At 27.1% G+C, this 54,967-nt stretch carries 67 protein-coding genes; 20 read left to right on the top strand and 47 right to left on the bottom strand.

Going from position 1 to position 54,967, the window contains the following annotated elements; translation table 11 throughout:
- Positions 1-63: 63 nt before the first annotated feature.
- Both thyX and HNR35_RS04575 read right to left on the bottom strand, forming a co-directional pair.
- Positions 64-867 carry an FAD-dependent thymidylate synthase gene (gene thyX / locus HNR35_RS04580; protein ID WP_183224239.1) on the bottom strand — a complete coding sequence of 268 codons (804 nt, stop codon included), beginning with the start codon at positions 865-867 and terminating at the stop codon, positions 64-66.
- A 203-nt stretch (positions 868-1,070) separates the two neighbouring features.
- Positions 1,071-1,916, bottom strand: a complete 846-nt coding sequence (locus HNR35_RS04575) for an OMS28 family porin (protein WP_183224237.1) — start codon at positions 1,914-1,916, stop codon at positions 1,071-1,073.
- Positions 1,917-2,442: 526 nt separating this feature from the next.
- On the opposite strand from HNR35_RS04575, the gene HNR35_RS04570 reads away from it, so the two are divergent.
- From HNR35_RS04570 to HNR35_RS04530, 9 genes are all read left to right on the top strand, one after another.
- The gene (locus HNR35_RS04570) at positions 2,443-3,324 is read left to right on the top strand and encodes a complement regulator-acquiring protein (protein WP_183224235.1); all 882 of its coding nucleotides are present in this window, start codon (positions 2,443-2,445) and stop codon (positions 3,322-3,324) included.
- Between the two features lie 189 nt (positions 3,325-3,513).
- Positions 3,514-4,242 carry a complement regulator-acquiring protein gene (locus HNR35_RS04565; protein WP_183224233.1) on the top strand — a complete coding sequence of 243 codons (729 nt, stop codon included), beginning with the start codon at positions 3,514-3,516 and terminating at the stop codon, positions 4,240-4,242.
- A gap of 258 nt (positions 4,243-4,500) precedes the next feature.
- Positions 4,501-5,208, top strand: a complete 708-nt coding sequence (locus HNR35_RS04560; protein WP_183224231.1) for a complement regulator-acquiring protein — start codon at positions 4,501-4,503, stop codon at positions 5,206-5,208.
- Positions 5,209-5,406: 198 nt separating this feature from the next.
- Positions 5,407-6,177, top strand: a complete 771-nt coding sequence (locus HNR35_RS04555; RefSeq protein ID WP_183224229.1) for a complement regulator-acquiring protein — start codon at positions 5,407-5,409, stop codon at positions 6,175-6,177.
- A 300-nt stretch (positions 6,178-6,477) separates the two neighbouring features.
- Positions 6,478-7,113 (top strand): complement regulator-acquiring protein, encoded by a 636-nt coding sequence (locus HNR35_RS04550; RefSeq protein ID WP_336509699.1) that lies wholly within the window; start codon positions 6,478-6,480, stop codon positions 7,111-7,113.
- 86 nt (positions 7,114-7,199) lie between these two features.
- The gene (locus tag HNR35_RS04545) at positions 7,200-7,895 is read left to right on the top strand and encodes a complement regulator-acquiring protein (RefSeq protein ID WP_183224228.1); all 696 of its coding nucleotides are present in this window, start codon (positions 7,200-7,202) and stop codon (positions 7,893-7,895) included.
- Between the two features lie 157 nt (positions 7,896-8,052).
- The gene (locus HNR35_RS04540) at positions 8,053-9,300 is read left to right on the top strand and encodes a complement regulator-acquiring protein (protein ID WP_183224226.1); all 1,248 of its coding nucleotides are present in this window, start codon (positions 8,053-8,055) and stop codon (positions 9,298-9,300) included.
- A 170-nt stretch (positions 9,301-9,470) separates the two neighbouring features.
- Positions 9,471-10,325 (top strand): complement regulator-acquiring protein, encoded by an 855-nt coding sequence (locus tag HNR35_RS04535; RefSeq protein ID WP_183224224.1) that lies wholly within the window; start codon positions 9,471-9,473, stop codon positions 10,323-10,325.
- 166 nt (positions 10,326-10,491) lie between these two features.
- Positions 10,492-11,460, top strand: a complete 969-nt coding sequence (locus HNR35_RS04530; RefSeq protein WP_012665240.1) for a complement regulator-acquiring protein — start codon at positions 10,492-10,494, stop codon at positions 11,458-11,460.
- A 180-nt stretch (positions 11,461-11,640) separates the two neighbouring features.
- Here HNR35_RS04530 and HNR35_RS04525 read toward each other — a convergent pair whose 3' ends face one another.
- Positions 11,641-11,817, bottom strand: a complete 177-nt coding sequence (locus HNR35_RS04525; protein WP_183224222.1) for an Lp6.6 family lipoprotein — start codon at positions 11,815-11,817, stop codon at positions 11,641-11,643.
- Between the two features lie 247 nt (positions 11,818-12,064).
- Between HNR35_RS04525 and HNR35_RS04520 the strand changes: the two genes are divergently transcribed.
- The 4 genes from HNR35_RS04520 (at position 12,065) to HNR35_RS04505 (ending at position 15,878) form a co-directional block, all read left to right on the top strand.
- Positions 12,065-12,691, top strand: coding sequence for a hypothetical protein (locus tag HNR35_RS04520; RefSeq protein WP_183224220.1), 627 nt, complete (start codon positions 12,065-12,067; stop codon positions 12,689-12,691).
- A gap of 351 nt (positions 12,692-13,042) precedes the next feature.
- Positions 13,043-13,807 (top strand): hypothetical protein, encoded by a 765-nt coding sequence (locus HNR35_RS04515; protein ID WP_012665237.1) that lies wholly within the window; start codon positions 13,043-13,045, stop codon positions 13,805-13,807.
- Between the two features lie 96 nt (positions 13,808-13,903).
- Positions 13,904-14,128, top strand: a complete 225-nt coding sequence (locus HNR35_RS04510; RefSeq protein ID WP_012665236.1) for a hypothetical protein — start codon at positions 13,904-13,906, stop codon at positions 14,126-14,128.
- A 481-nt stretch (positions 14,129-14,609) separates the two neighbouring features.
- Positions 14,610-15,878, top strand: coding sequence for a hypothetical protein (locus HNR35_RS04505; RefSeq protein ID WP_236845789.1), 1,269 nt, complete (start codon positions 14,610-14,612; stop codon positions 15,876-15,878).
- 22 nt (positions 15,879-15,900) lie between these two features.
- Here HNR35_RS04505 and HNR35_RS04500 read toward each other — a convergent pair whose 3' ends face one another.
- The 21 genes from HNR35_RS04500 to HNR35_RS04400 form a co-directional block, all read right to left on the bottom strand.
- Entirely contained in the window at positions 15,901-16,464 is a 564-nt protein-coding gene (locus tag HNR35_RS04500; RefSeq protein WP_012665234.1) for a DUF777 family protein, read from the bottom strand.
- Entirely contained in the window at positions 16,454-17,392 is a 939-nt protein-coding gene (locus tag HNR35_RS04495; RefSeq protein WP_183224218.1) for a DUF693 family protein, read from the bottom strand. Before HNR35_RS04495 ends, HNR35_RS04500 begins: the two co-directional genes overlap by 11 nt.
- 84 nt (positions 17,393-17,476) lie before the next feature.
- Positions 17,477-17,743, bottom strand: a complete 267-nt coding sequence (locus HNR35_RS04490; RefSeq protein WP_183224216.1) for a hypothetical protein — start codon at positions 17,741-17,743, stop codon at positions 17,477-17,479.
- Positions 17,744-17,777: 34 nt separating this feature from the next.
- The gene (locus tag HNR35_RS04485; protein WP_012665231.1) at positions 17,778-18,053 is read right to left on the bottom strand and encodes a hypothetical protein; all 276 of its coding nucleotides are present in this window, start codon (positions 18,051-18,053) and stop codon (positions 17,778-17,780) included.
- Positions 18,054-18,122: 69 nt separating this feature from the next.
- Complete coding sequence (locus tag HNR35_RS04480; RefSeq protein ID WP_183224214.1) at positions 18,123-18,956, bottom strand: hypothetical protein; 834 nt, start codon at positions 18,954-18,956, stop codon at positions 18,123-18,125.
- 39 nt (positions 18,957-18,995) lie between these two features.
- Entirely contained in the window at positions 18,996-19,556 is a 561-nt protein-coding gene (locus HNR35_RS04475) for a DUF792 family protein (protein WP_183224213.1), read from the bottom strand.
- A 33-nt stretch (positions 19,557-19,589) separates the two neighbouring features.
- A complete protein-coding gene (locus tag HNR35_RS04470) occupies positions 19,590-20,987 on the bottom strand; it encodes a hypothetical protein (protein WP_236845788.1) in 1,398 nt (465 codons plus the stop codon).
- Complete coding sequence (locus HNR35_RS04465; protein ID WP_183224211.1) at positions 20,975-21,193, bottom strand: DUF1322 family protein; 219 nt, start codon at positions 21,191-21,193, stop codon at positions 20,975-20,977. The genes HNR35_RS04470 and HNR35_RS04465 overlap by 13 nt, the downstream gene beginning before the upstream one ends.
- Positions 21,186-21,677 carry a DUF1473 family protein gene (locus tag HNR35_RS04460; protein WP_183224209.1) on the bottom strand — a complete coding sequence of 164 codons (492 nt, stop codon included), beginning with the start codon at positions 21,675-21,677 and terminating at the stop codon, positions 21,186-21,188. The genes HNR35_RS04465 and HNR35_RS04460 overlap by 8 nt, the downstream gene beginning before the upstream one ends.
- A gap of 41 nt (positions 21,678-21,718) precedes the next feature.
- The gene (locus tag HNR35_RS04455) at positions 21,719-22,141 is read right to left on the bottom strand and encodes a DUF1463 family protein (protein WP_012665225.1); all 423 of its coding nucleotides are present in this window, start codon (positions 22,139-22,141) and stop codon (positions 21,719-21,721) included.
- Positions 22,141-23,211 carry a DUF787 family protein gene (locus HNR35_RS04450; RefSeq protein WP_183224208.1) on the bottom strand — a complete coding sequence of 357 codons (1,071 nt, stop codon included), beginning with the start codon at positions 23,209-23,211 and terminating at the stop codon, positions 22,141-22,143. Before HNR35_RS04450 ends, HNR35_RS04455 begins: the two co-directional genes overlap by 1 nt.
- 60 nt (positions 23,212-23,271) lie before the next feature.
- Positions 23,272-23,811, bottom strand: a complete 540-nt coding sequence (locus tag HNR35_RS04445; RefSeq protein ID WP_012665223.1) for a DUF764 family protein — start codon at positions 23,809-23,811, stop codon at positions 23,272-23,274.
- Positions 23,792-24,154: a hypothetical protein gene (locus HNR35_RS04440; protein WP_012665222.1), complete on the bottom strand. Its 363-nt coding sequence runs from the start codon at positions 24,152-24,154 to the stop codon at positions 23,792-23,794. Before HNR35_RS04440 ends, HNR35_RS04445 begins: the two co-directional genes overlap by 20 nt.
- Positions 24,155-24,156: 2 nt before the next feature.
- A complete protein-coding gene (locus HNR35_RS04435) occupies positions 24,157-24,531 on the bottom strand; it encodes a DUF1506 family protein (RefSeq protein ID WP_012665221.1) in 375 nt (124 codons plus the stop codon).
- Positions 24,528-24,947, bottom strand: coding sequence for a DUF3890 domain-containing protein (locus HNR35_RS04430; protein ID WP_183224206.1), 420 nt, complete (start codon positions 24,945-24,947; stop codon positions 24,528-24,530). Before HNR35_RS04430 ends, HNR35_RS04435 begins: the two co-directional genes overlap by 4 nt.
- Before the next feature lie 3 nt (positions 24,948-24,950).
- Positions 24,951-25,868, bottom strand: coding sequence for a hypothetical protein (locus tag HNR35_RS04425; RefSeq protein WP_012665219.1), 918 nt, complete (start codon positions 25,866-25,868; stop codon positions 24,951-24,953).
- Positions 25,869-25,884: 16 nt separating this feature from the next.
- Positions 25,885-26,496 (bottom strand): DUF228 domain-containing protein, encoded by a 612-nt coding sequence (locus tag HNR35_RS04420; RefSeq protein WP_183224204.1) that lies wholly within the window; start codon positions 26,494-26,496, stop codon positions 25,885-25,887.
- Between the two features lie 54 nt (positions 26,497-26,550).
- Positions 26,551-27,147 (bottom strand): DUF1357 family protein, encoded by a 597-nt coding sequence (locus tag HNR35_RS04415; protein ID WP_183224202.1) that lies wholly within the window; start codon positions 27,145-27,147, stop codon positions 26,551-26,553.
- 11 nt (positions 27,148-27,158) lie between these two features.
- Positions 27,159-28,403: an anti-CBASS protein Acb1 family protein gene (locus HNR35_RS04410; RefSeq protein WP_236845787.1), complete on the bottom strand. Its 1,245-nt coding sequence runs from the start codon at positions 28,401-28,403 to the stop codon at positions 27,159-27,161.
- A 352-nt stretch (positions 28,404-28,755) separates the two neighbouring features.
- A complete protein-coding gene (locus HNR35_RS04405) occupies positions 28,756-29,364 on the bottom strand; it encodes a hypothetical protein (protein WP_183224200.1) in 609 nt (202 codons plus the stop codon).
- 118 nt (positions 29,365-29,482) lie between these two features.
- On the bottom strand, positions 29,483-30,160 hold the full coding sequence (locus HNR35_RS04400) for a hypothetical protein (RefSeq protein ID WP_183224198.1): 678 nt from the start codon (positions 30,158-30,160) through the stop codon (positions 29,483-29,485).
- 549 nt (positions 30,161-30,709) lie between these two features.
- Here HNR35_RS04400 and HNR35_RS04395 point away from each other — a divergent pair.
- A complete protein-coding gene (locus tag HNR35_RS04395; protein ID WP_012665212.1) occupies positions 30,710-32,296 on the top strand; it encodes a peptide ABC transporter substrate-binding protein in 1,587 nt (528 codons plus the stop codon).
- A gap of 149 nt (positions 32,297-32,445) precedes the next feature.
- Here HNR35_RS04395 and HNR35_RS04390 read toward each other — a convergent pair whose 3' ends face one another.
- The 5 genes from HNR35_RS04390 to HNR35_RS04370 form a co-directional block, all read right to left on the bottom strand.
- Positions 32,446-32,982, bottom strand: coding sequence for a hypothetical protein (locus HNR35_RS04390; RefSeq protein WP_183224196.1), 537 nt, complete (start codon positions 32,980-32,982; stop codon positions 32,446-32,448).
- A gap of 181 nt (positions 32,983-33,163) precedes the next feature.
- Positions 33,164-33,358 carry a hypothetical protein gene (locus HNR35_RS04385; RefSeq protein ID WP_183224195.1) on the bottom strand — a complete coding sequence of 65 codons (195 nt, stop codon included), beginning with the start codon at positions 33,356-33,358 and terminating at the stop codon, positions 33,164-33,166.
- A 127-nt stretch (positions 33,359-33,485) separates the two neighbouring features.
- Positions 33,486-33,935 carry a hypothetical protein gene (locus tag HNR35_RS04380; RefSeq protein ID WP_012665209.1) on the bottom strand — a complete coding sequence of 150 codons (450 nt, stop codon included), beginning with the start codon at positions 33,933-33,935 and terminating at the stop codon, positions 33,486-33,488.
- A 292-nt stretch (positions 33,936-34,227) separates the two neighbouring features.
- On the bottom strand, positions 34,228-35,580 hold the full coding sequence (locus HNR35_RS04375; protein ID WP_012665208.1) for a PBSX family phage terminase large subunit: 1,353 nt from the start codon (positions 35,578-35,580) through the stop codon (positions 34,228-34,230).
- A gap of 3 nt (positions 35,581-35,583) precedes the next feature.
- Entirely contained in the window at positions 35,584-36,177 is a 594-nt protein-coding gene (locus HNR35_RS04370) for a hypothetical protein (RefSeq protein ID WP_183224193.1), read from the bottom strand.
- 129 nt (positions 36,178-36,306) lie between these two features.
- Between HNR35_RS04370 and HNR35_RS04365 the strand changes: the two genes are divergently transcribed.
- The 3 genes from HNR35_RS04365 (at position 36,307) to dbpA (ending at position 38,267) form a co-directional block, all read left to right on the top strand.
- Positions 36,307-36,615: a hypothetical protein gene (locus HNR35_RS04365; protein WP_183224191.1), complete on the top strand. Its 309-nt coding sequence runs from the start codon at positions 36,307-36,309 to the stop codon at positions 36,613-36,615.
- Between the two features lie 411 nt (positions 36,616-37,026).
- Positions 37,027-37,581, top strand: coding sequence for a decorin-binding protein DbpB (dbpB, locus tag HNR35_RS04360; protein ID WP_183224189.1), 555 nt, complete (start codon positions 37,027-37,029; stop codon positions 37,579-37,581).
- A gap of 122 nt (positions 37,582-37,703) precedes the next feature.
- Complete coding sequence (gene dbpA / locus HNR35_RS04355) at positions 37,704-38,267, top strand: decorin-binding protein DbpA (RefSeq protein ID WP_183224187.1); 564 nt, start codon at positions 37,704-37,706, stop codon at positions 38,265-38,267.
- A gap of 89 nt (positions 38,268-38,356) precedes the next feature.
- On the opposite strand, the gene HNR35_RS04350 is transcribed toward dbpA, so the two are convergent.
- The 15 genes from HNR35_RS04350 to HNR35_RS04280 form a co-directional block, all read right to left on the bottom strand.
- Positions 38,357-38,797, bottom strand: a complete 441-nt coding sequence (locus tag HNR35_RS04350) for a DUF261 domain-containing protein (protein WP_183224185.1) — start codon at positions 38,795-38,797, stop codon at positions 38,357-38,359.
- A 298-nt stretch (positions 38,798-39,095) separates the two neighbouring features.
- Entirely contained in the window at positions 39,096-39,242 is a 147-nt protein-coding gene (locus tag HNR35_RS04345; RefSeq protein WP_012665202.1) for a hypothetical protein, read from the bottom strand.
- 264 nt (positions 39,243-39,506) lie between these two features.
- Positions 39,507-40,052, bottom strand: coding sequence for a chromosome replication/partitioning protein (locus HNR35_RS04340; protein ID WP_012665201.1), 546 nt, complete (start codon positions 40,050-40,052; stop codon positions 39,507-39,509).
- Positions 40,053-40,081: 29 nt separating this feature from the next.
- Positions 40,082-40,834, bottom strand: coding sequence for a ParA family protein (locus HNR35_RS04335; RefSeq protein WP_012665200.1), 753 nt, complete (start codon positions 40,832-40,834; stop codon positions 40,082-40,084).
- The gene (locus HNR35_RS04330; protein WP_012665199.1) at positions 40,810-41,394 is read right to left on the bottom strand and encodes a DUF226 domain-containing protein; all 585 of its coding nucleotides are present in this window, start codon (positions 41,392-41,394) and stop codon (positions 40,810-40,812) included. Before HNR35_RS04330 ends, HNR35_RS04335 begins: the two co-directional genes overlap by 25 nt.
- Before the next feature lie 47 nt (positions 41,395-41,441).
- The gene (locus HNR35_RS04325; protein ID WP_183224184.1) at positions 41,442-42,641 is read right to left on the bottom strand and encodes a plasmid maintenance protein; all 1,200 of its coding nucleotides are present in this window, start codon (positions 42,639-42,641) and stop codon (positions 41,442-41,444) included.
- A 567-nt stretch (positions 42,642-43,208) separates the two neighbouring features.
- Positions 43,209-44,102: an outer surface lipoprotein OspB gene (ospB, locus tag HNR35_RS04320; RefSeq protein WP_183224182.1), complete on the bottom strand. Its 894-nt coding sequence runs from the start codon at positions 44,100-44,102 to the stop codon at positions 43,209-43,211.
- A 10-nt stretch (positions 44,103-44,112) separates the two neighbouring features.
- Positions 44,113-44,934 carry an outer surface lipoprotein OspA gene (ospA, locus tag HNR35_RS04315; RefSeq protein WP_183224180.1) on the bottom strand — a complete coding sequence of 274 codons (822 nt, stop codon included), beginning with the start codon at positions 44,932-44,934 and terminating at the stop codon, positions 44,113-44,115.
- 206 nt (positions 44,935-45,140) lie between these two features.
- Positions 45,141-45,506 carry a BBA14 family lipoprotein gene (locus HNR35_RS04310; RefSeq protein ID WP_012665195.1) on the bottom strand — a complete coding sequence of 122 codons (366 nt, stop codon included), beginning with the start codon at positions 45,504-45,506 and terminating at the stop codon, positions 45,141-45,143.
- Entirely contained in the window at positions 45,496-45,915 is a 420-nt protein-coding gene (locus HNR35_RS04305; RefSeq protein ID WP_012665194.1) for a BlyB family putative holin accessory protein, read from the bottom strand. Before HNR35_RS04305 ends, HNR35_RS04310 begins: the two co-directional genes overlap by 11 nt.
- Positions 45,912-46,091 carry a BlyA family holin gene (locus HNR35_RS04300; RefSeq protein WP_012665193.1) on the bottom strand — a complete coding sequence of 60 codons (180 nt, stop codon included), beginning with the start codon at positions 46,089-46,091 and terminating at the stop codon, positions 45,912-45,914. The genes HNR35_RS04305 and HNR35_RS04300 overlap by 4 nt, the downstream gene beginning before the upstream one ends.
- 22 nt (positions 46,092-46,113) lie before the next feature.
- On the bottom strand, positions 46,114-47,148 hold the full coding sequence (locus tag HNR35_RS04295; protein ID WP_012665192.1) for a DUF685 domain-containing protein: 1,035 nt from the start codon (positions 47,146-47,148) through the stop codon (positions 46,114-46,116).
- 53 nt (positions 47,149-47,201) lie between these two features.
- Positions 47,202-47,828 (bottom strand): DUF735 family protein, encoded by a 627-nt coding sequence (locus tag HNR35_RS04290; protein WP_183224178.1) that lies wholly within the window; start codon positions 47,826-47,828, stop codon positions 47,202-47,204.
- 2 nt (positions 47,829-47,830) lie between these two features.
- Positions 47,831-48,703 carry a DUF276 domain-containing protein gene (locus HNR35_RS04285; protein ID WP_012665190.1) on the bottom strand — a complete coding sequence of 291 codons (873 nt, stop codon included), beginning with the start codon at positions 48,701-48,703 and terminating at the stop codon, positions 47,831-47,833.
- Complete coding sequence (locus tag HNR35_RS04280; protein WP_012665189.1) at positions 48,700-49,035, bottom strand: contractile injection system sheath initiator; 336 nt, start codon at positions 49,033-49,035, stop codon at positions 48,700-48,702. The genes HNR35_RS04285 and HNR35_RS04280 overlap by 4 nt, the downstream gene beginning before the upstream one ends.
- Positions 49,036-49,205: 170 nt before the next feature.
- On the opposite strand from HNR35_RS04280, the gene HNR35_RS04275 reads away from it, so the two are divergent.
- The 3 genes from HNR35_RS04275 (at position 49,206) to HNR35_RS04265 (ending at position 52,204) form a co-directional block, all read left to right on the top strand.
- On the top strand, positions 49,206-49,676 hold the full coding sequence (locus tag HNR35_RS04275) for a BBA07 family lipoprotein (protein ID WP_012665188.1): 471 nt from the start codon (positions 49,206-49,208) through the stop codon (positions 49,674-49,676).
- A gap of 414 nt (positions 49,677-50,090) precedes the next feature.
- The gene (locus HNR35_RS04270) at positions 50,091-51,260 is read left to right on the top strand and encodes a hypothetical protein (protein ID WP_183224176.1); all 1,170 of its coding nucleotides are present in this window, start codon (positions 50,091-50,093) and stop codon (positions 51,258-51,260) included.
- 98 nt (positions 51,261-51,358) lie between these two features.
- Positions 51,359-52,204: a S2/P23 family protein gene (locus tag HNR35_RS04265; RefSeq protein ID WP_183224174.1), complete on the top strand. Its 846-nt coding sequence runs from the start codon at positions 51,359-51,361 to the stop codon at positions 52,202-52,204.
- A gap of 109 nt (positions 52,205-52,313) precedes the next feature.
- On the opposite strand, the gene HNR35_RS04260 is transcribed toward HNR35_RS04265, so the two are convergent.
- The 3 genes from HNR35_RS04260 to HNR35_RS04250 form a co-directional block, all read right to left on the bottom strand.
- Complete coding sequence (locus tag HNR35_RS04260) at positions 52,314-52,829, bottom strand: BBA03 family outer surface lipoprotein (RefSeq protein ID WP_183224172.1); 516 nt, start codon at positions 52,827-52,829, stop codon at positions 52,314-52,316.
- Between the two features lie 313 nt (positions 52,830-53,142).
- Positions 53,143-53,628: a P13 family porin gene (locus HNR35_RS04255; RefSeq protein ID WP_183224170.1), complete on the bottom strand. Its 486-nt coding sequence runs from the start codon at positions 53,626-53,628 to the stop codon at positions 53,143-53,145.
- A gap of 542 nt (positions 53,629-54,170) precedes the next feature.
- Positions 54,171-54,967 (bottom strand): virulence associated lipoprotein (locus tag HNR35_RS04250; protein WP_214645997.1); only part of this gene is annotated, 797 nt, incomplete at its 5' end.

The following is a 54,967-nucleotide window of genomic DNA, read 5'->3' as shown; positions in this document are numbered from 1 at the left end:
AATAAGTATTTATTAGTATACTAATAAATTAGTAAACATAAACAAGAAATAAACAATCAAAAATCAATCAATTCCTAACTTATCTTTCAATAAGTCTAATTTTTTAGCATCCATGCTAAGCTTATTTAAATCCAAAGCATTAACAATTGCCATTATCTCTTCACGAGAGAATCTCTTTCCTCTTAAAAAATGATTTTCAAAACTGTTAAAAGAGATGGGAACAATTTTTTTTACTATACTTATCACTGCTTTAACATATTCGCGCATTTCTTTTGGCGAATTTTCTTTAACTTCTTTTGGACTATTTAAAGCTAATCGCAATTTAATAAAATGAAAAAGATTATTTAAATCAATTTGCCAATACCATTCGGTATATAAACTTAAGGGTAAAACTATTCTTGAAAGTTCTTTTGAAATATTAGAATTGACCATATCTTGATAAAGCTTATAAGAATGTTTTTGGTGATGCTTTATTTTATATGACAAACTTTTTTCCAAAGAATCAAACTCTCTTTTAACTTGGCTATTACTAGAAATTTGATACTTTAAATCTTCTACTAAGGGAGAATAAAATTCTTCTCTTGCTAAGCTATAGCAGCCAGAAACTTCATTAATCCTTGCAGTTCTATGCCTCATCCATTGCCTTGCAATAAATATTGGGGCTTTAACATGAAATGTAAAAACCACCTGTTCTAATGGACTTGTATGCCCATTTCTTATTAAATAGTCAATAAGTTCTTCATCTTTTCTTTTAACGCTATCTCCTCGATAAGAAATCCTTGCGGCCTCAACTATTCTCTTATCATTTCCCATAAAATCAATAAGCTTTAAAAAACCATTATCCAAAATTTTATATTCTTTATTCAAAAATTGACACTCCTTACTTAAAGACAAATTTATTAACCTTTACAGAATGCAAAATTTAGAATGCAAACCATTATACCATAAAAATATCCTTAATGTAGAGCTTAATGTTGATCTTAGTAAAATAAAAAAGGCAGAAACTAATATAATTAGCCTCAAACCTTTTTACTTTAACCTCTAATTATTTATAAATCTGTATAGTTTAACTATCTCATGTATAAAGAAATGGTCATTACTTTTGCAAGATCTCTTGCGCCTTGAGCTACCTTAACAACACTGGAAATAGCCTTTTCAACATCTTTTTTTGCTACTACTTGATCCTTATTTGATGGATTTAAGCCATTAACAATATTGAGAACTTTCTGAGCCTCTTGAGCTGTTTCATCTAAAGCTCTTTCAGAAGCCATTAAAGTTTCTTTAACTTGTTCTACTTTAGCAAATTCTTCTTTTGTCAATTCTAATTCCTTATTATTTGGAGATTTATTTGACATTATTTGCTTTTCTATTAAAAACATCGCCTCACCTGCAACAGAAACGGCTTTTTGAGTTTCTTGAGCAGCCTTTTTAGACATTTCAACAACCCTATTTGCATCCTCAGCAACCATTCCTGAGCACTTTGCTACAATTGTTGCCTCTTGTGATGCAATAACGGCTCCCTTAGCAGCATCTGAAATCAAAGACATTGAACCTACAAACTTTTTAACTACACCCGCATCATTTGATTCTACCAATTCAAGAGATGATTCTCTAACCCCTTCTAATTTATTAGAAACATCTTCTGTCACCTTGTTAATAGTATCTAGAGCTTGATTAACCTGATCTTTTTGATCTAATTTCTTACCATCTTTTTGATCTAAAGTCTTACCATCTTTTTGATCTAAAGTCTTACCATCTTTTTGATCTGAAGTTTTATCATCTTTTTGATCTGATTGTTCTAAAACGTTGGATTGAAGTTGAACAATATTTGCATTGTTAGAATCTGCAAACACATTTAAATTTACAAATCCAAACAATAATCCATTAATTATTAAATTCCTAAATATTTTAGTCATTGTTAATTCTCCTTATTTAAAATATTTTATTCTTAATATTTTAAAACATTACTAAATTAGAATCAATACATATTTATATAAAAACATATAATTAACTTTTTTAAGTAAAAAATGCCCTACGAAAACAAAGGCTTTTAACAAGAATTATTAAACTTAAATTAAACATTAAAATGGGGAGAACGGTGTTATTTTATAATAGTTATATTTATTATTATAAAATAACACATGAAAAATATAATGCAATATCAAGTAAAAACAAAGATGCTAACAAAATTTTTAAAATTAAAATAATTTATCAAGTACAATATCAACACTATATTAATTGCACTACTAACAAATTTAAAACCCAAAATGTACATTTTGGATTATTTAAAAAACCCTTATTTTAAATAATTAATTTATTATCTTTTATTTTAAATAAATAAAACAAACATTGAAAATTAAACGAATTGAAATATATTTCTATATTAGAAATATTGAACTTGCCAAATAACACTAATGATTAGATTTTTAAAGAGGTTATATCTTGAAAAAAAACACAATTTATAAAATAGTAAATCTACTTAAAATAACTTTACTGTTCTCATGTTCTTTTCATACTAAATCAACCAACACAGAAACAGCAAGTGAATTACAACCATCCCCTATTGAAATTAAAAAAACTAGCATTAAAAAAGTAGAAAATCTTAAAAAGGTTGAAAACTTACAACAAAACCAGATCTCAAACAATGATAAAGAATCAATAATTAAAAAAATTACACAAGAATTCAATGAAAATGAAAAATTAATTCAAAAAATAAGCTCAAATATAGAAATACTTACTCAAAAAGTAAATACAAATATTCAAAAAATCAACCCTATTGATCAATTTGGAATAAATAAAAATACAATCCCGGAAAAGCAATACATGAATATTGCTTTAATATTAACAAGCGATCTTCAACAAAGAAGATTATTTTATTCATCTTTAAATTACGATGAAAATAAAATTAAAAAATTAATTACAATACTTGCACAAACATCAAGCTCAAATGGCTACCATCAAAAAATTATTGGCTCGATTTTTTGGACAGGATTTAAAATCCAAGAATCATTTGAAAAGGCTGTTAATCTTTTAAATAAAAACGAGCAAAGACGTCTAATGTTTAACTTTAGAACAAAAACAGTAAAAGGCATTCAAGAAAGTTTTGAAAAACTAATACAAGAGAGAAATTCATGGATAGAAACTGTAGAAAATATTATTAGCGAATATGACAACAATATAGCAAATGTCCAAACAGATGGAATAATTTTAGGAGAAATAATAAGGGTTGGATACGAACATAAATTAAGCCCAGATGAAAGTATGCGAATTGCAAATAATATTGAAATATCATTGCAATCCTGTTGTGACCACACGCATTACTAATTTAGTAGTGTGTGTATTAAAGGATTAAATATTGAAAAATCAAAACAAAGTCCTAAAAACAATAAATAAAAATTTAATCCTTTAATACAAAATTAAATTAATATTATTTGACAAAAAGACCAATATAGTTATATTATTGTTTTGTACTATGATTAGTTAATACTAATATTAACTTACAAGGAGAGTATTTTGATAAAAACTAAACTAAATATAATTAAGCTCAATATTCTTACAACAATATTAACTTTAATTTGCATCTCATGCACACCTATTAATAACATCACTCCAAAAGAAAACAACCAAAATTTTGAAAATGAATCTCAAAATACAAACCCTTCAAATAAAAAATCTCAAAAAACTAAAGCCTCAAAATTAGAAATAATTGGTAAGACCTTAGAAGATCAAAAAAAACAAGAAGATATTCAAATAGCTCAAATTGATAGCGCACTACCTGATTTCCTGGGTACTTTTAAAGCCGATGATTATGATGGGCTTTCCGCATATGAAGAAATGGAAATAAAAAGAATACTCTACTCATCTTTAAATTACGAAAGACAAAAAATAAATACATTAAAAGAAATTCTTGAACAACTTAACACAAATGTTCAACACAAACAAACAGCTAAACACTTTATTTATTCCATATCGCTAAGTATTCAATCCCAACTAAGCAGAGATTTAGCACTAATACAAAACCTAATAGAAGACAACTTACACACTTTAAAACAAAAAGAATCTGAAATACTAATAACCGCAGAATCTGACTTAAAACTAAAAGAAAACTTTGCAAAAACTTTAAACAAAACCATTGAAGATTACAATCGAAATGATCAAAGCATTAAAATCAGTGTGGTAACACTAGCAAACTACTTTGATGAAAAGTATAAAGACCTTGATTCTTTTAAGCCTAATAATTAGTAATAAAAACAAAAAAAATACATTGCACTTGATATTTTTTTTAAAGAGAAGTTAATTCTTCTCTTTTTTTTTACTCACTGCGTCTAAATCCAAACTAAACTTAATAAATAGGCCTAAAAAGGCTCAACTGCAAAATATAAATTCAACCTTTTAATACAAATTAAAACTAATATTATATAACAAGCAAAACAATATAGTTAAAATACTATTTCGTATTATATTTATTAAATATTAGTTTTATTTTATAAGGAGGATATTTTGAAAAAAACTAAACTAGATATAATTAAGCTTAATATTCTTACAACAATATTAACTTTAATTTGCATCTCATGTGATGTTGATAACGATCCGGAACAAAAAGAAAGTGCCAATAATTTTTCAAACGGATCTCAAAATCTAAAATCTCAAGAAAAAGATACAATCTCAAAATTAAAAGAAATTGGCAAAAAATTGACAGCTCAAGAAGAAAAAGACACCGCAGAAATAGCTACAATTGATATTACACTACCTGATTTTCTAGGTTCTTTAAAAACTCAATCCTACAAAGATCTTAGCAAAAATGTGGAAATGAATATAAAAAGAATACTTTACTCATCTTTAAATTACGAAATCGCAAAAATAAAAACATTAAAAGAAATTATTGATAAACTTAAACAAAATTCTGAACACCAAAAGGTACTCGAAAGATTCCTTTATTCCATATCACTAATTATTCAATTCCAACTAAATGGTAGCTTAGAAAAAATAAAAAAGAAATCAAACGCTCTAACCCAAGAAAACTATAAAGCACTACTAATGGGGGTAGAATCCAGCTTAAAACTAAAAGAAAACTTTGAAAAAGCCTTAAACAAAACTATTGAAGCTTACAGTCAAGATTTAGAAAACATTAAATCTAATGAAACACAATTAGTAAAACATATGGATGAACATTACAGCAACATTAATTCTTTTAAGCCTACTAATTAATCCAAACAAAAAATGCGTTGCAATTAATATTATTTTAAAAGAGAAGTTAATTCTTCTCTTTTTTTTTTTAAAAAAAAATCAATTAATCTTTTAATACAAATTGAAATTAATATTATTTAACAAGCAAAACAATATGGTTATATTATTATTTTGCATTATACTTAGTAAATATTAGTTTTAATTTATAAGGAAAATATTTTGATAAAAACTAAACTAAATATAATCAAGCTTAATATAATGACAACTATATTAGCTTTAATTTGCATATCATGTGCTGTTAATAAAATTGATCCTAAGCCAAACAAATATACTAACACAACAGAAAACAGTCAAGATTTTGAAAATAAATCTCAAGATTCAAACTCTTTCAATCAAGAATCTCAAGATTCAAACTCTTCAGATCAAGAATCCCTAGAAACCATACTCTTAGAATTAAAAGCAATTGGTAAAAAGTTAGAAGCTCAAAAAGAGCAAGAAGATACCGCAATAGCTAAAATTATTTCCGAACAATGTGATTTTTTGAGTACTTTTAAAATAGGACCTTATGACCTTATTGTAGAAGAAAATCAAACGGAAATAAAAAGAATAATTTACTCATCTTTAAATTACGAAACACAAAAAATAAATACATTAAAAGAAATTCTTGAAAAACTTAAAAAAAATAACCAATACCATACTATAGTAGGTAGCTTTATTAACCACATATCATGGCGCATTCAATTCCGCCTAAGCGAGCATTTAAAAACAATAAAAGATAAATTATCTACTCTAAGCAAAAAAGAAGCCGAAGAGACACTACTTAGCGCAAAACATTACTTAACACTAAAACAAAGGTTTGCTAAAACCTTAACCGCAACTCTTGAAGCTTATAGTCAAAATTCACAGCAGATTAAAACCGATGAGGAAAAACTGGCAACCCACATGAATGACAATTACAAAGAATTTGATTCTTTAAAATCAATCCATTAATCCAAACAAAAAAATAATATTGTAATTAATATTTTTTAAAAAGAGAAAAATTAACTTCTCTTTTTTTTTAATCTCTCAATTAAAGTCCAAACTAAAAAAATAATGTTTTTATTTTTATTCAAGTTTCAATTTAAACTTTAAATAATTTGATATACATTTGTAATATGTACTAAAATTATTTTGTATCGCATTATTACATTTTTATAAAAGGAGAATATTTTGAAAAAAAATGATTTAATATTAACTAATATTGTCATTACAACACTTCTTTTGTGCTCTTGCAGCTTATTTTAAGGAACAATAACCGAAAGAATATCAACAGAAATAAAAAAATTTAAAGAAAAAGTAGAACAATATAAAGACAAAACTGAAGACTCTGATCAATTTGGAATGAAATATTCAGTCTTTAATGTAGATACAACTGCGCTTAAGCTTGCAAAGCTCAACTCGGATGCAAAAAAAGATGAAAGACTGCTATTTTACTCTTCTCTAGAGTACAGCAAAAAGAGAATTGTAAACTTTGGTAAAATACTCACACAACTTTACAAACAGCAACAACACCATCAACTAATTGAAGAGGTTGTTAAAATAGGATTTAGCATTCAAAAAAACCTTGAAGAGACAATTTTAAAAATATCTGATAACAGAGATGAATTAAAAAGGCTAGGCAAAGAAAACCTAAAAGCTCTTGAGACTGCAATAAAAGAATTTTTTGAAATAAAACAAAATTGGATCAAAAAGGTAGACGAAATTATTCTTAACTACAACGAAAATTTAGAAAAAATCAAAGAAGACGCTAACAGCCTAGCAGAACACATTAGCCATGAAATTAAACCAGAAGAATATGATGCAACAACTGTAATTGTAAAAATAAACGAAATATTAAATTTTTATTACAATTTACCAACTTTAACAACCCCTGGAAGTCAAAATTAATATGTTAAAGCTAGACTATTTTTGTTTTTATATCTATTTAAAATCAAGCAATCTAATAAATTAGAAAATTATAAAAGGAGAATACTTTGAAAAAATACAAATTAGAATTTATTAAACTTATAACAATAATATTATTTTTGTGTTCATGTAATTCAGTTGGCTTAAAACAAGAACTTGCCGAGAAAATAGAAAAAATAATCAACCCCGTAGTAGAAAAAATAGAAAACGACAAAAAAGAAAAAGAATTAGAATTTGATGAAATGAAAACCATTTTTGAGCTTATTCAAAAAAACGATGAACTTTGCAACGATTACAGAAGACAGTTTTATTCATCTCTTGAGTACAATATAATAAGAATTACAAACATAATAAAAATTTTTCATAAAGTTATAGAAATACAAAATGATGTCGCAAAAAAGCTTGAACTTGTACATTTTATTAAGTCAATAATCGACAGAGGATCAATTTTTGTTCAAAATCCGCTAGAAATTGCTATTCTTGAAATAAATAAAAGAAAAGATGATCTTATTAACTTTAATAACACAGAAAAATTAAAAGACATTAAAAATAAAATCAACAAAATGCTGGGAATGCAGCAACAATGGATTAAAAATATAGACAAGATTATTATTACTTACAATGATACTACAAATCTTCAAACCAATAGCGAAGAATTAGAAACTTACCTAAAAACAACTTATGAAAATACATTAAAGTCAGACTCAAATGAAATTTACGATTTGATGATAGAAATTGGAAGAGAATTGCAAGAAAACTTATAAGCGCACCGCAAAAAAAGAGCAAAGGGTTTTGCTCTTTTTTTATATTTATTGATTATTTTCTAATTTGAACTAAGTTTTTATTAATTGGTAATTAATTTTAAATTTTAATTAATTTTAATTATTAAAATTTATTAAGAATAAATCGAGGAATAATATTTTGAAAATTAAATCATTAATACATTTAAAGTTCATAGCCTTGTTTTTGTCTTCTTGCACGATTGATGCTAATCTAAACGAAGACTATAAAAATAAGGTAGAAGAACTTCTCAATAGTACAACAAATGATCAAACAACGCCGGGGACTAAAACAAACTCAAGTGCCTTGCAACTACAAACTAAAACAAACACTAATAAAAAAGCAGAACAAGTAGCGGGGCTGCAAAACCAACCATTAGCAAACGGGCAAAACTTGCATATTGTGCACCACAACGCAAATCCGGCAAATAGAGCAAATCCAACAGGAGTAATTAAAAAAAATGTACAAACAAAAGCACAAATCACACCTCCAAAACAAATAGCACCCACCCCAACTGCAACTGCAACTGCAACTGCAACTGCAACTGTGCGCAAAGGTACAAAAACTACTACTCCTAAAAACTTTAAAAAACCTCAAAAATATACCTTTAATTACGGCTTAGGTCAATCAACCCAGACAAACTTTATCAACCAGCAAAACAATACTTCTATGATTTTCAAACAAGCTCAACCAAGCTTTATTCAAACATCTTCTGCTATTAGCAAATCACGAGAGTCAAAAAACGACCTTCTTAGAAGAATTTCTGAAGAAAAAAACAAAATACAAAACAACAATGGATTTAGAGAAACTTACGATCAATTTAAAATGAAAGACTCTGCATTTGAGCTATTAGATGTTATTTCAAATATTTCAGTTTTTGATCGAAGTTACGCACCACAGCTTAACTCTAACACCCCAGAAGCAGAAAATGAAAGAAATAAATTCTATGCAATTATGGATTTTGATCAATCAAAAACAACACAATTTGGATCAATAATGGAAATTCTTTACAAGGAGAATCAAAATCACAGCTTAATCAGATCATTAATAATATCAGGACTTGGAATACAAATTTCTTTAGAACATGCACTAGAAGAGTTAGAGAAAAAAATTGAAATCTTTAACGAAAAGTACTCAAACAATAAAATCACCGGCTTTGATTTTGACACTACAATGAAAGAGTTTGAATTAATATTAAATTCAATATTAACTGAAAGAAATGAATGGTCAAAACAAGTTGACGCCCTTATTGCTAATGCAAACTCTAATACAAGCCTAAATGATTCTAGCACTCTAGCACAATACATTCAAACCAGGTATTTAGACAAAATGGAAAATGCTCGCCAGTCTGTTCTTGACTCATACATTAGAATAACAGAATTTAAATAGTTTATTTAAAAACCGAAAATAAACTATTTTACAACTATTTAATCAAAGAAGAGATCTAATCTCTTCTTTTCTTTTATTGTTTGATTGCAAATTTGAACTAAATTTAAATCATTAAGTATTTATTTTAAATAATTGAAATTACTTAAAAATTTTTTTTAAAGGAGTAAATTTTGAATAATATAAAATTATCAATATTTATAACATTAGGAATAATAACATTATTATCTTGCAAGCTAAACTATGAAGATACTAAAAACAAAGTAGCAAGTTTTACAGAAACAAAACACGATGAACCAAATCTTCAAAAAGATGTAAAAAAACAAGAACATCCAAAACCAACAAAAGACTTAAAAATTTTCAACACAGAAGACAAAACTAATCTAACTGATAAGCTTTTTGAAATCTTAGCAAGAGAAATGACAATAATAAAAAGAGACAAGCTTCAAACAGAAATATCTAGCCAATTTGGACTAAAAAATAGCATGTTTGAACTAATCAATGTTTACAAAATAGATTCTAAAACTGGAATAAAACTTAAAGAAAAAATGAACTCAAGCCTATTTGAATCTCAAAAAATGAGAAGACAATTTTATTCATCATTAAGCTACAACACCACTGACATTTTTAATTTAGCAGAGATTGTAAACAAGCTCTACAAAGACCCGAAAGCCCACGATACAATAAAAAATATATCTGGGGGAATACGAATTCAACAAAACTTTGAAGTTGCGCTTGAAGATTTAGCAATTAATATGGAAATGCTAAAAGAGAATGCTTTTGCTAAGAGTGCTTTAGAAGAAATTTACGCTGTAATTGTTGATTTAATCGAAATAAAAAAAGAATGGCTAAATACAATAGAAACATTGATTAAAAGCTCAAACGCTACCTTGGAGCTACAAAACAATACAGAAAAGCTAAAAGAACATATTCAACAAATATATAAAGATAAAATAAATACTCTTTGCTTGAAAGCTGAGCGAGCATTGATTTACTTAAACACATTATTTAAATGTAATAATAATTAAAAAATTTCTGGGAAAATTAAGACCTTAACCCAAAAGAGAGCGATAGCTCTCTTTTTTTTTGATTTTTTTTTGTACAATAGCGATTTTGAATTAAAGTTATTAATTGAGTAATTAAAATTATTAATTAATAATTAATTACTTAAAATTTTTATTGAAGGATAACATTTTGAAAAATAATAAATTAATTGCAATATTTTTATTGCATATATTAATTGCGCTAATTTTGCTTTCTTGCTCACTAGAGGTCAACAAAGACGACAATAAAGAGAAAGAAAATAAAAAAGCAAAAATAATTAAAAATAAAAAGAACTCATCAAGCATTAAAAAGGCGTCTCGAAACGCTAAAACCGATAACCCAACAATAGACAATCTATTTGTTGCCATTAATGCTTTAAAAAATCCACCAAAAATCTCAGCTGGTAATGTTAAAAACAAACCAAATTCAGCAGCAGCCTTAAAACAACCTGCTAATAGCAATTCTCCAAAGCAAATAGCAGTAGATCCTGAGGCTAAAGAGCTAATACAAAAAATACTAGACAGATCAGAGGATATTGTTCAAATAAGCGAAATTGATTCTAACAAAGGCGAACCTAATGACCAATTTGGAATGAAAGCAGAAATATTTAGTAAAATATTTTTCAATGCAAATTCAATGGTACATTTTGACGACAACGAATACTTAAACGAAAGAAGAATACTTTACACATCTTTAAATTTCAACGAAGGCGTAATTTTAAACCTTGGAACAATTTTATCAAAACTTAGTCAACATTCAAACTACCGAAGCTTAGTTAAAGAAACCCTTATAAACAGAGGATTTAGCATTCAATTAGCAATGGAAGAAATAAGCTTAAAAATATTAAATGTAAAAGACAAACTACATCATCTAAACAAGCCTAATTTGAAAACACTCTACTATGATTTTGATAAACTTAAAACACTTAAAGAAAAATGGCTAAAAGATGTAGATGACATTATTAAAGAATACAATGCTAATCCCGAATTGAGAACTAACATTTCAAAATTACATGACAACGTGGAACTAAAAAATTCAAAAGCTCAATTCGCAGATATTCACAATTTAATTTTAAATTTAATAAATACAACCACCAATATTCTTGCTCCAATTCAGTAATATTGGTTTGCTATCCAAAACGAGGAAGAGATTTTTTAAAATCTCTTTCTTTTTTTTTATATGTAATTTTTATAAAAACTTTACTGTTAAAAACACATAAAAACTTTTTTAATAAAATCTATCAAAAAAGTTTTTTAAAATAATTATTATTATGTTTTAAATTAATCTAAAAGCAAGTTATTACTTTTTCATTGACTTCATAGGTTGTTTAGTTGATTTCATGGATTTTTCTGGCATTGGAGTTGTAACTTTTGAATCCTCTTCTATAGTATTTTCCATCTCATCTGAAATTCTTGTAGTTTCGCAAGAAACAAATAATATCGCACTTAAAAGCATAGCATACATTAACTTTATCATTATTTAATTCTCCTTATTTAGAATTTATACTATATTAAAATAAAATTTTAAAATAATCAATATTAAATGGTTTTTTATTTCAAAAAAAAATATTATAAAATAATTCATAAACTATTGATAAAATCTGTATAAAATGATATTCTATGTAAATAAATTTGGACTGAGGAATAATAAAGTTATTATATGTACACAATTTTGTGTGGTTTTAAAAAAAAATTAAACAATTTTAATATTATAAGAGATAATTATGAATGCATTATTTAAAAATAATCTAGCTTACAAAAGAAAATATATAAAACCCTTAAATCCTATTCTTTTTACACAATTTTATATTAGAACTTATAATACAAATTCAAATGCAACAATCGAAATAAAATCAGAAGCACAATATCTAGGTCAATACGACAAAATTACACTCACAAAAGGCAAACTAAAATCAATAAGCATCTTGGCTCACAAAAATAGTATGGACAAAAGGGGTTTGAAAAACCTGCTTAAATTGAAAAACCATGAAGATTTTAATTATTTTTATGAAAATAATTACATTAGATGTTGTTTGAATTTCGAAGACAGACAAAAAAGAGAAATCAATTTAATGCCTTTGTTTCATTACCACAGCTTATTAAGCATAAACAGAGCAATTCTAAACAAAGATAAATCCGGTGATTTGGAATTTGGAAGCTCGTTTTACGTATCAACCAATTATACCTGGAAATATCTAAGCTTTGCTAAATTTCAAAAAAGCCTAAACAAAGTTAAACTTATATACTCTCCTTATTCTAACAAAAAATATTACATCAGAGTAAGTCAAAACATTTACGATACACTAAAAATATTAACTAATGCTTCAAAATTAAGAGAATTTATCAAATAGTTTAAATAAAAAATAATTTATTAAACACTTCCCACACACGTTTCAAAGAGGCTCTTACTGCGAGTCCTCTTTGTATTAAATTAAAATAAACACGTAAAAATTCATCTTTTAAAATATGAGCTATACTTTAGAGTAATTACAATTATCACCAAAACTATATATTAAAAAGCAATGCAAGTAACACTACTTTTAACTACCTCCAAAGAAGTTCTTTTACTGTATTGAAGAACTTCTTTTTGCAAAAATCAATGTTTTTTATTTTTTAAAATTTTTAATCTAATAAACCTTAAGATCCACTATTAATAATCATTAATAGTATATAATAAATATATAAAGGGTAAGGAGCAATAAATGAGTAAAAAGATAATTTTAATATTGCTAAAAATCCTGATCTTATCCTGTAACTTATCTATAAATGAAGAAGAAAAAATTAAAGATCAAAAACCTGCAGCAAAAATAATCCCTGTAGTATCAATTCAAAAAGTAGTAATAAGAGCATCAAATCAAAACCCAATAAGCATTAAAAATTACTATAAACAAGCCTATCCGATTCAAACATTCTCTATTGATTTTAATATCAACAGAGAAAAGGAATTTCAACAAACAGAGGATAAAATCTTGTCTACACAAGGAAAAGTAGAATCTCTTAGCATCTTAATAAACAAAGAATTATTAGACTTAACACAACCACCTAAAGGATTTACTTTGAAAAAACTTAAAGAGATTGAAAATATTGAGAATTTTTTCCAAAATCAAGATCTCTTATTTGTTTTAAACCTTAAACCTAAAAATAATAACAATATTATTAACATTATGCTCAATCCACCAAACGACTTCTTGAAACCTAGAGATTATGTTTTACTAGGGCTTAAAGATATAATTAAAAAAGGTATAGGCGAGCAGTACTTAAATCCTATCTATAGATTCCAAATAAAAAACAACAAAGATTATCATTCAATAGATTATAACAAAGTATCTATTAGCGGAAATAGCATAGAACTAGACTTATTGCCTCATAATCAAATCTTTAAAATGAATAAAAATTTCAATCGAATCTTAAAAATATTAACAGACAAAAATAATCTGAAATTATTAATTCAAAAAGAATATATCTAGAATATCTTAAAATTTAAATTAAATCTATTTAATTGATAAATATAATTTAATGGTATATAATTATCATTAAGTTGCTTAGGTTAAGGGGATGATTAAATGGTTAAAAAAATAATATTTACTTCATTTTTAATGTTTATGATGTCTTGTAGCGCAATTGGTAGTGGGGTTTTAATAGACTACCTTCTTGATAATATGGTAAAAGAATCAGACGAAGAAACAAAAGATGCACAAAAGCAAAATTCATACTCAAAACCCGAAATAAAAGAAAATGCTGACAATGAGCAAGAAGACGATGATGAAAATGAAGAAGAGTTTGAATAGAAACATCAAATCATTTCAATATTTTAACATTTTAAAAACATTTTACTATAATTAATTAAGCTCACATTAAAATAATTAATATATTCAAAAGGAACATCGGGTAAAACTCGATGTTCTCCTTTATTAATAAATCTGAAAAATTTAAAGTATGCTGTACACTTAGTACAATTAGAGCATTTAAATCAAGTTAAAAAGAGAAGAATGGTGCTAAGAATTTCAAAAATTATGTAAAAATAATTTTAAACAGCACCACTACTTCAACGCCAAATTATAAATAAACCAAAGGCAAAACACTAAAAAGTATTAAATTTCTCTAAATAGTAAGAATAAAAAATTTAAAAATAAAACATAAAATCTATGATACCCCCTTAAATCCCCTTAACGGGGGATTTTTATGTCTTTAAATTAAAATTTAATCAAAATCTAGTAAAATGTAGTATAATGTTTCTCAATATTCTTGTTTTAAAAGGAGCTTAAGGCTTTGAAAGGCAAGCTTAGCAATGTTTTAAACAAATTTTTAATACTTACATCAATGCTAATTATTAGCTGTAATACCAACATGGATACAAATGATAAAAACAAAGCCTTAAACGAATATAAATTACAAAATATTTCAGAAGTCATTAAAAATAGCTTACAAATTGAATCGGACTCTAAAAAAGAACTTAAAGCAAACACAAACACTCCTCCTATTTTAGAAATTGAAAAAATTGAACCTGGAAAACAAGAATTTCTCTTAAAATCTGAATCAGACAGCGAAAGCCTAATACCACTAGAAACTCTAGAACCCCAAAATATAGCTAAATCAGAAGAAGAAATTGCAAAAATACAAGAAAAATTATTGTTAATAGGGGCTTCTGATGAGATTACAGAACAAGAATTAGACCCAAATATGCAAAAATCTTTAACCCCAACCACAATAGAATTTAAAATTTTAAGCACCACCGACGAGCAGACAATACTCAATCCAATTGAAGAAGAGATTAAAGAGATTAATATTAATGTCAAAAACAAATTTTTTAATCTTGAAGAAAAAGAAGAAGAAAATAACACTTTAACAGAAAGTACAAGAACCCACACACAAATTCAATTTCAAAAACAAGACACATACTTAAGTAAAGATGGCAACTTTATAACAAAAGAATACGCAGAACAAGTTAGAAAATCTCTAGATAAAGCATTAAATGCAATAAAAAATTTAAAAACATTTAAAAAGAATGAGAATGAGAATGAGAATGAGAATGAAATTGAGATTGAGATTGAGATTGAGATTGAAAATTCAGCAAAAGATCAGCAAGACTCTCTAAACACAACAAACAACACAATCGCCAATAATATTAATACTAAGAATATAGAAAAAACAAAAAATAGATTGCTTGAAGAGTTGAGAAAAAGTGAGCTTATTTTTGAAGACATTAAAGATCCCCTAGGAACAAGCACCATAAAACAGGTTCTAGATGCCGCTACCCAATGGCAAAAACAAGAAAACTCCAGCCAAATAAACTGGGACTTGGGATCAAAATTTCATCCAAACCCAAAGCTTTACAACAAATCAGTAGCCCAAGAATACAAAGTTTTGGCTGAAAAATTTACTAAAGTAAAAAATGAATACAAAAACATAAAAAAAGCACTAGAAGTTCAATCTAAATTAACAAATAGCAATATCATTCAAATAATTGACGCAACAAAAGAGTTTACAAACCAAGTAAAAAACTTAATCTTATTATTAGTAGAAGAAAATAATCACTAAAAACCCCATTAACAAGCCTATATCAAATAAGAGGACCCGTTTTCCCAGTTGTAACTGTTGGAGCACCGCTACTATTGACATAAGTTAGAGTACCAGAACTGTGCATATGATTTTCGAAATTAGTTCCATTGATTTTTAAATTACCTTTAATCTCAATACTATCTGCATCAATAATTAATTTTTTAGCTTTAAATTTTATATTTTCACTTTGTGTGTCAAACTCTTTTAAATTCATTCTAAACTCATCAAGCTTAATACCAATCTTTTTGGGGTTAAGAACACTTAAAATGTAATAATAATTTTTGTCAAAATGATTATTGTCGCTTTCTTGGAAAAGATTAAAATTACTTTGAAGTAAAACTACTTCATCTTCTTCTGCTAAATCAAGATTAAAGTTAGATATATTTTTAGTACTAATCTCTAACCCTTCATACTCTTTAATAGCAACAACCCCTGTTTGGGTTTTAAAGTCAAAACTTTTAATAATACCTATTCTGCAAATAAAAACATTCTCAAAAAGATACTGCTTTAGCACACTAACAGAAGAACCTTTTAAACTACTTAACCTATAAACATTATTTTCCATAATACATTCCTTTTTTATCTTCAGAGTAAAGCTCAAGATTTAAAACACACTCTCTAGTACTACTTAATCTAGCACTAGTATTTTTAACCTTACAATCAACATTATTCCCATACCTGTCTTTAAAGCTTAAGCTCTCTCCAATTCTAATGTTGTGAGTAAACATTACTTGTGCTTGATAAAAGTTTAAATTAGAACTCTTAAAAGCCCCAACATCTCTTTGGGGTACAAACAAAAGTCCATAATCTTCAAGTCTTTTACGCTCGCCAGAAATAAATTGTCCAAAATTCGTAAAAATAAATTTCGAATCAACATCTTGCCCAAAGTTTCCAATGTCAACAACAACAACATCAACGTATCCTAGTCGTATTAAGTGTTCTATTAATCCTTTTGGCGAATTGCAAGCAAAGCTCTCATTAATGACTCTTGTTTTTCCAAGCTCATTCATACAAAAGATTGCTTTGTCCTTAAACACATGCTCTATTGCATCAACAATAGTACTACCTTTGAAATTTTTATATTCAAACTTCCTCTCTAAAAAAGTATCCTTAGACAAAAGATAAAGCTCGCACTCAAAACTAAAATTTTCAAGACCACCAATTTTTTCAACAGGTGCTCCTAAATACCCAGCCATAATAAATTGATAATCTTGCTGATGCGTAAACTTCTTATAATAAATTTTCACAATATCTGCACTCTTGAAATCAGAAAAATTTAAAGGCGCATTAAAAATTTGAAGTTTGGCTTTTTTGCCAATTATTAAATTGTTCAAAGAATATGTATTTTGAATAACAATATTCAAATCCGGAGAACCATTTTGAGTAACAATAACAACTCTAGGCCTTAAACCTGCAAGTCTACCGCCAATGCTATTCTTAGAATCGACTGCATTGTAAAATTCAATCTTAAAATCGTATTGAAATATTAACATCCTTTTTAAATAAAACTCCTTTTTTAAATTAACAAACTAATAAATCAAAATCACCAGAGAAATTTAATCTTCTTATGGATTTTCTTATGAATTTAATTTATAAATCACCATTACTACAACCTCTACCCCTGTGAACAAAATTTTATGATTAATGTTTAAAACATTTTTTGAACCTACCTTTTGAATAAAAAGTCTTAAATCTCTCTCAAGTTCTTCAAAAGATCTCTGCTGATTCAGTTTGAAATTGAAAATTTTAACCTTAACAATTCCATCATTCCCCCCAACAGTATAGGAGTGTAAATTAAAAGCTAAACAAAAAAATAAAATAAAAATTAAAAAAACTTCTCTCACAAATCTACCAATTTACCTTAAACTTAAAACCTTGCTAACTTAGCTTTTTAACTTTATAGGTTACCATTACAGAAACACCATTAAAAGTTATATTGTGCTCAATGCTTAAAATATTCTCAGATCCTATTTTATTAATTACATTTTGTATTAAACTTTCAACAGAAGAAATAGAATGATCTTCGTTTAAATTGCCACTAATTTTTATCTCTTCGTATAAAAACTTGACTGCAATCTCTTCATCATCTTGAAGATCGTAACAATACACATTAACGCTTAAAACAAACAAAGAAATTAAAATTAATTTTTTCATTAATATTCTCCAAATCAAAATTATTCTAGCTTTATAAAGTAAATCAAAATAAAATCTTTAAATTAAAAATTAGTTAAATTGATCTTCTTGAAGATCAAAAAACTCATCTTCACTTTGGGTTTCTTCATTAACATTATACTCGCTTTCTAGCTCACCTGAGTCACTACTTTCTTCTAGCTCATCTGGGCTGCTTTCTAGCTCATCTGTACTACTTTCTAGCTCATCTGGACTACTTTCTAGCTCGTCTGAAAGCTCGCCATCTGCCCGGTTAAGATCATACTTGTTTAAGATTCGTTTTTTATTACATTTTTTTAAACCTTGTGAACTTTTTGGAGTTTTGAAGTTTGAAAACCTTGATCTACCAGAGTTGTTAGTTTTATCCCTTAAAGACTTTAAGCTACTCCGATTAGCATCCATTCTTTTTTTAATCTTTTTATGAGATTTTACATTCTCAAACTTAGCTTTAAAATAGTTTTCTAGGAAAAGAACTATTTTAATATTTCTCTCTACAATAAGTTTTGTATATTCCGGATTTTCAATAAACCTTTTATTTTTGTAATTTTTTGTTAAATATTTATATCTTCTCAAGATCTTAAGTATGGGGAATTTTACCTCTTTTTGAAATCTACTCCTAGAAAGTCTTTTTTTTATTATTTTATGCAAACTATTAGAATAAACATTTAACTTATTAAGTTTAGCAAGTACTTCTTGACTTTTAATGCTACCGGCTTTATCTTGGGATTTGATTAAAATCCCATTATCAACATCATAAATTAATACATAAGCCAAATCTATGTCTTTTTTAAAATTCCATTTTTTAAAATCAAATGGTCTTGCTACGCTTGCATATATTGTTGAAGCAATAAACAAAACAAATATCAAAATAAGCTTAAACTGGCTCATCAATATTCTCCCAATATTAAGTTGTGTTTAATTAATATTTTAACCTTTATAGGTTAAAATATTAAACGTTTTGCAAATTTTTACTTGCAAACTAACTTCTACCTCTTCTAGATAAACTGTATCTTTAAGCTTTAATGAATTAATACTTACCACCTCGTGAAATCCTACTGAAGGACTGTACATACTGTAATAAACCCCTAAGTTAAACTTCTGTCTAAATTGCATTTTTATAAAATTACTATTAAATTCTAAAACACTGTTCATAAAAGGGGTTTCTTTTAAAGCCCGTAGTAAGGTTTTGTCATAAATAGATGACAAAATCCCTTTATTAATTGTTATAATCTCTGGCCTTGGAGTAATGTTAAAGTTCACATATTCACTTTTTGTATTTGTAAAATCAATTACCGCACGGTCCGAGCTTATGCTTGAGAGATTTTCTTCTATTAGATCATTCTTTACAAAAATAAAAAACAGTTGGGGAATGTACCCAAGTCCTTTAAAATCAAGCCTTGGGAAAAGTAAAACAAAATTAGAAATGCTTGCTAAGCTTGAAATTTGATTTACAACATCTTCTATTAACCTAGTAGCTTGCTTAATCACTTAAAACCTCTTTTAATTTCCTTTTTTAATTTACTAAGGCATTCTAGAATCATCATCAATTCCTCTTGCACTAAATCCACCACCGTCTCTTAACGCATTTGTAATACACTCAACCAAAGGTAAGCTTTCTAATGCCTGTCTTAACAGATTGCTAAAATTTGAAAAAGTATTTCTTAAAGGGTCTACTACACTGCTAGTAAAATCGTAACTTTTAGCCCATTCTAAAAGTTCTACGGTTTTTTCTAAAAGTGGATCTAATCTTGGCTTAGAAACACTGTCTATTATTTTACTGCTATTTAAAACTTCAGGCTCAACTTCTATATCCTTTAGAGAAATTGAAGGCATATTGTTAAAACTTAAAACTTTTTCTAAGTTACTCTTTGCGCTTAAAAAATCGCTTATTAGGCTAATAGCTTTTGAATCATTTTTTGCAAAGCCTTCATTTTTCAATTTCTGCACAAGCTCAACCATAAAAGAGAAATCATTTAAATTTGAATTTTGTGAACTTTGAAGAACATAAAGTTTTCTTAAAAAATCATTTCTCTCAAACTCTGTTTCAAAAGATCTTTGCCCTTTGAGCATTTTATTTACACTTTCTTTCTGACTATCTTTGCAAATAAAGTTTTCAAGACTTAATTGGAAAACCTTTTTGTCTTTTAAATTTTGAAATTCATTTAAAAATAATTTAAAATCATTAAAACGATCTCTTATATTAAAAAAATCAACCAAATTTGAGTCTCTTAAAAAATTTTTAAAAGACATCAAATTCTCCCAAACAGTCTGATTATTTTCGTTTTTCAAACCCAATGGTTCTTGTAAATCATCCTTGACAAAGCTAAGCTTGATCTTGTCAAAATTAGAATTTAATCTATAATCTTTTAATGTTTTATTGGTTTGATCCTTATTAAAGTTGTCACTAAAATTTTGCTTAAAAACATTTTTAATATTTTCAGTTTTAAAATATGAATATTGACTGCTAGAATTTAAATCTAATTTATCTATTTCTGGCTCTAAATAAGAGCTAATATTATTTTTTTTAACAACAAAATGATTGCTAGCCACACCACTTTTGTCTTTTAAAGAATCTAAATCTTTTAAAAAACTCTCTGAAGGGTTTTCCCAAAGATCTAAGCTTAAAAAATCCTTAAAAGGATTGTTTCTTAAAACAGATTTAAAACTTGCTAATTTTTGTAGATTGTTGTTTTCAAGTCTTTGAGGGCTTTTTAGTCTCTCAAGACTTGAGGATAAAAAATCTTTACTACCTTTTAAACTTAAACCAGTCTGATTAAAAAAAATTTCCTTTTTTAAACTTGAAAGCTCTTTTTTTAAATTACTCTTAGTGGCATTTCTGTCAAGCACGCCTTCTAATGTAATTGTAAATTTATCCTCATTATTTTTTTCTTCGTACATAAAAACCTTTAAATCATACAACCAAAAGACAAAACCCTCTCGTACATTTCCTTGTTAAGCTTTAAATTAGCTACCCGATTAACCTCTAAAAGCTCTTCGTAGCGCATTTTCTTAACATCTTTGTATGTGCAAACGCCCATTACAATAGGAAAATAATACTTATTAGATTCTCTTGTTAAATAGTCTATGTATTTTAAATAATTAGTTGTAATCTCTGCCTTATTCATTAACACCTTCTTGAATTAAAGACTCAAAACCAGTTTTTACAAAATCTTCTTGATCTAGGCCTAAAGACTTGCTGTTTGTTATTAAAAAATCATAACTCCACCTTTGATCAATGTAATCGTACTTAATATAATCCCCGTTTTTGTCTTGAAAACTTTCAATGTAAACCAAACCAGGCTGTTTAAAACCTGCTATTGTCTGGAAAAGTGAATACTGAACTGAAAAAAGAATTGTAGGCAGAGCATACTTGTAAAGCTCAGAATATCTTCTCTCTTTATTTAGGATTTCATAAAATTCATCTAAAAACCCTCTTGAGATCATTAATTTAGTTATTTCTTTTAATGTTTGCAGATCGTTAAGCTTGCTAATAAGTTCATCTCGCTCAACATCAAATCCTAAAACATTGTCCCAATCGTACATGGGAATGTCTTTTAAAATATATGTATAGGTTTTAGCTCTGGTTAATATTTTTAACTTATATCTCATTTTATATTCTTATCCTTTAATTAAACATTTTTATTATTCGGTCAACTTACCTTCTCAACATTGCAATTGATTGCATGAATTGTAAACTTAACCGTATCATTATCAGATGAATACTTTCTAGTTGGTATTTCTGCAAAAAAAGCACTATTTGAAATGATTTTTAATCCCATTTGATCGTTAAACACCAATCTTTTTAACTTTTGAGCTTTAGGAACATTCCCGTAAAATTGCTCATTGCTTAGCTTTGTTAAAAGCTTGTAATCAAAAGATCCTTTGATTACTTCTAAATCAAAAATATGAACAACGGTTCTTGGATCTCTAAAGCTTGGAATTGGAAAATTTCTGTCTTCTGTGCTTGCCTTGGCCATTACATTAGGCTCTGTACTGTACTCAAGAGTACCTCTGTCTATTAAATTGTCATTAAAGCTAAAAAATATTAAATCTAATGAATAATATTCTTTCATTATGATGCTCTCCTTAAATATTCATTTATCTCTTGTGCAGTGATTATTAAATTAACACTATTAAAGCTATCATTATACTTAAGCGCAACTTCTAAGCTTAAACTCAAACCTTGAGAAGAGTCGATCTTAACTTTAATCTCTTTGTAAAAGACAATAAGACCTCTTTGTTTAAGTTCATGGAAAAAACATTCAAGCCCTGCTGTGTATTCGTTTGGCAAATTGCCGTCCAAATTTAAAGCACTAAGCTTACTGTTAGCTCTACTGTTTTTATTCCAAATCCTAATAAGCTCTTTGATTGCTTCATTTCTAATATAATAAAGCGTAAAAGCCTCATCAATCGGATCTCCTGAGAGACTAACCCCTTCTTTGAAAGCTAAAATGCCATCATTGCCAGTTTCATTTAAAAGAGAATAAAAATTAATATTGGATTTTCTAAGAGATTCAATAAGAGAGTCATCATAAATAGGAGTAGAATTTAAAATCATCCCATAAGGATTAACAGCATGAAAAATGCTTGCTTGATGCAAATACATTGCTGTAAACTTAAGATGCAAATTTTCATTACCGCTGTAAACAGCAATAATATTTTTAAACTCACCTTTGTCTTTACCTTTTAAAAAATTCGATAAAGTATTGTCTTTAGTAGAAATTACAATAAAATTGTATGCTTTTCTAATAACTTCAAAATCACTACTAATACTGTCTCCTGATTCATTTACAAAAACTACAAACGGATGTAAATTGGATTTTAAAAAATCTTTAATCTCTTTAATCTGATTGTAAACATAAAAATCAACAGATTTAAGTCCGTCTTGTCCAAAAAAATCACCCATTGCTTTTTCTAAAACGATTAACTCGCCTTCTGCTACTTTCTTTTTAGAAGAATCAGACTCCTGATCCTTTTGCATCTCAAGTTTTTTTAAAAGCTTAGAAAAATTTGTAACACTTAGTGCTAAATATTTACTTGCTAAAACACTGCTTTTGTAGATTAAAAGCGGGTTGTAATAATTAATCCTATTAGCAACTATTTTGTTTTGCGCCAAACTAACGCTTATTGTATCTTTTGGCATTTATCCTCCTTTTTTAACTTCTTTTTTTAATTTTTTATTTTTTTAATTTTTTATAAATATTTATCTCTCTTGTTTTAACACTTGTATGTTTGCAACAAAAATCTGATTAAAACTAAAACACATATTGCTCCTCATATTAGAAACACCAAGTAGCCCATCATTATTTAAATTGCTAACCGAAGAAAGATAATAAGTTAAAAGCAAACAAGAATCATCATCAAGCTCTTTTGTAAATTCAAACCTAAATCTATTCTCATGTAAAAATTCTAAAAAGTGTTCATACACTTTGCATATACTCTTATAAGAATTTTTATAAGCTTTTAATAAGGTAAAACTTAAAAAATAAAGCGAAAACCTTAATCTAAACTCATTAGATGTTTTACCAAAATTTCTACCCCTTAGATTTCTAGGAGTAAGCCCTTCGAAAGACTCGCTTTTTAATACAACTAAATTACTAGCATTTGTAGCAAACTTTTCTAAATAAGGGTGGTTATAAGTGTTTAAGATTTCTAATTCTATTTCTTTAAGATCTAAATACTCTTTAAATTTTGAAAGTATTTTTATTAAAAACTGTACAGATTCATTTAGCCCTACAATCATAACTATCCTTTTCTTTTGTTTTCAAAAGACTGCGTTTTTCAATATTGTTAATCAAACTCTTAAATTCTTTAGTATTAAAAGATCTTTTTGACTCAAGCTCTTGTCTGCTAAGTAAATAATTCTTACAAAAAACTCTAAACTGATCCTTTATTTCAACAAGGCCTTTTTGGATAGATTTCCTAAAAGTTGTTTTTATTCCTTTGTTTGAAAAAATATTAGAATAAAACTCTTTGTACGCAACCTTTGCTAGTTTGAAAGTAATCTCTTTTTCAAGTTCTTCCGATTTAATATTAATACTATTTTCTGTATTAAAAGAACAAATGTCTTTAAATCTAATTTTCATACTTAACAAGAACTCCTTAAAACTAGCATGTTGTAATTTAGACCTTCTTTGTAGCTCTTTTGAACCCCTAAGATCGAATAAAAATCATCATAAACCTTAATCAAATCTCCACACTCAAATTCAAAACTCTCAAGAGTATACACCTTGGCGTAACTACTTTTGTCAAAAATATTTACACCTTCAATCTCAGCTACTTCTTCTGGACTTATTAATAAAAATATTCCTTTAAAACCAACAGCATCGCGGCTTTGAAATCTAGTTTCATAAGATGCATTAATTGGATCTTTGATTGTTCTAAATTTACAAAAAAAAAGATCTTGTGAATATGTATTTATAATATTACTTAATCCTAAATTAATCATCTCTAAAGATTTCATTTAACTACTCCTATTAAAGAGTCTTTTACTCTTAACTCTTCTATTAAACTATCTAAATACTCACAAAAATCACCCCCACAACTTCTGCTACTAAGAGTCGTAGGAAAATATTCTAATGATATCTCTTTAAATTTTTCAGACTTGATGCTACTTAAATTAAAACCTTTCAATCTGTTTCGTTTTTTTAACTCACAGCCAATAAAATAATAAATTAGAATAAACATTGTAGAATCATTTAAGCTTTTAATTCTTATTCGCTTAAGAATTAAAATGTTTTCAAGTAAATTTAAATACAGAGAAAATTCTTTAATGCTTAGATCTTTAAAATCAAGCATTAAAAGCTCAAGTATTTGCTTATATACTGTTTGTAAATTTTCGCTAAGAGCCTCATCAGCGTCTGTTTTGCTTTGATTCATTTTTTAGCTCAATTTTATTCTAAGGATTGAATTTTTTGTTGCCAAAATTGTTCCAATAGAAAAGTCAAGAAAACTTGTTCTAAAATTACTGCTTGAGATTTCTGTGTATGAATTTAATACCGGTTGGTGACCGTCTTTTAAAAGTAATAATTTGCTGTTTCTTGGATATATTAAAATTTCATCGTCTAACAAATTTGTAGTCTCAAGCTCAATATTTGCATCATTATTAATTGCACTTATAAAATCAAAAAGCATGTCTTTGTATGAATAATTATTATTTGGAAGTCTCTCAAGTAAACGACCTTTGATTTTGCTAGTTGTAAGTATTTTAAAAGGCACTTTTCTCTCATCTTCTAAATTAATCTTTCCAAGATCATCATTTATTGATTTTATTTGATCTAATATGTTTGTCTGTTTAATTGTTTTGTCTATTTGGTTTGGAAGATTTAAAAGTCCGTACATAGTTTCATTGTTAGACTCATCAACAAGAAGAGTTCTTTTTTTGCTTTTTGAAAGCGCAAGTCCACCTTTTAAATAATGAACGCTCATTAACTTTTGTATCTCAATTATTGCTCCCAAGAGTCCTTCTCTCATGTTAATATTTGTGTTTGCCTGTACACTAACTTTTCCGTCTGGTGCATAGTACGTAAATGCATACTGAAAAGGCAAATAATTAATTTTTACTATTTGTCTTTGAAACTTTATTGTTGAGACTGTGTTAAAATCATTAACCTTTAGTGTGGGAATATCTGTTAAATTAGAATACCACTTAATAATCCTATCGCTTCCAAGAGAAATATTACTACTCTCTATTTGCTGTGAATCTAAAAAATGATAATACTCAGGAATTGGACACTCCTGCACTAAAACATCCCTTACTACGTTTACATACTCGTCGTTATTTAATATGCTCTCATCCATTTTAAATTCTCCTATTTTAAATTGCATCTTTTATATGTTTAACCAAAAAAAGAACCCTAACTCCGTAAACATCTTTTTTGTCTTTAAATTCTTCAGCAGATCCTAACGCTAAAGCGTGAATAATTGATGCATTCTCAAAAGCTTTTTCTAAAAACCCTTCGCTGTTTATTATTAATTTATCTCCTGCTTTAATTGTTTTCTCTTTAGCAATCAAAATACATTCAAAACTGCAAGTCATTGGGACAACCGTACCGGTTCTTGAAAAATCATCAAAGTCGACACAAACCCCATAAAGATCGCTCCCGCCGCCTCTTGCTATTTGTAAATGTGAGCCATTAACAACTAGCTTAACCCCACATTTGTAGCAAAAATCTTGAGCTTGATAATTTTCAAACTTGTCAGCAGAAGAACTCTTAAGTCCGCCTTTTTGCGCAAAATACAATCCCTCATCTTGAAATTTAAAATTGCTCTCAAACACAGGGTAACTGTTAGTATTAACACTTTGCAATTTGTCTAAAACAATTTTTTGAGATTGATTTTTTTTTAAACTTTCAAGCTGACTCTCAAGTTCTACTTTTGATGCTTTTAGTTTTTCTATCTCTTTTTTAAAATCAATTGAATCACTCATTAATAATCTCCTTTTTTAAATTAATTTTTTATTAAAAGCTTAAATTACAAAAATTTAAGCTAATATTTTTTTATTACAATAAAATTCGCGCTTAAGCTCTTCCCACTCATTAAACATTGCTTTTCTTAAATCATGATGTGTGCTAAAAAAAGTATTCTTGTTTCTTAAATTGTTTTTTTGATTTGAGTTTGTTCTTTGAAAATTTATTATTTTATATGAATTTTCAGCATTCTTATTCTGATCAATATTGGTCTTTGCAACCCTTATTAGTATTGCACGAGACGATAAGTCAATCTCATCAAGATTGTTAGTTCCAGCTATTGCTAAGATTTGAGTTGCTTTTACATACTTTCTAATAAGCTCTTCAGCTTGACCTTTTACAACTTCTTGAAAAGAATACCCTTTTGCTAAAAGATTTTCTGTATTATACTCAAAACTTAAATTATCATTTGCAAGTTTATTGATCTCAACAGATTCTCTTAAATCATTGTGAGAAAAACTAATTGAATTATTAGCACTTTTTTGATTTTTATATTCTAAAAACTCCTCAATCAAATCGTCCCCTAAAACTTCATTGCTTGCAGCTAGCTTTTTTGAATCTTCTTGGTCGCTTTTAGTTTTGGAATCCAAACTTGAAGCCATTTTTTCCATAATTACTCCTTTTAAATAACTAAACTTAATTGTTCTTTTAAATTTTCTCTTGCCTTGTGACTTAAATTTTCATTTTTAATTAACTCTAAATACTTAAAATAAACATCAAGAAGCAAATTGTCTCTCTCAAGTCTTTGCTCATAGCTTAAAACTTCAAGCTCGTTAAACTTCATATTCAATCTGTAATATTTGTTAAGCTTAAGATTGCATGCATTAGCAACAGATTCTTGTACGCCTTTTAAATAGTCGTAATAATTGCTTTTGTCTCCCTTGCCACTGCTGCCAAGGCCTTTAACTTGTTCATTAAAACTTCTAGTAAGAGGCTCTTTAGTATCAGCACCAATTTTTGCTTTAACAAGTTCAAATGCATCTTTTAAAAACTCTAAATCATACTTTATTACTTCTAGGCGTGCATTCTCTGATGCTGTATAAAAAATTCCATCATTGTTTAGAGTGCTTTTAATCTTGCCAAGCTCTCTGCCAAGCTGCTCAGAAGCGCTGCTTAATGCTGAGCAACTTTTGTTTGGCTTTTGCCCTTTAAAAAAGTTAGAAAATATGCCTTTATTATTGTTTAGTAAAACGCTAATTTCCTCTTTTGCAAGCTCTAAAGATTCAACAAGTCCTACCAAATGTTCGTCTTTGTAAAACAAAAAATTATAATTTCTTATTCTTTTTTCTATCTCTAAATAAATTTGCTCTAAAAGACAAATATTAAAAAGCAAACTTTGTGTATAAACAGGCTCATGTGAGCCTAAAACATAATCATAATTTTCATAAATTATTACTCTACTTTTATCTATTTTTACAACTCTTGCCTTCTGGTTAATACCATCTAAGTCTTTTGAACTTGAAAGATATTCTATGTACTCAGATTCTCTTTTGTTAATAATTTTTTGAAAATCTAAATATTTAAAACCTGTGGGCAATTCGTTGTTAACCTTTTTGCTTAAATCTTCATCTTCACCTTTGGGTTTTACTAAAATGTATCCTGCTCCATTAAATCTGTAACTTATTATTGCTTCAAGAAGAGCTTCTTTTAATTCCACCTTTAAGCTTGAAAGAAAATCTCTACTTTCTTTTAAACAAGAAGTTTCAAGTAAGCTTAAATTAATTCCATTTTTTAGTGCATCTTCTGCTGTACTGTCTATGTAATTCCTAAAAAAAATTGAATATCTGTAAACATCAACAGGATTAATTTTGAAGTTAGTGTTTTTTATTTCCATTTTAAATTCATTAACCATTTTTTTAAATATCATTAAACATTATTATATCAAAAACTGTATTTTATGCAAATCATTATTATTTAATATGAATTATCAAATAATATTTTTTTATAAAAACTTAAATATTAAAATTCATTTAAAATTTTATAAAAAAACCAATACGTTTTAAAGTATTTATGCTAATATTAATTTAAGAATAAAAGTAAAGTTTACAAAATATTCTGTTTACTGTTACGCGCATTGTTAAAAGATAAACATTATAAATTGATATTAAAAAGAAAATTAAATTAATACTTTATCCAATCCCAATAAATATTAAAAAGGTAGAGAGTTGTTTCTCTACCTTTTAATATTTAAACATATTTGAAAATCAAATAAACATAAGCTAAATATAAAAAAACAAAACCTGCTTGCCTTCTATCCCCCTTTGAGCAATAAAAGATGTTGCCAAAAGAGACGCTTTGATTGCCTTTATTAACGCTTTGTCTGCTTGAAATGTAAATTTCATAACTAAAAACAAATCGTAAAGAAATTCTCTCTCTTTGCGATTTTTAATACTACTAATCTCTTCTTCTGCGGTTTTCATTCCTTCTTCCTCCTCATATAAAAAATCAATCTCTTTTAACCCTATTAATTCAATTTCATTTACTGTATGAGAATCAAAATTGACTATTGTCCAATAAAATACCTTTAAAATCTTGTCAACAATGCTAAATGTTATGGGAATATCAAAATCAAAAGGAATTTTATCAAATTCTAAGAGCATGTGGTTGTTTAGCTTTTTAGCTAGCTTAATCGTAGAAATAAGTTTTAATTTTGAGCTCTCGGCCTTTAGACAAGCATCATCCAAATTTTTTGTATTTAAAATTTTATTTAAATTAGCCTCTATTGTTAAGGAAGACTTGATAACCTTGGTTGACAATTCTTTAGCAAATTCAACATTATTAAATTTAAAATCTTGAAAATTGCTCTTTGTGTTATTATTATCACCCATAACCTAAGATATAGCCCTGCAAAGGTGCCTTAAAAGTCACCTAAAGCACAAAAAAGACAAGTTCTAACTAGAACCTGCCTTTATATAAAACATAACTCAAATGTTTACACATTCCTATTTATTTATCTAAATTATAACTATTTAAACTTTTCAAATTTTTCAATTCATTATTACTCTCACTTTCAGTAAACACTCTTTTGATTACTTTGAAAATCTCTTCATTGCATTTCTCAGGCTTTTGATTATTCTCATCATCATCCTCATCTTCCTTTTTGTACTCCTCAGTGCCAAACGCATCAGCTACCTTTTGGAAAAATAAACTTAAATCATCTCCGGTCTTGGTTTTAATATCGTAACAAACATATTCATTAAACCCTAAAGATTCTTTATTGTCGCTACTATACCTTTTTTTACTTGCATCCACTGCTTTAGCAATAATGCCACAAATATTGTTAAAACAACCTACAAACTCTTTTTGCTTGTCAACATCCTTAGAAAGCCAATTGAAAAATTCTTTATAAGATTTCTCATACTCAGCTTTTACATCTCCTTTTTTGCCATTAGCACCCATTGCGTCTTTTAAAAAGACTTTTAAAGCCTCTAACTTCTCAGACTCCTGTGATGTTAAAGTAGGTCCTTTTTCGGCAATTAGATCTTTAGTTGATAAACTATCGCTAGCAATAAGAGAGCCATCACCACCAGAATCAGGAGCAATTTCTGTAAGTGCCTTAACATCGCCATACTGTTTGCAAGAAAATGTCAATAATAGTAGTGATAAAATACTTATCCTTTTCATTCAAACCTCCCATAAAATAAGTCGCCATTATAGTTCATTTTCTAATATTATCAAGACATAAAAAATCAATCTTATTTATCGTGTTATTTACTGTTTAAAAGTAAAAAAAGAAAATCAAAAACTTAAATTTTTGTAGAAAACAAAAGTTTTAAACCCTAAAATAAAGATTCAAATTTTATTTGAAAAAAAACAAAGCGAGATATATATTTATTTATTGTTATAAATTAACAATTCATTGAAAACTTCTTTAAAACTACAAATAGGGTCTCAAGACCCTATTTGTAGTTTTAGGATCAACTTATATCTTTTTTTTGCCTGAATAAAGAACATTTTCTATCTGCTATTTTAAACCTATCTGCTATTTTAAACCTTAATTGCATTTTAATTACACTCAAAGCATTTCAAACTAATAAACAAAAACCCAATAAGCATTTAGGACATTTAACACTTTTGTTAAGTGTATTTTAAAAAAATAAATTGCAATATAATTTGCTATAAAATAAATTAATTATAGAAATATAGACAATAAAAGGAGAGGATTAAAATCCCATGATAATAAAAAAAACACTGTTTTTAGCAATACTAATTATGATTGCAAACTCGTGCACAATTTCTAAAGCAAAAGATGATCTTATTTTTGGAGTTGGAATTGGACACGAACCAACATCGCTTGATCCGCAGTTTTGTAGTGATAAATTTGGCACTTTAATTATAAATGAACTATTTGTTGGACTTTTAAGGGGGGACCCTAAAACAGGTGGGTACAGGCCAGGACTTGCAAAAAGTTGGGACATTTCTTTTGACAAAACTTGCTACACATTCCACTTAAGAGACGACATTTATTGGAGCGATGGTGTTAAAATAACAGCAGATACTGTTAGAAACTCATACATAATGGCCTTAGAGACTGAAGAGAATGTACCAGCTCTTAGCCTATTAACATCAAAAATAAAAAATGCAAAAGAATTTCACGAAACAAAATTAAATGCAGAAGAAGTTGGAATAAAAGTAATTGATGCGAAAACTTTAGAAATAACTCTTTCCCAGCCAACAGTATATTTTCTTGATCTGCTTACAAACTCAATATTTATACCTGTTCCTACCCATATTATTAAAAAGTTTGGAAATAAATGGACAAGCGCAGAAAACATGGTAACAAGCGGACCTTTTAAACTAAAAAGAAGAATTTTAAACGAAGAAATATCTCTTGAAAAGAATATAAAATTTTATGATGCTAAAAACGTTGCGATTAGTGAGCTTACATTTGTTACTATAAACGATGCCCGAAGAATTTACAGCATGTATGAACATAATGAAATAGATGCTATTTTTAACAGCATCCCCTTAACCCTTATTAATGAGCTTATCTTAAGAGAAGACTTTTATTCAGCTGATATTATCCAAACCGGGTTTCTTTCATTAAAAACAAATATTAAACCCCTTGACAATCCAAAAGTAAGAGAGGCATTATCTCTTGCGATTGACAGAGAAACATTGGTTTACAGAGTGCTTGATAATAACTTTAAAGCAACAAGAAAAGTGATTCCTAATATTAATAATTATAATTATGGGAAAAAATTAAGACTATACAACCCACGAAAAGCAGAAAAACTTTTAGCCGAAGCTGGATATCCGGATGGGAAAAAATTTCCAACTCTTACAATCAAATACAACAAAAATGACCTTGGAAAGGAAATTGCAAACTTTATTCAAAGCCAATGGAAAAAAGTTTTAAATATTGAAATAGAAGTTGAGCCTGAACCTTGGAATAATTACATATCAAACATTTTAAAAGGGCATTATGAGCTCTCAGTAAGGTCCTGGCAAGGAGATTATTTAGATCCCATGGCATTCTTTAATATATTTGAAACTAAAACCTCTCATCTCTCATCTTACGGATATTCAAATCTTGAACTTGACGAACTTTTAAGTAAAGCTGAGATTGAAGTGGATGAAAAAATCAGATTAACGCTGTTTAAAAAAGCTGAAGAAATAATTATTGAAAATGATTACCCAATAATTCCAATATACAGCTCTGCGGGAAATTATCTTTTTAAAAATGATAGATGGACGGGGTGGAACACAAACAATTCAGAAAGATTTGCCCTATCAGAAATAAAACCTTTAGACGATTAAATTATTTTTAAAAATAGAGTCAAATTTTGGCTCTATTTTTAAAAAAGTTTTTTTAAAAAATCAATTTTATTTTTTTATTTACTCCTTTTAAAACAGTTTCTGTTTTAACCTCACAAAATAAAGTGAAAAAAATAATAATAAATTAAAGCTTATTTTTGTATTAGTGCTAAAGAACTCTCTTTTAAAGAAGAGAGATCCTTTAAAGTCTTATTAAAGTCAATATTGTTACTAAGAATGTAATTACATATTTCTCTTAATTTTTCATCTATATCTGAATATTTTTGATTTAAAAGTCGTAATTCTGGCTGTGGATCAAGAACAGCATAATTGCCTCCTGACATGTTAAGCCTGCTTATACTATTGCTACTTTTTTCCATTAAACCATGCTGTACTTTTAAAATCTCTAGTATTTTGTTTAAAAGATTGATTTTTTGTTCATTAGATTCGCTAAAGAAATTACTAACCTTAATCTCACTATAATTAGAAATTCTAGAGCTTATTTTATCAGTAAGACTTTTAAACTTTCTTTGAACTTTTAAAATAGCACTTTCTCTTTCAGTTAAAGAAAGTTCGACAAAATTTAAATTATATTTATTAGGACTATTTTTATTCATATTAGAAAAATTATTTAAATAACAAGAATTTACTATTATTACCAATACATACACATAAATATATCTCTTCATGTATATTCTCCTAATTAAAATTTAATTTAATTTAATTTATTTTAATTTATTTTAAAACCATAAAAGATTTAAATAATTAACACATACATCTTTTACATAAATTTAACAATCAACTTAAATATATTGCTTAATATTAAAATTACTTTCAAATTTTTAATCAGTTTAATTTTTTAAATTTAATCTAGCTTTTTCTGTTTCTACGGTATCGCTCTCTTGCTCTTAATTTAAGTTTTTCTCTATTCCTTTGATAATATTCTCTGTTATAATTAGAAGTTCTCTCCTTATTATGGGATGTTAATGGATTTTTATTGTGCGAATTAAAAGAACTACAACCAAAAAGCCATATGAAAAAAATAAGTAAAAAAGCCATCCTCATATTTCTCTCCCCTTGAAATACATTGAATAAATAAAATGCCTTATTGGTCTTTTTAAATTATCAAAATTATTAAATAATAATTTTTATAATAAACTTGTTTAAATTTTCTTAAATTAAATATATTCTACTAGACAGAAGATTCAATAAACTTATTAAAGTCCTCTACTAATTTATCAAAATCTTCTTCTGTGTAATTAAAATGTTTTAGTTTAGATTCAAAATCGATTTTTAAAGCATCTAAATTAGCTTTTCTATTTTCTGATTTTGTAGATTCTGCTTCTTTAAAGCTTATATATTCAAATCCAATTGAAAATACTTGCAAAATAACATCTCTTTTAGAATCCTCTAATTGTCTGAAATATTCGTCAACTCTAGCAATTTTTTTAGAGTCACTATTAAGCTGGCTTTTAATAGTATCTAAAACTTTCAACCTTTGTTCATCTGTAAAATTTAATTTTTCTCTCTTTTTATCCAAATCCTCTAAAGTTTTTTCCTCTTCACCTGTAAAAAAGGCATTGCAGCTAAACAAAAAAAATAAAGCTGAAAATAAATATACAAAAAAAAATCTACTTCTCATAGCAAATCCTTAAAATAAAAATTTATAGAAATTCAATTATAAATCATATCTAAAAAATTTCCCAAACAATTAAATTAAAAATTGATTTTTCAAAACTTTTAAAAGTTTTAATATTAATCTTGTATTTTTTATAAAAAATTGCATTATTTAAAAAAAAATTTAATTGTTTTAAATTTTTTAAAATTGCCAAAGATTAGGACAAAGTAAATCTTAATAAAAACAATATGGGAAAAAAATTTTTAAATAGTTGCTAATAACAAACTTAAATTAACATTTAAAAATTTAGATCAAATTATAAATATTTAAACTTGCCGAAATGAAATAATTTTTCTTTATAATTTAGTGTTAAAAGAAGATATGCATTTGCAAGAGAATCAAGTGCATCATCTTTTGTTTTGCCGTCTCCTTTGTAGCTGTAAATATCAGATATTACATTTTTACTTATTATTTTTAAAAATTCTATTTTTTGGCTTTCAAACAAAGGAATTAAAGCGCATATTCTTTTAAACTTATTACTAAGAGGTTTTATTGGCGCAACTTTAAAATAACAAATACTCTTATTTCTTAGAAAAAGAATTGTTTTAGTTAAAATTCCATCCCCTTTAGTACTATCTCTCTCCTCAATGTAAACGGTATTTACATTGAAATTTTCTATTAAAACTTGAATAGAATTAAGCATTAAACTATCATTTACTGGTTTTTGGTCTTGATAAATATATGCATAAAACTTCTCAAAAGTGCGCTCTAAAACACAAATAGCTGTATTGTCCCCACCTACTGAGAATGCAGGATCAATGTACATTATTGGGCTTTTAAACTCATAATCTTGGTTGAAAATCATCTCATTAAATAGAGAAGATTCATTTACAATCCACTCCCCATAAAGTACGCGCGCCTTATAAGCAGGAGAATGCTTGTAAAGCTTCTCTTGAGTTTCAATAAAATCTGCTGAATTTAAAGGGTTGTCATACGTTGTAAAATTATATGTTTTAAAAACATCTGTATTTTCAATATAGTCTGTTTTAAAAAAATGCGCTGGGCTTTCTGGATTTGTATCAAAAATAATAATTGATTTGCCCTTTCTAAGCCTTTTTAGCACCTCAAGCAAAGTTTCTTTATGAATTACTGTTGCTTCATTTACATAAATTATTGCACTATTGCCCCCGCGAATCTTAGAAAAAGCATCTCTGTTTTTACCCCCGTAAATATTAAGCTCAAACCCTGCTATTTTACAAAAAGATTGTCCGCTTTTCTTTTTTTGATAATCAATTCCTAATAACCTGCAAATCTTTTCTATTTGCTTTATGGTATTTGTCATTAAAAGGCTAATGGAATTACCTATAATAAAATTATTGGTATCTTGCTCATAAAAAGATTTGTTTTCAATCAGCTTTTTAATAAGCAAATATGAGGCTAAAAACGTCTTACCACTTGCAATCCCACCACTAAATATTACTTTTGAATACTTGTGACTTTCTATGTCAAAAAGCACTTCTTTTTGCTTAGTGGTTAAATATTTGTTTTCAAAATCTTTAAAACCAATATTGGTTGTTTTAGGCTTAATGTAATCCAAAATGTTGATATTAAATTTATTTTTAAACTTTTTCTCAAGATTGAGAAACATTAAGGACCTTAAAAATTTCAAATTTTACTCCAATTTTAAATTCTTACTACTTAAAACAGATTTAAGCTTAACAAGAGTATCATAATCCTCTCTCATGCAAATATTAATAAGCTCCTTTTCAAGATCTTCCCTCTTTTTAATCTTGGCGGTAAGTTCCATTTCAAGGCCTTCATCACCCTTAAGGCCTCTTTTTTTATTGCTGTCAATCTCGCTTTGAAGCTTGCTAATTTTTAAGTCTAAGATTAATGCATCTTTTTTTATTGATTTTAAACTAAGATTTTTATATCTCTGACAAGATTCAATAAAAGAACAAACTATCTCATAAAATGATCTTTCAGTCTCATTTTTGGCATTTTCCAACTCAAAAGCATTTTTTATAGTAAGTAGTGTTAAATTGTCAAAATTATCCTGACTAAAAGACTCCCCAGAGATATTCTTTACTGTTGACGTGTTAGAAAAAAAGTTCTTTTTACAAACAGAATCATTGGATTTAAAATATTTGTTTCGAGCTTTTGCTACAAAAGATTCGCCAACACCTAAAATTTGAGCAATGTCTAAATCTTTTAACCCTTTTTTAAATAAAAAAATATATTCTTCTTTTCTATTTTTAAATATCATTATTTTATTTTAATTAAGTTTTTTTAAAAACTCAAGAAAAATTAAATGTTTTTATTGGGAATATTTAATTTAAAGAGATATATTTTTAAATAAAATAAAGGTAATAAAAAAATGGTAAAGGAGAAAGAAATGTTTAAAATAAAATATATTTTATTGCCCGCGCCAATATTATCCTGTAATATGGACAGTAAAGGATTCACTCAAGAACAAGAAACGAAAATCAAAGAAATCGTTGTTAGCGAACAAAATGAAGCATTAAAAACCTTAATAGAAGCTGCTGGCAACAACACAACTAATGAAAGTTTACTAGATATAATAATTAAAGGAAAAAATAAAATAGTTTCTGGCGCACATAAAACAGGACGATTCTTTAAAGGCTTAAAAGATGCTGTTGTGCCCTCTAAGCCTGCTACTTCTGCTCCTACTCCCACCCCTTAATTTAAAAATTAGTAGTCAAAATAGTCAAAATAGTCAAAAGAGAAGCCAGTAAATTGCGGGAGCATGGCTTCTCTTTTTTTCAAGACCTATTTTTTTAGATCTTTAATTACATTTACAAAATAACCAATTTGCAATATTTTGGTAAACTGGCATTGAATCTTAAAATTAAAAACTAGCATTTTAAGCTGGCTTGTAACTCCAAATAATATTATTGCTATATTTAGATAAAACAAATCTATGCTCTCTGGCAAAATAAAATTCAAAATAATAAGCTTTAAAATAAAAATTTAAAATCCAGTGTAAATCTAAAAATTATAACGCCTTTATTGAGCAATTTTTTTTATTTTATTTTGAATAAACTGGTCTAAATTTAGGTTTAAAATTAATTATTGTTAATATGGAGGTAATAAATTGAAAAAACCTAATTTAATAATTGTAGCTTTATTTAATGCTCTATTTGCAGCATGTCATTTTGGATTAACAGGAGAAATAAAAGCAAAGCTTGAATCGTCTTCTGCAGATGTAAAAAGTAAAATTTTACAAATAAAAGAAGACGCTGCTAAAAAGGGTGTAAATTTCTTAGCCTTTACAGACACTGCAACTGGTTCTAAAGTAACAACTGGGGGATCAGCCCTAAGAGAAGCAAAAGTGCAAGCCATTAACGAAGTAGAAAAGTTTCTCAAGATAATAGAAGAAGAAGCTTTAAAACTTAAAGAAAATGGAAATAGTAGTCAATTCTTGGCTATGTATGACTTAATGCTTGAAGTTTCAGGGTCATTGGATGCGATTGGAATAAAAGGAGTAAAAACCTCTATTTCAGAAGAAGCTAGTTATAATCCTGTAACCACAGCCGAAAGATTGGTTGAGGTTAAGACTAAAATAGAAGATAAACTAGAAGGTGTCAAGAAAAGGCAAAAACTTGAAGGAGAGGATACAAAAATAAGTAAAAGCAAAAAACCGAAATAAATATAAAAACATTGTAATTAGAATTAGCTAAAAATAAAATTTTAGCTTGTCCTAATGTTTACAATTTAATTTTTATTAAATGCTTTTATTTAAATTTAAATTCAAAAAAAAGAGGATATTATATGAATAAATGTACTAAAAATTTACTTAAACTAAGTTTACTTGCTAGCCTGTTAGTAGCATGTGGTTTAACAGGAGAAACTAAAATCAGATTAGAATCATCAGCTAAAGAAATTAAAGATGAAATAAACAAACTTAAACAAGAAGCCATTGGAGAAGGCGTAAATTTCAGCGCCTTCACAGATAAAGCAACAGGTAGTGGAGTAGCAGGAAGCCAATTCATATTTAAAGCAAAAATACGAGCTACTGATGCGGCATTAAAATTTGTAACAGCAATAAAAGAAGAAGCCGAAAAACTTAAAGAGAGCGGAAGTAGTGGTGCATTCTCAGCAATGTATGATTTAATGCTTGATGTCTCAGAACCACTAGAAAAAATTGGAGTAGGGGAAATGACAAAAACTGTATCAGCGGGCATTGTAGAAAATCCTCCAACTACAGCTGAAAGAGTAATTGAAATTGCAAACAAAATGGAAGAAAAATTAAAAAACGTTAATAAAAAAAATGTAGCCGCCCTGGAGAAAAAAGAGACTGCTGCTAGTTCTCCCAGTACTCCTGCTAAAAAATAAGCACTATTTTCATACTCAATTAAAACAATGGGCCAAGCAACCTGAAATCAAGTTGTTTGGCCTTATTAGGCCAATGCAATTGGCAAACATTATCCTTTTTTAATAAAATAATTAAATATTCTTTTTGATATTATTTCAAATTTCTTTCCTTTAGACTTTAAATCAAGACTATCATAAAGCACCTTATTGTTATCCATTGCAACAAAATGAACAAAAGCTTGATCTTTTAACTTAATCTCTGTTATTTCAAACTCTTTGCCGGCTACGGGCAAATAAAACGGGCTTTCATATCTGACCTTAGAAAATATTTTATAATAACTAAGAATTTTGCATGGATTTAAAATATAGCAATCATTTCTAATGTAGCCCAATTCTAAAAACCGTTGATAATTTAAATTAACGTCTTTTGCTTTAAAATCAAACCCTGTCAAAATAAATATCCAATAGTGCAAAGATAAAAAATAACATCCAGACTTTTGAATGTCTTTTAAAAGCTCTTTATTGTTTTGTAATATTTTTTCAATAAACAATTTTTAAATCCCCTAAAACTTTAAATTGTAAAAATGCTTACCATTTAAAATTAAACTTGTCTTAAAACAAATTGTGATTAAAATCACAATTTGTTTTTCCATGTATTTTAAAATGAACAATTTTTAAATATAATTTTTAAATAATAAACATGCCTGCTTCGCTTTTATATTTACAAGCAACACACTATTTGAGATCTCTTATGAGAAATTTCGTTAAAATCACTAAAACATTGACAATACAATATTTTATTTTTATATTTTAATGGTCTTGCATTAAGAGAAAATCTCAATTTAGAATCTAAAAGCCTAATAAGAAAATATTAAGTTTAAGAACAATCTTTAATATTGCTAAAACCAAGCCACTCAAATAATTGTTTTTAATGGCAAAAGCTTTAATTAAAAATCTGTAGTACTCTTTCCTTTTGATCTTATTAAGCCTTTTCATCTTAACCCCTAATATAAGTTTTTACTAATATTATAGTATAAAAAAATTTATGTTTTGTAAATACTTTTCTAAATTTTTCTAAAATTAATGTTAAAAAATAAAAACTTTTAAACCAAAAATTAAAGGGTTTACTGGAATTTCTTTTTAAAGAATCCCCAATAAACCCTTTAAGGTAACAGGTCCTTATATTAAGAGCGACACATTGCGTGTCAGTCTGTACCTATAAAGTATACACTAACTTTTCAAGTTTTGCAAATAAATATTTCATTTTCGTTTGTTCCTTGAAATTTCAAATTCTTCAATTATTTTTAATAAAAAATCTTTTTCTTCGAAAAAAATTTTTTCCAAAAGAAAGCTTGTAAGCTTAGCATTTTTTTTATAAAAAGAATAAGATTCTTCCTTTTTGAGCTGAAATCTCAATGGTTTTATTGGGTTCTGGTTAGATTTTTTTAAACTTGGACTTTCTTTTGTCTTAAGCAAATAAATTGTCTCGTTAATCCCGTTTTTAACTACATACTTTTCTTCAATCAAACCTTCTTCTATTGCTGTTGCAATTTTAAGATATTTATATGTTTGAGTTCTAGCAAGTCTGTAATCTTTTGCAAAATCATCAAAACTAGAATAGTTGTCCAGCTTATAATATTCTTTATCTTTAATTTCTTTTAAAACTTTCATTGCTTCTATTTTGCAATAAATCTCTTTTTGAAAATTAATGTTTAATTTTTCTTTAAGCTTATTATAATGAATAAGAGCTTGTCCTTCTTCTCCAACACTCTCAGATAAATTTCTTTTATTTATCTTTATATCCACCTGTGCTCCTCCTTTACAACCGAGTACACTTAGTGTACGTAACTTGATTTATTTAAAAACGCGTCGAGCGTGTTTTGGTACTCTATTATGTAATCCTTCGTCAAATCAAATCTATCGTTTTTTGCTATTCTTTTATTTAAATCTTCTCTCTCAGATATTGTCCCTAAAAAATTACTATTTTTCTCTAAAACCTTTAAAAGTTCCTTATGGGTATTATTTTTCTTAAATTTAGTATTGATTAAATACATTGGCAGTGTTAATAGTAGCTTGTCCATAAAAAAAGTAAACAAATCTAAACTTTCAACAGCCCATTTCTCTGCCGTTATTGGTATTATTATGTAATTGCTGCATACAAGAGCATTCGTTAAAGTAAAGTCTAAGCTGGGGTTTGTATCAAGTATTATATAATCATAATGATTACTAAGTAGCTTTAACTGTTCTTTTAATTTAAATTCTTTGTATGGAATAGATTCTGAATTGAATTTATGTAATGTTAAATAACTTGGAATTAAATCCAAATTTTTATTAATTGTTATTAGTGCATTGTCTATGTGTAAATTCGATATTAATACTTCGTATATGTTGTTATTTATTAAATCTATTTTGTTATCTTTGATTTTATTAAAAAAATAGCTTGTTGTTGAAGCTTGAGTATCAATATCTATTAAGAGAACTTTACATTTGATTGAAAGCAATGTGGCAAAAATTAAACTTGTCGTGCTTTTACCAACGCCGCCTTTTATACTTGCAACTGTTATTACTTTTGTTTCTTTCTTATCCATTCAGGAATAATTCCCCCTTTCGATAATTTTTTATTATAAAAAGTGTAAAGTTCAGTTTCTAGCTCTAAAATAATATTTAAAAGTGTATTATAATATGGACTGTTAACCCTATCCTTTTTAAGTAAAATATGAAGACCGTTTAAATAACAAAAAACAGAACCTTTTTTAAACTTAAATTCAATATATTCACATTTTCTCAAAGTGTAAGTTTCTTTTTTGTTGAAATTCTTTACAATAAACGCTTTATCAAGCTTTCTTATTCCGTAATAAATTCCCATAAATTTATCCTCTCCTCTTAATGAGAATAAATGAAACATGCTTATGTCTTCTATGTTAAAGATTCCTCTTAAAGAAATGAAAAATTTAGTAGGTTCATTTTTACTTATCCCAAATGTATAAAAATCATTAAAGATTTTAGTATGATATATTTTTCTACCCTTAACCTCCTCAATTTTAGAAAAAACATTAGCCTTTTTTTCTTTTTTGAATTTTGGTTTATCATCTGTTTTTAATTTTAATTCTTTTTGTTTTTGCTTTAATCGTTCAAGTAAAGCCGTCATTTTTTTCCTTTTTCCTTAATATCAGAGCTAAACTGTTCATTTTCTTTTCAGCTCACTATTTCAATCAAATCATTATAGTAGGAATTGTCAAATACCTTGCTATATTTAAGGTCAGGCTCATTCTCAATGAATTCTTTTAAAGTAGGGATTAGTTTATCATTGTCTACTTTATGCCTTAACTGTTCTAATAATATACTAAAAATGTTGTTTTTTATACTTTTAAGCCGTGCCATTTTATCTTGAATTTTACAAATTTCTTTTTTTGCCCTTTTAACCAATTTATCTAAATCTGGATATTTTTTGTATTCTATTATGAAATGTGGTTTTATTTTGTAAATTTCATATGTTTTGTTAAAAAACTTTTCAAGCTCTTCTTTTTTATATTGCTCGTTCTCTAATTCTTTTATCTTTTCTCTGAGTACTTTTTTTAAAATTTCTGTTTTGTTTTTATATTTTTTATTTGTTTCTTTTATTTTATTTATTAGCTTTTTATATCCGTTGTTTTTAAAAAATTTACACAGGTATCCTGGATTGTTTATATTGTCTTTTATTACATTTGATAGGTGCTTTTCTATTTTTTTGGGATCTACCCCTTTAAGATCGTTTTCAATGTGTTTTAAGTTTCTTAAATGATAGATTTTAATCTTGTTAGTAGTTTTTAAATTCATTATTAGAGATGGAATTTCTGTTTTGAAATTGCATTTACTTAAATATTTTTTTAGTAGATTGTTATTATTTATTGTTTTTTTAGAATTTTTGTGTATATTTCTATATTCTATATATTTATATATATTATTAGTATTATTAATACACTCCCATTTAACACTACTATTTATTTGATTAAATTTATTTATTCTTTGCACAAATTCATTAATTTTATTATTTGTTTGTTCCTTAAAGTATGTGTTAATTATTGAATAGCATTTTTCTTTTTCATATTTAAGTTTATAATAAGTTTCGCTTCCAGAATTTTTTCCTAAATGTTTGCAGTAGTTTAGTGTAATTTTAAATTTTTTATCTAATGTGTATAAATAGTTTTGTAGTGTTTTTAATTTTATGGGGTTTTGTTTATTTCTTTCAAGGTTTTTGTTTAGAAAGTAAAGAATGTTTTTTTGTGTATATTTTTTTAAGTTTAAGTTTATAAAGTTGAGCGTAGAAATTAATACAATCAAGTTGTGTTGGAAGTTCTTTGTAGTTTTTTTTACCCTTTTTGTAGTGTTTAGTGATTTTTGCTTTAATGTTTCCAATTTTATACTCCTAATATAAGTAGTTTCTTTAATTCTACATTAATTAATAGTACAGTTTCTTAAAAAAGTAAAGTATTTTTATATAAAAAAGATAAAAAAAAGTATATTTAATGCATATTTGTTAAATATACTTTACAAAATTAAGTTTTTGTAATAAAATATAATAAAGTATTAACTTATATTAAGAGTAAATTATTTTTACGCGTTAATTTTTATTTAAAATAGTGAGCTTATTAGCGATGGGTTTAATTTTATTAAGAATTTAATTAGATTATTTTTATTTGTTTGTCCTTCATTCAAGAGCTAGGCTTGAGTGAAGGAATTATCCCCATTAGTTTTCTTAATTTTAGTCATAAGTTTAGCCAATTAAGGCTTTTTATTTTGATTTTAAAAGCTTAAAATTAGTTGATTTGTGTATTTTTTATGTTTTCTTTTTTTACAAGAGGAAAAGTCTCCTAAGAGACTTTTCCCAGAAGTAACAAATTGAAAAATATAAATTCAATTTTTAAGTTGTAATAAACAACATCCCACATTGGCTAATGCCGTTGTAGGAGGTTTGCTTATGTGTTATTTTAAAGCGCCTTTAAGTGCTGCAAGATCTTTAATTTCACTTGGGCTGCCTTCAAGATTAGTACCCGCTGTGTCATATTTTTGTACTGTAATTGTACCATCGTCTGAGAATACAAGATCTTTAGTTTTTTTGCTGTCAACAGTAACTGTTAAGGTATTATTACTTTCGTTCCATTTACCTGTTTTTTTAGTATTATCAGTTGCAGTGTCATCTAAAAAGACTTTTATTTTTCCATCTTTATCGATTTCTCTTTTTAATGTAACAGTACCTTCTGTTATTTTTACTGTTGTTTTTCCACCAACAAGATTTCCTTCGAACTTAATACCATTTTTTAGAGTTTCTACTGCTTTTGTAGCATTTTCCTCATCTGTCATTTGTGAATATTCAAGTGTAGTATCATTTGATCTTGTTAATTTTTTTGAGTCTAATTTATTGGCTTTGTAAGATTCTTTTATTACTGACCCTTGTTTTTTAACAACTTCACTTCCAGTTTTTTTATTGCTTGCATCATATGTTTCTACGGTTACTGTATTTAGATCATCAGAAATTGTCATTGTTACTTTACTCTTGTCAGCTTTCAAACCTTCAAGTTTTCCAGCACCAGTGTTTTTATCAGAAGTGCCTTTAAGTTCAACCAAGTCAACTCTTGCTCTTAAGTCATATTTACCAGCAGAATTTTTTTCTTTGCTTATAAAAATTTCATTGCCATTAAATAAAGATACGGCGGTTTCTGTTTCCCGAGGAAGTTCCTTTTTAGAGATTTTTGGCTCTTTATCGCCGCTTGCAATCTCTTGGTCATTATAATTATCATCTTTTGGCTCAGTACCTTTTTGTGAACATGCTATTAAAGCTAATATTAAAGCAAATACTAGTAAATATTGTTGTCTCATAAATTCTCCTTTATTTTAAAGCGTTTTTAAGTTCGTCAAGTGTTTTAATTTCGACTGCAGAGCCCTCTAAATTAGTTCCTGCTGAGTCGTACTTTTGTACAGTTATTGTGTCTTGTTTTGTAAATACAAGATCTTTAGTTTTTTTGCTGTTAACAGTAATTGTTAAAGTAGAAGTTTTTGAATCCCATGCGCCAGTTTTTTTAGTAGCAGCAGTACTGTCAGTGTCATTAAGTGCAACTGTTACTTCGCCAGATTTGTCAATGTTTTTGCTTAAAGTAACAGTTCCTTCTTTAACTGTCAATGTTGCTTTTTCATTAGCTAGAGTTCCTTCAAGAGTAAAGTCTTTTAAAACCTCTTTAGCTTTTCCGGTTCCATCGCTTTTTATTTCTGTGTATTCAAGTTTGGTTCCGTTTGCTCTTACCAATGTTTTTTCAGACAATTCACCTTTTTCATTGAATTTTTCTTTTGTTGATGATTTGTCTTTGGAATTTACGTTTCTTGACACTAATGTTTTACCATCTTCTTTGAAAACTTCAAATGTGGTTTTACTTAAATGGTCAGAAATTGTTAATTTTACTTTACTTTTGTCAGCTTTTACGCCTTCCAGTACACCAGAACCATCATTTTTATCAGAAGTTCCTTTTAGTTCAAGCTTGTCTACTGTTGCCATTAGGCTGTATTTACCGTCTTTGTCCTTTTCTTTGCTTACAAGAACTTTAAGTTCCCCAGGTACATCTACTGAAGTGCTGTTTTTCTCGTCAAGGCCGCTAACATTTTGTTTACATGCTATTAAGGCTAATATTAGACCTATTCCCAATAAATATTTTTTCATAATATATTCTCCTTTTATATTATATTAATATAACTTAATACAAGTATAATTATAGTATAAGATTAATAAATAACAAATAGAAAATTAAAAAAAAATAAAATGATAATAATTTTAAATTAGGTTTAATCTAATATAGGTTTAGTATTAAAAAAAAGTCCCAAAATTGGAGCTTTGGGACTTTGGGAAAAAAGAAAAATCAAATGACTTTAAGGTACATTTTTTGAATATTTTTTGTAAATTTGGATTGCAATAGGTTTTATTTTGTCGATGTGATTTTTTAAATTAGCAATATTTGCTTTGATTGATTTTAGAGTTTGATCTTTTTCTAATTTACTAGTGTCAAAAAGTTTAAAGTCAGGATAATTTTTGCTATTTACTTTTTGTTTCGTTTTTACAAGAAATGTTTGTAAGTACATAATATAGCTTGAAAGATGTGCTTCATATAAGCTTAAAGCCTTTAATGTTGTCTCTTTTGGAGATAAAGGCTCTTCTGGAAGGTTTGCTATTGTAGAGCAAGAAAAGATTATAAGCGTGTTAAATAAAACCAAAAATGGGAAATTTTTAATTTTCAATTTTATCTCCTTTTAAGTCTTGAGATTTGTTCTGAGCGCTTGCTTTTAAATTTTCTGAGAACCCTTTTATTTGTTCTTGGAGTGCTTCGGTTTTGCTTTTCATTAGTTCATTTCTTTCTTCTCTTAAATGTTCAATAATGCCTGCATCTCTTTCGTCATTAATGCTTGATATAAGTTGAGTAATTTTATTATTGACATTTTCAATGTCATTTAATATTTTTATTGATTCTTCCGTCTCAAGGGTGTTGATTGTATCTTTGTAAATGCTCATTATTAGGTTGTAAAGATTAAATCCTAAATATATCCCCTTTTCTATTTTGATTTCTGTTGGAGAATTGCTACTTTTTAGAAAATCATATAAATTATTTAAAGCCTCAACGCCAGAGTTGATATTTATTTTACTGTTCATTTTGTTTCCTTTTTATTTGTATTTTTTAAGAGCTTTTTTATAAGAAAGTTTAAATTTTCTCTAAACTGCGGCTTTATTGCTAAAAGCATTGGCAGCATTGCCAGCACAATAAATCCTCCTAATATAATTAGTTTTGTATTGTCAATTGTTGACAAAAAAATAAGTATTGTATCCATAAATATCTCCTTTTATTTATTTTTATACTTTGTTTAGTGTTGGTATTTCTTGGCCTTTGTTTAGGTTGCCTACTCCAACGTAGTACCACCCATTGTAAATTGGCATTTTAAGTGTAGTCATGTTTTGCAAAGCAAATGAAGCTATTAGTATTTTATTAGAGCTTTTTTCAAATTGAAGGTAAAATTGTTTGTTGTGATCTTCTGCCAAGCTTGAATGCCTGATTTCTACATCAATTTGTAAGTAAATGTAACTTCCTTTGTATGATTCGTTTATTATAATTGATGCGCTGCTTTTATTTTTAAGTATAATGGTTGTGTATTTATTCTTATATTGAAATTCTAATATTGAAGTGTCATCAATTATTGTTTGTAGTCCCCCAAAGCTATATGGTTTGCCTTGCCACCAAATAGGAGTGTCTACAATTTGTGGAATCCCGTTTTGATAACAGCTTACAAGTTGTTCATTTTTTGTATCAAAAGTTTTTTTAGGTATTAATTTAAAAGAGTTTTGGAATTGATTTGTGAAATCGGCTATTTGTAAATAATTAATTAAGTTATTTTTGAGTTGATTGATTTCAGATTTTTCTGCAAGAACTTCTTTTAAGCTTTCAACAAAAATTTCAAATTGAATAAGTTCAAGGTCTTTTGTGGTTGAGTTGTAAATTGAAATTTTATTCGAAGTTGATTTTGTGTTTGTGTGTTTTAAGCTTGAAATAAATTCAGATTTAACTTTTTTAAAAACAGTGTCAAAATCTATGTTTTCAGGTGGCTCACTTAGTCCTAAGAGTGTAGAGATTACTTTAATGTAAATGTTTTTTAGATATTCTTTGTTTTCTAAAAGTTCTTTGCTAATTACATCTTTTATTGCCCTTTTAAAGCAGAGAAATTCATTGTTGTAAAATGTGTCGTTTTGTATTTGTTCTAAGAGATGTTTATATGTGATTGCACAAGTATCTTCTACTACGTCATCAATAGGAATAAGATCGCTTTGATTAACTTTTGTTTTTCTGTTTAAATCCTTTATTTGTACACTCTCTTGCGGTTCGTTAGTATTCATAAATTCCCCTTTTAAATTTTTTAGTTTTAAATTGTTATTTACATTTTAGTAGATCAAAAAAAATGATCTGCTTTGTAAAATTGTTTTGTTCTTGTACTTTTTATTTCTATTTGTTCTTTGTCTATAATTTTTACTACCCTTCCTATAGGAATTAATATTTTAATAAACTCATATACTGAATTTTTGTAATCTTTGGGCATATAGCTAGAAACTAGAGCTTTTTTAAATCCAGCGTGTTTTACAGTTATTTTTTTTAGCTTGTTTTGATTTTTTGCTGCAATATTAAATTCAATAGGCGATTTAATGTTCCCAAGCAATTTTATTATTATTTCGCCGGGAGCTTCTTGGTTTGAGTTGACTTCTACATTTGCGTGTAAAAAGGCTTTAAAAAGCACAATAAAGCTCTCGTCAGTACCAATAGATTTAATTGCAAAAATAATAGCGTCTAAAGAATTAACAAGATTTTTATCTAACTCTTTTTTAAAGTGTAATGCGTTAAATATTGAAAGCATTAGTAATGCAATATATTTAGAGTTAATGCTGTTTTTAACATTGGTTGTTTTAAAGTTTTCAAGCAGTTCTTTTAGTTCCCTTAATATCTCTTTTTTGTAATCAAGCTCATTGTAAATAAATTTTTCAATTTGGGTATTTTCTAAAAATTTCGGTATCTCTTTATTCATTTTTACTCTCTGTTAATAAGCAGCCTTTTGTTTGTATCAAAAATAATAATTTCATTCTCTTTAATGTTTTCGTCTTTGTTGAATGTAAAATCACCCTCGCTAAGTTCTGAGATTTTTTTTGTGTCATCATTTTTAATACAAGTTCCAATTCTTAGTTCTTTTATTCCCCTGATAATGCTAACTGGTGCAAGAAAGTCTTGATATCTAAGAGATGTTCCCATTTCAGCGTATTTTTTAGTTAATATTTTGTTGTAGATGTCTCTAATTTGAGTATCTATTTCTTTGTAGATTGCGTCTTTTGTTTCTGTTTTGTAGATTGCTTTAAGATATGCATATTTTTTCTCACCCAAGCTGAATTTATATGTTTTTTTTTGATTGTGTTTGTTTAAAAACTCAATTTCAATATCGCCTTTAAAAACAGTTCCACTTGGTGCTGTATAGTATATTGCCTGCCAAATGTTTTGTTTAGTCTCAATTTTAATTTGTTTTTTTTCTTTATCCTTAAAACAATCATCTTCTAGTATTAAGTAGAGATTAATTGTTCCAGGCCCACTTAAAATATTTATATGCTTAACCGAGTTAATGCTTAACAAAGCCTTTCTTATTGCTTCATAGGTTGAGCTTTTAGGTGTGCTTAAGTCTTCTTTGAGCGCATTAAAATAGCTTCCATTTTCTTTTATTTTGGAAAAAAGCTCTTTTAAGATTTCTGATATTTGTTTATCAATACTTGAGCTTGGAAAGTTTATTATGTCGTAAATTGAATTGTCTTTAATATTTATGCCGTATTTTGTTTTTAGAATATGTTTTTTTTCACTTTGAATTTCTTCTATTGTTTTTTCTAATATTCCTAAGTTTTTATCAAAAATAATACTCATATTTTAAAATCCATTTTTAAAGTGTCTTTTCCCAGAAAGAAAAATTTTATTGTTAGTGTTTTGTTTTTAATACTTGGTTTTACATTAATAAGATCTATTTTAAGCTCTTTTGAAAGGTTTAAAAAAAAATTTTTAATAGATTCTAGTTTATTAGCTTTGCAAAGCTTAAAGTAAAAGTTGTAGTCAAACCCGTAATTTGGATTTTCTTTTAAACTGCCTTTTGGTGTTTTAAGATAAAAAAATAAACGCTGTTTTTGCTCTTCAACGTTTTCTATTAATTTAAAATCATTGTTAAATACTATATTAAATTTTTCGTCAATTTTAATTTCCATTTTTAACTACCAAAATCATTCTAACATATTTTATTCGATATTACTATAAAGTTTTACAAAATGTTTATTATTTTAAATCTTGAGATATATTATAATTTATATTTTTTTTTAAAAATGTTTATTTAATTTTTAAATTTAAATATTTGTGTAATCACAGTGTGGGAGACTGTATGAAAAATATTTTATTATTTGTTATTTTATTATTCTTTTCTTGTAAGGAATTTAATTATTCTGATCTTAAGAGAAGGTCTTCAAAGCGTTTAAATTCTTCTAGTGCAGCAAATGGAGAGCTTAAAATGTCTTTTGTAGACTCTTTAAATGATGACCAAAAAGAAGCTTTGTTTTTTCTTGAGCAAGTGGTTCTTGATAGCAATCCAGATAAGTTTAATCAAATTTTTAGTTTAAACGAAGATAAGGTGAAAGAAATGCTTGCTACTGTTGTTAAGTGTTTACAGGCCAAAAGAAACGCTAAAATAGCTCTTGAGCGCTCAAATGATGTAAACGTTGCCAATTCTAAACAGCAGTTGTTACAGGTTGAAAAAACCTACATAGATAATTTGCGACAATCTTTTACGACTACCAAGAGCATCGAAGAGGCTTGTAATCTTGTTAGAAACTATGATGCATCTACTTCGTTTTAACTTTTTTATTTTGATTAATTGTTTTATTTAACTCTCCAAGGAGAGTTAAATTTTCTCTTTATGTTTGTTTTTGCTTATTATGTTTTTAATATATCTGGATTTGAAAATCCAAAATCTCAAGATTTGGTTGGTATATTAATATTTTTTTGATTTACTTTTGATGTTTTTAACTTATTAAAATAATGGGTATTATTAATACCAATTTGTTTTAAAAGGTATTATTAGAATAATTTAAGCTTAATGCTTTACTAATGCTATTTTAATTCGTTTTTTTATTTTAAAAATTATTTATTGAAAATAATTGTAAGCATAATTGCTTGTATTGTAAGAATTAAAATAGTTTATACATTTAGTGTATGTAAAGTGAGCTATATTTTTATTTAAACCTATAATTAAATAGAGGAAATTTAATTTATGAATAAAATAGGAATTGCATTTATTATTGGTTTTCTACTGTTTATTAATTGCAATGGCAAATCTTTAGAAGAAGATTTAAAAACCTCCACTTCTAAGAATAAACAAAATTTAATCATCAATAAAAAAAAATCTTTAGATCCTAAAAAGGATTTACAAACTTTAAGAAATTCTAAAAATTTAATGCCGCAAGCCTTAGATCAGGCTAGTAATAATTTAGATAATTCTAAGTCTTTGCAAAATTTGCAAAAAGCTTCTTCAAAGCGCAGTATTGGTAAGTCAAGATATAGTAAAGCTTTGCTGAAAAATTCTCATGATGATATTTTGATTCCCCATTTAAACTTGGAAGAAGACAAAAATTTTGAGTTTTTCAAGAAATCTTTGCAAAACGATGAGAATAGATATGCTCTTGGTGGCTGGCTTTTAAACAATGATGAAGTGTTGGTAAAGTATAGGTACAGCGAAAAAGATGTTAATCAATTTTTGATTGATATAGGTAAAAAGCGATGGGGGGATTTGTCTTCTAAAATAAGTATTTTGGTGAGATTGATTGAAAACTATTCCGATAAAAGTGATAGAGAAGATGAAATTTCTCTCTTAGATATGAATTTGTGTCAGCAATTTTATTTAACCAAAATTAATGCTAATGGTTCAAACGCAGATATTCTTGTTGCTCTTGAAAAAACAATCGATCAACAAATTAGTAGTGTTAGCAAAGAGCTTCTTGAATTAAAACATTTTGCGCTTACTACAAAGTCAGAGCTTGATTGGCATTTAAATTGGAAACGTAATTTAACAGACGAAGAAGACAATACATTGCAATTTTGCAGGGTTTTATTAGACGGAGAATTAGATCCTGAGAATCTTGATGACTTGTTTAAAAGACTTGGAAAGGAATATTCTAGGTTAATATTGAGAAAGTTAGAGGAAATAACACTAAATTATGATGTTAATGGGTTTTTAAAAGAAATGGAAAAATCAAACAAATCTTTCAAACAGGCATTAGGGTCTGTTGAGAATAAAAATAAAAGAGTATTGATTCTTAAAGCCAAAAATACTCTTTTAGAAATTTTTAAACTTTATTATAAAAATATTGGCAAAAATAAAAAACTTTATGATTATATAAATCGCATTTTAAACGGTTTGATAAAAGAGATTAGCAGGCGTTAAATTTTTTATTTTGATTTTTTTGTTAATTGCTCTACATTTGCTTCTAATAATATAATTTAAAAATTTTAAATATTATAAAAAAGTTTTAGGGGGGAGTTTTGAAAATAGTCATTGTATCTGTTGCAGTTTTAATTCTTAGTTGTTCTTTAGATAATAATTCAAAAATACAAAAAGAAGGTAGCGATTTTGAAAAAAATGGATCAGATGGGCTAAGTCAAGAAAAAAGGACTTTAGGTTCGGCGAATTTTAGGTCATTGTTAGATGATTCTGGGTCAAGGTCTTCTAGTTTTCAAAATTATGAGCCTTTAAAAGCGCTTGAGAATAAAAATAAATTTATTAATTATAACCAAATAGAGTTTTTGGAAGGAACAAAATCAGTCACTTTGTTTGTTTGGCCAATTTATATTCGCTGGATGAAAATTAAAGCCAGAGATTTGTGTGATGAGCGTGGAAATTGTATTAAAGAGCTTAACGGTATTAAGTATTCTTATCTTGTTTCTCCTATTGATGGAAGCTACATTTCTTATGCTATGCCTTTAATAATTTTTGAGACTACTAGTGAAAGTGATCCTTTGTATTCCGTTTCTGGATTTAAATTGATAAGCAAGGGAAGCAATATAAACTTTAATGACAATAAGGGCGGATTTTTGGGCGGAATTCCAATGTCTGAAAAATCAGTTGAATCTGGGCTTGTAACCGCGTATCCTTTTGGCTCTAATGATTCTAAGAAAGTGGTTGAGGCTTTTACAGCTCTTTGTAGTAATGGAATTTGGAGCGATATGGTCGCTGAAATTACCATTAAATTTAAGAAACATCCACAAAATGAAAAAGCTTATAGAATTACACTTGATTCTCAGCTTTTTAATGTTGCTATGAAAAAAATAATTGAAAAATATCCTAATATAAGACGTGCAAGTTTGGCATTTAAGTCGCTGATTAATTAAAAAATTAAAAAGTTAAATTAAAAAGTTAAATTAAAAAATTATTTTAAAAGCTAGCGGTTTTAACCGCTAGCTTTTTTTTGTTAATTTTAAATTTTAGAATCGTTTTGTATTATACGGCGTCTTTAAGATTATTAAATGTAGATTTGGAATCTGCTTTGTTAAAAATTCCATCGAATCCACTAGCAAGTATGGTTTTATAAGTATTTAAATCTTCAGAATTTTCTTCTTTTTTATCTTTGTTTTCTTTGATTTTTGCAAGCATTTCTTTTACTTCATTCTCTTTGAGATCTGATAGAAATTTGTGCATAGTCTCTTCTATTTTACTCTCATCCCCACCAGTATTTTTAAAATTTAAGCCAATATTTGGATCTACCAATTTTTCTTTTAATAAGTTTGTCAAAAATGTTAGTGTTTCTTTTTCATCATCGTTTAAATTTAATTTGCTTATTAATTTTTCTAAAGGTGGTGTTTTACTAAGTTCAATTCTATCTTCATCAACTAGATCCGATTTAGATTGTAATTTTTGAGATTCTTCATCTAGATCATTATTTTTGGCATCATCATTTTTGTTTGTACAATTAAACAGAAACGCCAATATGGTAAATACAATAATAGTTTTTTTCAAAATAGTCTCCTTAAAAAGTAGTTTTAATTATTATTAATAATATTTAATAATTATATCATTTTAGTATAATGTTTAGAATATTTTAATTAATAATTATTATTATTAGTTGTTAAAAATATTGTAGCAATTTGCTATTTAGAATATTTTCTTAATTAGGTTTAATATTGCAAGAATTTGTATTCTTTTTAAGAGGTTTAAGGATATTCTTTAGTTTAATTGATAAGCCTAGAAAGAAAGCATTTGTATGGATGCCTTTTTCCTAGGCAAATTAATTTTTAATATTAGATCGTAAAAATTATTGTTTTACATTTATTTAATAACTTTTTTTAAATGACAGTTGGAATCCGTTTATTCTAATATCAAAATTGGGCTCAAAACCCGCAAGCTCGGTGCTAAGTCTTTTTTTAAGATTTTCATTATGCTTATTTGCAAATGTAAATGGAATAATAAGTGAGGTCATGTAGGATGTTACAAGTATGCTTGCTCCTACCCCTATTAGTATGGATCCGGTTAATTGTGACTCACGAATGTTAAAAATAAGTCCAGTTCCCCAAAGGATTGCTCCTAATAAATTAAATCCAAGCACCGACCCACCACCAATATAATCTCCTTGGACAAAGGATCCTATTGCAAAAGGCAAAAACAAATTCAAAAGGAATGGTCCTATTGGATCTTTTTTCTCTTTTTCATATTTATTGAAACTTTCAATACCTTTTTCAATTCTATCTTGTTTATTTTGTGTGGAAAAGATTTGAATTGTTAAACCAAAAATTAATATTAATGTGAAAATTTTTTTCATATTTTATTATCTCCTAATAATAAGTTTTGACAAGTAAAATATTAGCTCATTTAATAATAAATTAATATTAGCTTATTTTAAGCAAAAAAAGTTATAAGCTTTAAACTTAATTTTTTCTGTTAAAAGCTTTTTACATAATGTTTTTTGTGTAAAGTCTTTTTATTTAGGTATTTACTTTTTATAGTCAACCTTTTAATTTATTGTGTGATTTTCATTTTTGCTTGTGACCGCCAATTATTAAAACTAAAATTATTAAAGTGTAATTAATTTTTACATTAATTGCCTTTTAGTATAATTCCTTTAAAGTATATACCAATAATTATATTAATCTATTGCTAACTGATTTTGCTAAATTAAAAATTTCTATAAATATTCGTAAAAAAGCATATTTAAAACTAAAAAATCAATTTAACAAGCTTGTTAAGCTTGTTATCACTTAAAGGTTATGCAAATATGGTGAAAAATTTTTTGATCTTTAGTTCAAAATTAAGCCTATCTTTTTAAAAGATAGGCTTTCTCATATAACAATTTCAATACATGTCTTAAAGATTTTGTATTGAAAATATTGCAGTTCTTAGATCCTCCGCTTCTTTTTGTTTTTCTAACATTTGATTGGAAAATGTGGTTACCCGCAGTTCAAGCTTAGCGGTATCTGTTTGTATAGAATTTGTATCGTTTTTATAATCTAATAAAAGTTGTTTTAACATTTCTGAGACACTTTCTTTTGTAGATAATAATTTTTCAATTAAATTTTTAAGCTTCTCTAAATTTGAAATTTCCAGTTTGTCTAGATTATTTTTTTTGGGATATAAGTAGATAATAATATCGTCTAGAGCAGCTCCAAACGATCTAACGCTATTAATTAGGGTTTGGGTTTGTTTTGCCAATACTACAATTTCTGAAAAGGTCTTTAATTCATTAATATTTATATCATTTAAGGTAGCGTAAGTTTGTTTTCTATAATCTTTAGATCTTTTAGTATCAGCTGTTACTGATTCACCTGATGAGTCTTGCCAAAACAATTCTTTGAAAGCCAATATTCCATATTGGTTTGATGAAGTCTCTTCTTCTAATTTTTTTTCATATTTTTTTCTATCCTCGTTAACTTTTTCTATTAAATTTCTTAAATCATTAAGCAGTGAGTTTTTTCTTTTATTTTGGTCTTCTTCTTGATTTTGGGTTACTTCTTGATTTTGGGTTACTTCTTGATTTTGGGTTACTTCTTGATTTTGGGTTACTTCTTGATTTTGGGTTGCTTCTATTTTAGAGTTTAATCCCTTTTTATTGGACTTTAATCTCTTTTTACTGGATTGATATCTCACATCTTTTTGATTGGTGT

It is taken from the genome of Borreliella spielmanii (assembly GCF_014201705.1).
GTDB classification, from domain to species: domain Bacteria; phylum Spirochaetota; class Spirochaetia; order Borreliales; family Borreliaceae; genus Borreliella; species Borreliella spielmanii.
Note: the sequence above shows the minus strand (reverse complement) of the source record. Positions and strands in the feature narration are given on the sequence as shown.

Coding starts and splice junctions, on each gene's coding strand:
- HNR35_RS04575 (WP_183224237.1), bottom strand. CDS start 1,916: ATGACTAAAATATTTAGGAATTTAATAATTAATGGATTATTGTTTGGA.
- HNR35_RS04525 (WP_183224222.1), bottom strand. CDS start 11,817: ATGATAAAGTTAATGTATGCTATGCTTTTAAGTGCGATATTATTTGTT.
- HNR35_RS04520 (WP_183224220.1), top strand. CDS start 12,065: ATGAATGCATTATTTAAAAATAATCTAGCTTACAAAAGAAAATATATA.
- HNR35_RS04515 (WP_012665237.1), top strand. CDS start 13,043: ATGAGTAAAAAGATAATTTTAATATTGCTAAAAATCCTGATCTTATCC.
- HNR35_RS04510 (WP_012665236.1), top strand. CDS start 13,904: ATGGTTAAAAAAATAATATTTACTTCATTTTTAATGTTTATGATGTCT.
- HNR35_RS04500 (WP_012665234.1), bottom strand. CDS start 16,464: ATGGAAAATAATGTTTATAGGTTAAGTAGTTTAAAAGGTTCTTCTGTT.
- HNR35_RS04495 (WP_183224218.1), bottom strand. CDS start 17,392: ATGTTAATATTTCAATACGATTTTAAGATTGAATTTTACAATGCAGTC.
- HNR35_RS04485 (WP_012665231.1), bottom strand. CDS start 18,053: ATGAAAAAATTAATTTTAATTTCTTTGTTTGTTTTAAGCGTTAATGTG.
- HNR35_RS04480 (WP_183224214.1), bottom strand. CDS start 18,956: ATGAGCCAGTTTAAGCTTATTTTGATATTTGTTTTGTTTATTGCTTCA.
- HNR35_RS04465 (WP_183224211.1), bottom strand. CDS start 21,193: ATGAATAAGGCAGAGATTACAACTAATTATTTAAAATACATAGACTAT.
- HNR35_RS04460 (WP_183224209.1), bottom strand. CDS start 21,677: ATGAGATATAAGTTAAAAATATTAACCAGAGCTAAAACCTATACATAT.
- HNR35_RS04455 (WP_012665225.1), bottom strand. CDS start 22,141: ATGAAAGAATATTATTCATTAGATTTAATATTTTTTAGCTTTAATGAC.
- HNR35_RS04450 (WP_183224208.1), bottom strand. CDS start 23,211: ATGCCAAAAGATACAATAAGCGTTAGTTTGGCGCAAAACAAAATAGTT.
- HNR35_RS04445 (WP_012665223.1), bottom strand. CDS start 23,811: ATGATTGTAGGGCTAAATGAATCTGTACAGTTTTTAATAAAAATACTT.
- HNR35_RS04440 (WP_012665222.1), bottom strand. CDS start 24,154: ATGAAAATTAGATTTAAAGACATTTGTTCTTTTAATACAGAAAATAGT.
- HNR35_RS04435 (WP_012665221.1), bottom strand. CDS start 24,531: ATGAAATCTTTAGAGATGATTAATTTAGGATTAAGTAATATTATAAAT.
- HNR35_RS04430 (WP_183224206.1), bottom strand. CDS start 24,947: ATGAATCAAAGCAAAACAGACGCTGATGAGGCTCTTAGCGAAAATTTA.
- HNR35_RS04425 (WP_012665219.1), bottom strand. CDS start 25,868: ATGGATGAGAGCATATTAAATAACGACGAGTATGTAAACGTAGTAAGG.
- HNR35_RS04420 (WP_183224204.1), bottom strand. CDS start 26,496: ATGAGTGATTCAATTGATTTTAAAAAAGAGATAGAAAAACTAAAAGCA.
- HNR35_RS04415 (WP_183224202.1), bottom strand. CDS start 27,147: ATGGAAAAAATGGCTTCAAGTTTGGATTCCAAAACTAAAAGCGACCAA.
- HNR35_RS04410 (WP_236845787.1), bottom strand. CDS start 28,403: ATGATATTTAAAAAAATGGTTAATGAATTTAAAATGGAAATAAAAAAC.
- HNR35_RS04405 (WP_183224200.1), bottom strand. CDS start 29,364: ATGGGTGATAATAATAACACAAAGAGCAATTTTCAAGATTTTAAATTT.
- HNR35_RS04400 (WP_183224198.1), bottom strand. CDS start 30,160: ATGAAAAGGATAAGTATTTTATCACTACTATTATTGACATTTTCTTGC.
- HNR35_RS04395 (WP_012665212.1), top strand. CDS start 30,710: ATGATAATAAAAAAAACACTGTTTTTAGCAATACTAATTATGATTGCA.
- HNR35_RS04390 (WP_183224196.1), bottom strand. CDS start 32,982: ATGAAGAGATATATTTATGTGTATGTATTGGTAATAATAGTAAATTCT.
- HNR35_RS04385 (WP_183224195.1), bottom strand. CDS start 33,358: ATGAGGATGGCTTTTTTACTTATTTTTTTCATATGGCTTTTTGGTTGT.
- HNR35_RS04380 (WP_012665209.1), bottom strand. CDS start 33,935: ATGAGAAGTAGATTTTTTTTTGTATATTTATTTTCAGCTTTATTTTTT.
- HNR35_RS04370 (WP_183224193.1), bottom strand. CDS start 36,177: ATGATATTTAAAAATAGAAAAGAAGAATATATTTTTTTATTTAAAAAA.
- HNR35_RS04365 (WP_183224191.1), top strand. CDS start 36,307: ATGTTTAAAATAAAATATATTTTATTGCCCGCGCCAATATTATCCTGT.
- dbpA (WP_183224187.1), top strand. CDS start 37,704: ATGAATAAATGTACTAAAAATTTACTTAAACTAAGTTTACTTGCTAGC.
- HNR35_RS04345 (WP_012665202.1), bottom strand. CDS start 39,242: ATGAAAAGGCTTAATAAGATCAAAAGGAAAGAGTACTACAGATTTTTA.
- HNR35_RS04335 (WP_012665200.1), bottom strand. CDS start 40,834: ATGGATAAGAAAGAAACAAAAGTAATAACAGTTGCAAGTATAAAAGGC.
- HNR35_RS04330 (WP_012665199.1), bottom strand. CDS start 41,394: ATGACGGCTTTACTTGAACGATTAAAGCAAAAACAAAAAGAATTAAAA.
- ospB (WP_183224182.1), bottom strand. CDS start 44,102: ATGAGACAACAATATTTACTAGTATTTGCTTTAATATTAGCTTTAATA.
- ospA (WP_183224180.1), bottom strand. CDS start 44,934: ATGAAAAAATATTTATTGGGAATAGGTCTAATATTAGCCTTAATAGCA.
- HNR35_RS04305 (WP_012665194.1), bottom strand. CDS start 45,915: ATGAACAGTAAAATAAATATCAACTCTGGCGTTGAGGCTTTAAATAAT.
- HNR35_RS04300 (WP_012665193.1), bottom strand. CDS start 46,091: ATGGATACAATACTTATTTTTTTGTCAACAATTGACAATACAAAACTA.
- HNR35_RS04295 (WP_012665192.1), bottom strand. CDS start 47,148: ATGAATACTAACGAACCGCAAGAGAGTGTACAAATAAAGGATTTAAAC.
- HNR35_RS04290 (WP_183224178.1), bottom strand. CDS start 47,828: ATGAATAAAGAGATACCGAAATTTTTAGAAAATACCCAAATTGAAAAA.
- HNR35_RS04285 (WP_012665190.1), bottom strand. CDS start 48,703: ATGAGTATTATTTTTGATAAAAACTTAGGAATATTAGAAAAAACAATA.
- HNR35_RS04280 (WP_012665189.1), bottom strand. CDS start 49,035: ATGGAAATTAAAATTGACGAAAAATTTAATATAGTATTTAACAATGAT.
- HNR35_RS04275 (WP_012665188.1), top strand. CDS start 49,206: ATGAAAAATATTTTATTATTTGTTATTTTATTATTCTTTTCTTGTAAG.
- HNR35_RS04270 (WP_183224176.1), top strand. CDS start 50,091: ATGAATAAAATAGGAATTGCATTTATTATTGGTTTTCTACTGTTTATT.
- HNR35_RS04255 (WP_183224170.1), bottom strand. CDS start 53,628: ATGAAAAAAATTTTCACATTAATATTAATTTTTGGTTTAACAATTCAA.